We start from the raw sequence: 53,598 nt of genomic DNA, 5'->3' as shown, positions 1-53,598 counted from the left end.
CCCCCACCCGTCCCACCCGCCCGGGGAGTCAAGGAATGACGCTGCACCGCCATCTCAGCAAGGGCCGCGAGATCGCCCGAACCGCCGGGGACCACGCCTCCGACATGTTCGCCCCGCTCACCGTGATCGGCCGCGGGCTGCGCCACCACGCCGACTGGGCCAAGGGCCGCTGGCAGGCCACCCCGAAGGACCGCCGCGGCCCGACGCTGTTCCTCACCGCCGCGATGCTGGTCGGCATCTACCTGCTGCCGCACGGCCTGCTGTTCGCGCTGATCGCCCTGATGGCCACCGCCGCCTGGTCCGGCCGGGCCCCCAAGGCGCCGTCTGCCCCGCCCGGGCCCGACATCGCGGAGGTCAAGTTGGGCGCCCTCTACTCGGCGCTCACCCCGTACCTGTGCGGCCCCGAGGACGCCAACCCGCTCTACCACTTCGAGGGCGACTACAAGAACGCCTTCGGCTCCTGGGAGTTCGACGGCGAGGGTCGGCTCAGCCGCCTGGAGCTGAGCTACCCGGCCTACTTCACCGACACCGAGCCCGCCGCCCGGGCCCGGATCGAGCAGGTCGTGCAGGGCAAGGCCGGCCGGGCCCGGGAGTACCGCTTCGACTGGGACGAGGAGTCCAACCGGCTGCGGATCGCCGCACTGACCCCGCTGCCCACCGACATCGCCGCCCAGCGCTTCGTCGCCGCCCCCGGCGAGATCGTGCTCGGCTTCACCGACGAGGACGGCAGCGCCCGGACCATCCCGGTCGGCCGGGCCGGCGCGACCGTCCAGCAGCCGCCGGTCGTCTGGCGCACCGGCCCGCGCTCCTCCGAGCCGCACCTGCTGGCCCTCGGCGCGACCGGCTACGGCACCTCCAGCCTGCTCCGCTCGATCGCCCTGCAGGCCCTGCCGTACGCCGACCTGGTGGTGGTCGACGGCGCCGGCACCGGTGAACACGCCTGCCTGGTGAACCGCCCGGGCGTGCACACCGTGGAGACCAGCCTGCACGGCGCGCTGGCCGCGCTGCAGTGGGCCGCCCAGGAGACCGAGCGGCGGCTCACCGCGCTGAACGCCGCCCGGCACGCCGGCGCCGCTCCGCCGGAGGACGCCACCCGGCCGCTGTGGCTGCTGCTGGACCACCCGACCGAGCTGAGCGAACTGGCCCAGGCCGAGGGCCGGCCGGACCCGCAGGACCTGCTGGAGCTGCCGCTGCGGCACGGCCGGGCCGCCCGGGTCACGGTGGTGGTCGCCGACGCCGTCGAGGCGCTGGAGCGGCTCACCCCGACCGTCCGGGCGACCACCCGGGCCCGGGTGCTGCTCGGCCCCACCGGCCCCGAAGACGCCTACGCCGCGCTCGGCGCGCCGCTGGACATCGTGCCGGCCGCGCACGCGCCGCTCGGCCGCGGCTACGCCCGGATCGGCAACGCCGCGCCCGTCCGGCTGCAGGTTCCGGCCACCGTCGACCCGCTCGACGAGGAGGCGCCGGCCCAGCTGCGGGACGCGGTGATCGCCCTGCTGCCGCACCGGGACACCCGCACCGAGGCCGCCGCCGCGGTGCCGCCCCGCCCGGACCGCCCGCCGGTCGTCCCGGCCACCGATCCGGGCGCCGCGGCCCGGCCCGTCGACCTCGGCAAGAGCGAGCCGATGATCCGTTCCCGACCGATCTCCTGATCCCCGCATTTCGAAGGCGATCCGGGGCAGGTTCCTTGATGATTCGGGGGCGGCGAGGCGCGTCGGATCCCGTCCCGGTACGCTCGTCACAGAAAGTACGCACGATCGCCAGATGTGAAATAGGTGACACCTGGGGTGATATCACCGGCCAGATGTGACAAATCGGGCGCCGGTGGGTACAAACAGGGGCGGCACGACAGACGACGCATGTCCCGGGACGGGAATCTTCGTCGGAAGCCGAGCGTTGACCGAACGACGAAGAACAGCGACCACTAGTCCTGTGGGCCATGAGCCCGGGAGGCACGATTCATGAGCGAGCGAGCTCTCCGCGGCACGCGACTCGGGGCCACTAGCTACGAGACCGACCGTGGCATTGACCTGGCGCCCCGCCAGACCGTCGAGTACGCATGTCAGAACGGACACCGCTTCGAGGTTCCCTTCTCGGTCGAGGCGGAGATCCCGTCGACCTGGGAATGCCGCTTCTGCGGCCAGGAGGCGGCTCTCCTCGACGGCGACGAGCCCGAGGAGAAGAAGGCCAAGCCGACGCGCACCCATTGGGACATGCTGATGGAGCGCCGGACGCGCGAGGAGCTGGAGGAGGTGCTGGCCGAGCGGCTGGCCGTGCTCCGCTCCGGCGGGATGAACCTCGCGGTGCACCCGCGCGACACCCGCAAGAGCGCCTGACACCGCTCCCGCCCCGCGCGGGAGCAATCGAAAAGGGACCCTGGTCACCAGGGTCCCTTTCGCGTTGCCCGGAGACGGTTTCCGGAGTTCCGCGCGAGGAGTTCTCGGGCCGCGGCGGACGGCGGGCCGCCGCGGCCCCGTTCGTTCAGCCGGCGAGCGGCGGGCGGTAGCCGGTGTCCGGGTCCTGCGGGTCGCGCGGGCCGGCGGCCGGGTCGACCACCTCGCCCTGGATCACCTTGCCGTCCGGGCGGTGGATGCGCAGCTGCTCCTGCAGCCGCATCGCGTCCGCGAACGGGGCGGCGCCGACCGGGCCGGCGGCGCGCAGCGCCCGGTCCGCGGCCCGGCGCCCGGCCGCCCGCCAGAGCGCCCGGGTGGGCGGGAACAGCAGGGTCAGCGCGACCAGGTCGGACAGGAAACCGGGGAGGATGAGCAGCAGGCCGGCCAGCACGGTCAGGCTGGTGCCGGTCTGCGGCTGCTGCGACTGCGGGTTGCGGCTCTGTTCGAGCGCCGCCGACAGCGCCTTCAGCCCGGCCCGCTTGATCAGCGAGCCGCCGATCAGCACGCCGGCGACGAGCAGCAGCAGGACGGTGAAGCCGCCCAGCCAGGAGCCCACCTGGACCAGCAGCCAGATCTCCAGCACCAGCCAGGCGGTCACCAGCAGCGGCAGTGCCCGGCGGAGCCTGCCGCGCGGAGCCGGACGGGTGGGGGTAGCTTGCTGCGTCACGGTACGGATCCACTCCAAAGCGGTGCTAGGGCGCGCCGCACGGGAGGTCCGGGCCGGCTACGGCACCACCTGGTCCAACGATTCCCCCTCGGCCGGTGTTCCAGCCGCCTTCCTCCGGGCCCGGCCGATCAGGACCGCCGCGCCGCAGGCCAGCAGGCCCGCGACGGCCAGCGTCCACTCCGGCGCGGCGCCCACCCGGTCGGCGACCGTGGTGCCGTCGCGCAGCGGGACGACCGCCGACAGCTCGGCGGCGGTCAGCTCCTCGGTGCGCTGCTGGACGGTGCCGTCCGGGCCGATCACCGCGCTGATGCCGCTGGTGGCGGCGATCAGCACCGACCGGCCGTGCTCGACGGCGCGCAGCCGGCTCATCGCGAGCTGCTGCTCGGGCTGCCCGGTCTTGGCGTAGGTCGCGTTGTTGGTCTGGACCACCAGGACGCGGGCGCCGCTGTCCACGGTGTCGCGGACGATCTCGTCGTAGGCGACCTCGAAGCAGATCACGTCGCCGATCCGCGCCGGGCCGAGCTGCATCACGCCGTTGTGGTCGCCGGGGTAGAAGTCCCGGGCGACCCGCTGGAGGCGGGTGATCACCTTCATCAGCTGGGCGCGGAACGGCACGTACTCGCCGAACGGGACGGGGTGCTGCTTGGTGTAGGAGGCGCCCGGGCCGGTGACCGGGTCCCAGACGATGCCCTCGTTCTGGACGTGCTGCGCGTCCGGGCCGTCCACCAGGGTGCCGACCAGGGTGGGCACGCCGATCGCCTTGACGGCCTCGTCGATGCGCTCGTGGGCCAGCGGGTCGCTGAACGGGTCCAGGTCGGAGGAGTTCTCCGGCCAGATCACCACGTCCGGGCGCTGGACCTTGCCGTTCGCGATGTCGAGGGCGAGGCGCTCGGTGGCCGCGGCGTGGTTGTTGAGGACCATCATCGGGCGGCCGAGGAAGTCCATGCCCGGGTTCGGCACGTTGCCCTGGACGATGGCGACCTTCACGGTGTCGTCCGCCGCGGTCGGCACCGGCACGGCGTAGCCGGCCAGCAGCGCGGCCACCGCGCCGAGCGCCGCCAGCGCGGCTGCCAGCGGCGCCCGCCGCGGCCCGCGCACCCGCAGCGCCGCCCAGGCCAGCATGGCGCCGGAGAGCGCGACCGCGAAGGTCACCAGCGGCGCGCCGCCGAGCGCGGCCAGCGGGGTGTACGGGGTGGCGGTGTTGGCGAAGGCCAGCCGGCCCCAGGGGAAGCCGCCGAGCGGCAGCCGGTCGCGCGCCCACTCCTGGGTGATCCACAGGCAGGCCGCCCAGAGCGGCCAGCCGGGCAGCCGGGAGGTGAGCGCGAGGGCGCCGCCGAGCGCGGCCAGGAACAGCGCCTCGACGATCGACAGGCCGACGGTGGCGTCCCAGCCGACCACCCGCAGCCAGCTCAGCAGCATCAGGAAGAACGGCAGGCCGAACGCGAAGCCCGTCCAGGCGCCCTGCCGGACGGTACGGCCCCGGGTGAGCAGCGAGAGCGCGGCCACCCCGAGCAGCGACAGCGGCCACAGGTCGTACGGCGGGAAGGCGAGGGCGAGCAGCAGGCCGGCCAGGGCGGCGAGGCCGGTCCGGGGCAGCCCGGCCCGGACCTTGGCGAGCGCGCGGGCCACCCGGCCCGGCCGGTGCGCCGGCTCCTGCGGCTCGGCGGCCGGACCGGACCGCTCCTGGGTGACGGGCATGGTCACCGGCGCACCATCTTCCTGGGGGCTTGCTTGTTCGGACGCTGTCCGAAGAAGGTACCCCGGAACGTCAGGCCGCCGTGCGCTGAGGGTGGTAGGTGGCGAGCAGTTGGCGCGGGACGGTGAAGTCGGCGGGGACCAGCGCAGTCATGCCAGTTCAACCTACGGTCCGGTGCCCGCCGCCTTCATCCGGTTCAGCGCTGGTGCACCGTGCGGCCGCGGACCACGGTGCGCAGGCAGACCGGCAGGTCGCGGCCCGGGGTGAGGTCCGGCAGGCCGGGGGTGCCGGAGCGCGGGTCGGTGGACCAGCCGGCGACCCGGGAGTCGGGGGCCTGGACGACCAGGTCGTCGGCGGCCCAGATCGCGTAGCTGGCGACCGCGCCCGGCACCAGGACGCCGTCCTGGTCGCGGCCGATCGCGCGCCAGCCGCCGCGGGTGTGCGCGGTGAAGGCGGCGCGGACCGAGATCCGGTGGTCCAGGGTCCGGTGGAAGGCGGCGGCGCGGACGGTGCCCCACGGGTCGAGCGGGGTGACCGGGGCGTCCGAGCCGAAGGCCAGCGGGACGCCGGCCCGCAGCAGCGCCGCGTACGGGTTGAGGGCGGCGGCCCGCTCGGCGCCCAGGCGCCGCACGTACATGCCGTCCGGGCCGCCCCAGGCGGCGTCGAAGGCGGGCTGGACGGAGGCGGTCAGGCCCAGCTCGGCGAAGGCGGCGATGGACGCGCCGTCCAGTGCCTCGGCGTGCTCGACGCGGTGGCGCAGCGCCCGGACCCGGGCGGCGCCGACCCGCTCGCCGGCCGCCCGGACGCCCTCGATGACGGCCGCGACGGCCGCGTCGCCGATGGCGTGGAAGCCGGCCTGCAGCCCGGCCTCGGTGCAGGCGGCGACGTGGTCGGCGACCTGCGCGGCGGTCAGGTAGGCGGTGCCGGTGTGCGCGGCGTCGGCGTACGGGGTGTGCAGGCAGGCGGTGCGCGAGCCGAGCGCGCCGTCGACGAAGAGGTCCCCGCCGGCGCCCGTCGCGCCGAGCCGGCGGGCGGTCTCGACGCCGCCCAACTCGCCCCAGTAGCCGAAGACTTCAGGGCCGTCACCCTCGGCGGCGAGGGCCAGCAGGGCGGTCAGGTCCGCCTCCGAGGAGATCTCCGGGCCAGCGCACTCGTGGACGGCGCCGATGCCGAGTTCGGCGGCGCGGGCCAGCGCGGCGCGCTGGGCGCGGCGGCGCTGCTCGGGGGTGAGGCGGGCGAGCGCGGTCTGCCGGACGGCGTGGTGGGCGTCCTTGGTGAGCGGGCCCTCGGGGTCGAAGCCGGCGCGCTCGGGCAGGCCCTCGGTGAGGGTGCGCAGCGCGCTGGTGGCGACCGCGGAGTGCACATCGGTGCGGGAGAGGTAGAGGGCCGCGCCGCGGGCGGCGGCGTCGAGTTCGGCGAGCGTGGGCGGGCGGCCCTCGGGCCAGCCGGACTCGTCCCAGCCGTGGCCGATCAGCACGCCGCCGGGCTCGTCCTGGCCGTCGACGAAGGCGGTGACGGCGGCCAGCGCGGCGGCCAGCGAGGGGCTGCCGGTGAGGTCGAGGCCGGTGAGCGCCAGCCCGGTGGCGGTGGCGTGCACGTGGGCGTCGACGAAGGCGGGGGTGACCAGCGCGCCGTCCAGCTCGACGATCTCGTCCGCGGTCGCGGCGTACGCCTCGGCGGCGCCGTCGCTGCCGACCCAGGCGACGTGCTCGCCCTCGACGAGCATCGCGGTGGCGAAGGGGTCGGCGGGGCTGTAGACGGCGCCGCCGCGCAGCAGGACGGTCCGGGAGGTGCGTTCGGTCATGCGGCTAAGTCTGCACCCCTCGGATGCCAGGTCAGAGCCCTGGGGCCTGGATGCCAGGCCAGAGCCCTGGGCCCGGATGCCGGGTCAAAGCTTCGGGGGTCGCGCCTCGTACGGGGTGGAGAGGACGACGGTGGTGCGGGTGGAGACCCCGGCGGCGCTGCGGATGCGGGCGAGCAGGTCCTCCAGGTCGCCGGGGGCGCCGACGCGGACCTTGAGGATGTAGTTCTCGTCGCCGGCGACGCTGTGGCAGGCCTCGATCTCGGGCAGGCCGGCCAGCCGTTCCGGGGTGTCGTCCGGGGCGCTGGGGTCGAAGGGCTTGACCGAGATGAATGCGGTCAGCGCCAGGTCGACGGCGTCCGGGTCGATGATCGCGGTGTAACCGCGGATCACCCCGCGCTGTTCGAGGCGGCGCACCCGCTGGTGCACCGCCGAGGTGGACAGGCCGGTGGCCTTGCCCAGGTCCGTGTAGCTCATCCGGCCGTCCTCGAGGAGCAGCTGGACGATGCGTTGGTCGAGATCCTCCACAGCGGCCAACCTACCGGCTCCGGCGCACGGGGGGCGCACGCGGTGGCACCCGGTGCCGCCGCAGGTGCCGGGGCACATGCCGGGCGACCATGGCAGCCGGCCGGGCGGCCGGTGTGGCGAAGGACACACCTGGTGCATCACGGTGCGCCGGGCCGCAGGGTTATGAGTCCGAGTCGCAGGGAAGTGCTGGTTGTGGCCCTGGACGACAACGCCGGGCCCGATCCTAGGGGGATCCTCATGCCTGCTACTGACCAGCGCGCGCTGGGCGCCGACGAGACCGACGATATGACCGGCCGCGATGGCCTCGCGGCCGAGCACACGCCGGGCACCGACCCCGGCGAGGCCGAGACCTGGGACATCTTCCGGGTCAACTGCCCCGAGTGCCGGCGCCCGATCGCCCTGGTGGCGGACGAGGAGCGGCTGCCGCAGCACGCGCTGCTCCCGACCGCGTGGAACCCGTTCGCCCCGGCGATCTGCCCGGGCTCGGGCACGCCCACGGACGACCTGGCCGAGGTCGAGGCCCCGGCGGACGCCGAACAGAGCGGGCTGGCCGGGCTGTTCAAGCTCCCGAGCCAACTCGACTGGCGCACCCAGCCGTTCTCCCACGCGGTGCTGCACCGGCCGGTGCGCGCCGCCGCCCAGCCCGCTCCCGCGCGACCGCAGCTGGCGGCCATCCCGGAGCAGCGCCGCCGTCTCGTCCGGCGCTGACTCCCGCCCCGCGCGGGCGACTTGACGCACCGCCAGAGAAGCCTCCGGCCGCCACTCCGCACCCTGGAGTGGCGGCCGGAGGCCGTACGGGGAGCGGTCAGCCCTTGGCGCCCTTGGCGAGGTGGCGACCGATGACCAGGCGCTGGATCTGGTTGGTGCCCTCGACGATCTGCAGCACCTTCGCCTCGCGCATGTAGCGCTCGGCCGGGAAGTCCTGCGTGTAGCCGTAGCCGCCGAGCACCTGGACGGCGTCGGTGGTCACCCGCATCACCGTGTCGGTGCAGAACAGCTTGGCCATCGCCGCCTCCTTGGAGAACGGCCGGCCGGCGTCCCGCAGGCGGGCGGCGGACAGGTACAGCGCGCGCCCGGCCTCGATCTGCGTCGCCATGTCGGCGAGCATGAACGACAGGCCCTGGAAGTCGCCGATCGCCCGGCCGAACTGGCGCCGGGTGGCGGCGTAGTCGACGGCGAGGTCGAGCGCGGCCTGGGCGACGCCGATCGCGCACGCGGCGATGCCGAGGCGGCCCGAGTCCAGCGCGCCGAGCGCGATCTGGAAGCCCTGGCCCTCCTCGCCGATCAGCCGCTCGCGGGAGATCCGGGCGCCGTCGAAGTTCAGCTGCGCGGTCGGCGAGGAGCGCATGCCCATCTTGTGCTCCGGCTGCGCGGCCGACAGCCCCTCGGTGACCCCGGGCACGAGCAGGCAGCTGATGCCCTTCGGCCCGTCGACGCCGGTGCGCACCAGGGCGCTGTAGAAGTCGGCCTGCCCGCCGTGGGTGATCCACGCCTTGGTGCCGTTCACCACGTACGCGTCGCCGTCGAGCTCGGCGCGGGTGCGCAGCGCGGCCGCGTCCGAACCGGACTGCGGCTCGGAGAGGCAGTAGGCGCCGAGCTGCTCGCCGGAGAGCATCCCGGGCAGCCACTTCTCGCGCTGCTCCTCGGTGCCGAAGGTGGCCAGCGCGTGGCAGGAGAGGGTGTGCACGCTGACGCCGAGGCCGATCGCGAGCCAGCCGGCCGCGAGCTCCTCCAGGACCTGCAGGTACACCTCGTAGGGCTGCTCGCCGCCGCCGTACTTCTCGTCGTACGGCAGGGACAGCAGGCCGGCCTCACCGAGGGTGCGGAAGACCTCCCGGGGGAAGCGGCTGGCGGCCTCGTCCTCCGCCGCGCGGGGCTGCAGCTCGCGCTGGACCAGCTCCCGGGTGAGGCTCAGCAGCTCGCGGGCCTCCTCGGTCGGCAGCTGGCGCTCCACGGCTTTCACAGGGGAGGGGGTCATGGCGGCGGTCGCCTCCTCGATCGGGCGCCGCGCCTCGGTGTCGGCGTGGTCCGGCGCGGGTGTGGCAGGTCGGCCCGACCGTCACCGGGTTGCGGTGAACGGCCGTTCACAGGCGTGGCGAAGGCGAGTATGCCGGAAACCCGGGCTGCCGTCACGACCAGCACGGATCAACTGTCCGCAGTGGCGGGATACGGCACCGTAGGGTTGCCGATGTGGCTGCTTCCGGACCCTTTCCCACCCCTTCGGCGCCCCCGACCGCGCCCGCCGACGAGCTGGGCGCGCTCGCGGCCGAGCTGCGCGCGCTGCCGCCCTCCTGCGGGCCGGTGCGGCTGGTGGCGGTGGACGGGCACGCCGGATCCGGCAAGACCACCTTCGCCGCCCGGCTGGCGGCGGCGCTCGGCGGCGCCCCGGTGGTCCACCTCGACGACCTGGCGACCCACAGCGAGCCCTTCGAGTGGACCGACCGGCTGCGCACCCAGGTGCTGGAGCCGCTGGCGGCCGGGCGGGACACGGCGTACCGGGTGTACGACTGGACGCTGCGCCGCTTCGCCGGCTCGGCCGCGGTGCCGGCCGCCCCGGTGGTGCTCGTGGAGGGGGTCGGCGCGGGGCGGCGGGCGGTGCGGCCGCGGCTGGCCCGGGTGATCTGGATGGAGCTGGACGCGGCGGCCGCCCGGCGGCGCGGGGAGCTGCGGGACGGGCCGGAACTGGCCGAGTTCTGGGCGGGCTGGGCGCGGGCCGAATCGGCGCATTTCGCCGCGGACCCGAGCCGCCCGTACGCGGCGACCAGGGTCGACGGGGTGACCGGGCGGATCTTGCCGAGCACCCTGGGTGAAACTTCAACAAGCTCTTGACCTGCGGCGTTGCCAGGATCTAGGTTCTCCTCAGCCGCCGGAACGCGAGATTCCGGCCGCTGCGGACCCGGCGCCCCCGGCTTGTTCCCCCGTGAGTCGGGGGCGCCGTCCCCCGCCCTTCCGAAACTCGCCCCCCGCACCGCCCGGCCCGCCGCCCGCCCGCTCAACGGCCGCTGGCGCGATCGCATTTGACCCTGTTCGACACCCTTCCGGATCAGCCCCGCGCCGGTACGATTCCTGACAGGCGCGGATGCGCCCCGGGGGCACCACGACCACCGGCCCGGCGGCGCGCAGCCGACCCCCAGGGCCGGGGCCCCGGGCCACACGGCGGGGGGCGTGAGTGACGACGGTGGACAGTTCCGACAGCACGGCGGGCGGCCCGGACCGGCTCGCCGACCGCGCCTGGCAGCGTGCCATGGACGCCTACACGGCCGGCGCCTACACCCGCGCCGAGGAGGAGTTCCGCTCCGCCGTCAGACTCGACCCCGGGATGGCCGACGCCTGGCTCGGCCTGCACGCCCTGCGCAGCGACACCTCCGCCGCGCTGCTGGCCATGTACCGCAACCAGAAGCGGTTCGGCGAGCAGCGGCAGCTGCACCGACGCCCGCTCAGCTCCTGGTACTGGCTGGGCTGGTGGGTGCAGCCCGTGCTGGAGACCACCCGCGACCTCGCGCTCGCGCACGCCTCGCACTGGCTGGACGGCCGCCACCTGGCCGAGCTGGACCGCGCGTTGGAGCAGTGCCCGCCGCCCGGCGAGGACCCGTCCGTGCAGTTCCTGCACGCCTGCCGCTCCTACCTGCTCAAGGACTGGGAGCAGCTGATCCGGGACACCGACCGGCTGCTGGACGACCCGATGCTCGGCATCGAGGCCGGGCTGTTCGCCGGCATGGCCCGGGTCCGCCTCGACATGTGCGCCCAGGCGCAGGCCCCGCTGGCCGCCTCGCTGGCCCGCTGCCGCTCCGAGCAGCCGCAGCGCAAGGAGCTGCGGTACTGGCTGGCGCGCGCCTACGAGGGCGCCGGGCGCAGCGCGGCGGCGCTGCCGCTGTACCGGGCGGTGCACCGGGCCGATCCGGCGTTCATGGACACCGAGGCGCGGCTGGCGGCGATCGCCGCCGAGGACGGGCTGGCGGACGGGCTGACGGACCGGCTGCCGGCCGGCGGGCGCCCGGGCGGCGCCGAGGACTGCGGGCCGGAGCCGGCCGGCTACCAGGACCCGGCCTGCCCGGACGGGGCGTACCCGGACCTGGGCTTCCCGGACGAGGCCCTGCTGGGCTACGGGTTCCCGGAGCCGGCCCCGCAGCCCAACGGCCCCCAGCCGAGCGCGGCCCAATCGAACGCGGCCCAGCCGAACAACGTGCTGCCGAACGGCGCGCCGGAGCCCGCCGGGGCGGACGGGACGGCCGTCGTCGACGCCGCCGGCGCCGCCGCGCCGCAGGCCGCCGGGCAGCGCTCCGGATCGGGCCCCGCCGCGGGCCCGGCCGGGCCCGCCGGGCCGCTGCCCGTCCGCGGCGCCGCGCAGCTCCGCTCCGCCCCCGGGCCGTCCGCCCAACCGGCGGGTGACGACCGGGAGTTGGACGCCGCCCTGGCCGAACTCTCGCTGATGGTGGGCCTGGAGCCGGTCAAGCGCCAAGTGCGGGCGCTGTCCGCCCAGTTGCGGATGTCCCGGCTGCGCGCCGAGCAGGGCCTGCCGGTCCAGCCGCCGAAGCGGCACTTCGTCTTCTCCGGGCCGTCCGGCACCGGCAAGACCACCGTGGCCCGCATCCTCGGCCGGGTCTTCCACGCCCTCGGCCTGCTCTCCGGCGACCATCTGGTGGAGGCCCAACGGGCCGACCTGGTCGGCGAGTTCCTCGGTCAGACGGCGGTGAAGGCGAACGAGCTGATCGACTCGGCGCTGGACGGCGTGCTGTTCATCGACGAGGCGTACAGCCTCTCCAACTCCGGCTACACCAAGGGCGACGCGTACGGCGACGAGGCGCTGCAGGTGCTGCTCAAGCGCGCCGAGGACAACCGGGACCGGCTGGTGGTGATCCTGGCCGGCTACCCCGAGGGCATGAACCGGCTGCTGGCCACCAACCCCGGCCTCAACTCCCGCTTCACCACCCGGGTGGACTTCCCGAGCTACCGTCCGAACGAGCTGACCGCCATCGGCGCGGCGCTGGCCGGCCGGGACGGCGACGGCTGGGACGAGGACGCGGCCGAGGAGCTGGCCAGCATCTGCACCCACGTGGTCCGCGAGGGCTGGATCGACGAGCTGGGCAACGGCCGGTTCATCCGCACCCTGTACGAGAAGTCCTGCGCCTACCGCGACCTGCGGCTCTCGCTGCTGCGCGAGCCGCCGGGCCGGGAGGACCTGGCGACGCTGCGGCTGCCGGACCTGGTGCAGGCGTACGGGGAGCTGATCGACGGCCGCACCTGACCAACTCCCCAGCGAACACGGCTACTTCAGCAGCTCCACCTCCCGCTCCGGGTCGAGCCCGACGGGCGGCCGGTCGGCCCGCTGCGGGGCCTCGCCGCCGATCGAGCGCAGCCAGGCCCAGGTGTCCTCGACCGTCTCGGCGACCGGCCGGCAGCGCAGCCCGGCGGCGAGCGCGCGCTCGACCGAGCCGGTGTGCAGGAAGTCGTACAGCTCGCCGGGCGCCAGCCAGATCGGCAGCTCCGTCCACGGCGCGACGCCCGCCGCCAGGATCTTCTCCGGGTCGGTCCAGCGCAGCTCGGCGGCCGGGCCGGCGGCCCGTACGCAGGCGTCCAGCAGCTCGCCCATGGTGGCGTGGCCGGACGGGCTGACCACGTTGTACGGGCCGGCCAGGCGCGCGGCGACCGCGTCCAGCAGCCAGCCCGCGAGGTCGCGGACGTCGATGTACTGCAGCGGCAGGTCGCGCGGGCCGGGGGCGAGCACCGGGCCGCCGCGGGCGATCCGGTTCAGCCACCAGGGCAGCCGGCCGATGTCCTCGTACGGGCCGAGGATCAGCCCGGCGCGGGCCAGCAGCGCGCTGCCGCCGAACTCCGCCTCCAGCGCCAGTTCGGCACCGCGCTTGGCCTCGGCGTACGGCACCTCGCCGGTCAGGTCGGGCGAGGAGTCGACGACAGCGGCCGCCTCGCCCGCCCCGGAGGTCAGCGGGTAGTCGTACACCGAGCGGCTGGAGACGTACGCGTAGTGGCCGATCCGGCCGTTGAGCAGCCGGGCGCTGTCGCGCACCGCCGCCGGGGCCCAGGACCAGGTGTCCACCACCGCGTCCCACTCCCCCGTGGCCAGCGCCGCGAGGCCGCCCTCGGCGGTGCGGTCCCCGTGCAGCACGCGCACGCCCTCGGGGGCGGGCCGCGTGCCGCGGTTGAGGGCCGTCACCTCCCAGCCCCTGGCCAGCGCCGCCTCGGCGACGGCCCGGCCGACGAACTCGGTCCCACCCAGCAGCAGAAGTCTCATGCCGACCACCCTGCTCCGAGGGTGGCCGGCACGGGAACCGTTGCCTGCTGTCGGCAGAATCGCCGTCGGCGAAACCGGGGGGCTACCCGGAGGTCGACCGGTGGTCCGGGTCGTGCATCTCGCCGACCAGCTCCTCCAGCACGTCCTCCAGCATCACCACGCCGAGCGTGCGGCCGTCCTGGTCGAGCACGGCGGCCAGGTGGCAGGCGGCGCGGCGCATCGCGCCGAGCGCGTCGTCCAGCGGGAGGCTGCCGCGCAGCACGGTGATCGGCCGCCACAGCCGGGCCGGGACGGGCGCGGAAGGGTCGTCCACGTCGAGGATGTCCTTGAGGTGCAGGTAGCCCAGGTAGCCCTGGCCGGCCGGGTCGCCGTCGGTGACCGGGAAGCGCGAGAAGCCGGTGCGCAGCGCCAGTTCCTCGACCTGGGCGGCGGTCACCTTGGTGTCCACGGTGACCAGCTGCTCGGGCCTGAGCAGCACCTCGGTGACCGGGCGGTGGCCCAGCTCCAGGGCGTCCTCCAGGCGTTCCTGGCGGTCCTCGTCGAGCAGGCCGGCGTCCCGGGAGTCGGCCAGCAGGTACAGCAGCTGCTCGGTGGTGAACACCGACTCGACCTCGTCCCTGGCCTCCACCCGGAACAGCTTCAGCACGCCGTTGGCGCAGGCGTTCAGCAGCCGGATCACCGGGGCGAGCCAGCGCGCCAGCCGGTCCAGCGGCGGGCCGAGCCACAGCGCGGCCCGCTCCGGGCCGGCCATGGCCATGTTCTTCGGCACCATCTCGCCCATCACCATGTGCAGGAACACCACGAGGGCGAGCGAGATCCCGTACGAGAGCGGGTGCATCAGGCCGGCCGGGACGCCGATCGCGTGGAACGGCCCCTCCAGCAGCGCGGCGATGGTCGGCTCGGCGAGCGCGCCGAGGCCCAGCGAGCAGACGGTGATGCCGAGTTGGGCGGCGGCCAGCATCGCGGAGACGTTCGACAGCGCGTGCAGCACGGTGCGGGCGCGCTTGTTGCCCGCCTCGGCGAGCGGTTCGATCTGGCTGCGGCGGACCGAGACGACGGCGAACTCGGCGCCGACGAAGAAGGCGTTGCCGAGCAGGAGCAGCAGCGCGACGGCCAGTTGGAGCGCGGTCATCGGGCGTCCCTCCCGGCATCGCCGAACGGGGAGGGCACGGCGGTGCGCTCCACCCGGACCTGGCTGGTGCGGTGCCGGTCGACACCGGTCACGGTGAACCGCCACCCGGGCAGCCCGGCCTGCTCGCCCACCTCGGGGAGCTTGCCGAGCAGGTCGGCGACCAGGCCGGCCAGCGTCTCGTACGGGCCGTCCGGGGCGCTCAGGCCGATCCGCTCCAGCTGGTCGAGCCGGGTGCGGCCGTCCGCCTCCCAGGCGGGCAGGCCGTTCACCGGGGGCAGCGGGAGCAGGTCGGGGTGGTCGTCCGGGTCGTGCTCGTCCTGTACCTCGCCGACGATCTCCTCGACGATGTCCTCGACGGTGACGACGCCGGCGGTGCCGCCGTACTCGTCGACCACGATGGCCATCGGCTGGAGCTTGCGCAGCCGCTCCAGCAGCCGCTCGGCGGGCAGTGTCTCGGGCACCAGCAGCGGCGGCGCGGCCAGTTCGGCCACCCGGACCAGGCCGCGCCGGGCGGCCGGGACGGCGAGCGCGTCCTTGAGCGTGACGATGCCGGTGACCTCGTCCAGGCTGTCGGCGTAGACCGGGAAGCGGGACAGGCCGGTGGCCCGGGTCAGGTTGATCACGTCCGAGGCGGTGGCGTGGCGCTGCAGCGCGGCGACGTCGATCCGCGGGGTCATCACGGACTCGGCGGTCAGCTCGCCCAGGCCCAGGGTGCGGACGAACAGCGTCGCCGACTCCTCGTCTATCGCCCCGGCCTTCGCCGAGTGGCGGGCCAGCGAGACCAGTTCGGCCGGGGTGCGGGCGTGCCCCAGCTCCTCCTGCGGCTCGATGCCGAAGGCCCGGACCGTACGGTCGGCGGCGCCGTTCAGGGCGCTGATCAGCGGGCGGCAGACGAAGGAGAAGGCCATGTGCGGGGCGGCGACCGCGCGGGCCACCTGGAGCGGGCGGGAGATCGCCCAGTTCTTCGGCACCAGCTCGCCGATCACCATCTGGACGACGGTGGCCACCACCATGCCGACGACCACGGCGACGCCGCGGGCGGCCGAGTCGGGCACGCCGAGGCCCGACATGACGGGCGACAGCAGCGTGGACAGCGCAGGCTCGGCGAGCATGCCGACCACCAGCGAGGTGACGGTGATGCCCAGTTGGGCGCCGGAGAGTTCGAAGGAGAGGTGCCGCACGGCCCGGGAGACCCGGCCGGCCTTGACGTCGCCCGCCTCGGCGGCGCGGTCCACGGCCCCGCGCTCGACGGTCACGAAGGCGAACTCGGCGGCGACGAACAGGCCGTTGGCGAGGATCAGCAGGAGGGCCGCCAGCAACAGCAGCCAGGCGGTGATCACAGTGCCGCCCGCCTTCCGGTGGTCGGAAGTGAGGCGGCGCAGGTACTACCGGACGGATCGTCCATCGAGGGGGTGTGTCACTCCTCAGGTCGAAGGTGGGCAGGGCGACGGAAGGCTTTGCCCTGTTTTTACCAGCGTAGACGATAACGGGGCCGGGACGGGAAACGTGTTCGGGGCCCCGACCGGCGGCCCACCGGGCCGGGAGGGTCAGCCGGCGGCGTGGTGTTCGACCAGGTCACGCAGCGCGCGGGCGTTCGCGATCGCCTGGTCCTTGCCGACGCCGGACTGGATGCCGACCGCGGCGAGCGAGGTGCCGTCCGCGAGGTCGAGGGTGGCCCACGGGTCGCCCTGGCGGAAGTTGACCCGGACGATCTCCGCCCAGGCCAGCCGGCGGCTGCGCACGAAGTTGACCACCGTCACGCCGTCCGCGTCGGCGCGCACCCGGGGGCGGGCCAGCATCAGGCCGACGCCGGCGAACAGCAGGCCGCTGGCCGTCATCATGATCCGGTCGTTGAGCTGCCAGTTCGCCGGGAGCAGCACGGCGAGCACCGCGAACAGCACCACCAGCAGCGCGCAGACCGGCAGCAGCACGGCGCGGGTACGGCGCGGCGCCCAGGTGACGGGGTACTCGACGGGCGGCGGGGTGGACACGTTCGGTCTCCGGTGGTTCTGGTCTCGGCAGCGCTGGGGCGGGGACGCCGGCCGGCGTCCCCGCCCCATTGAACCGTTCTTTACTCTCCGACCCGCGAGCAGGTCAGAGGCGGCAGGCGTGGATGTTGGTGACCAGGATGGCCCGGGCGCCGATGCTCCACAGGTCGTCCATGATCCGCTGGGCCTCCTTGCGGAGCACCATCGCGCGGACGGCCACCCAGCCCTCGGTGTGCAGCGGGGAGACGGTCGGCGACTCCAGGCCGGGGGTGAGCGCCACGGCGGCGCCGACCTTCTCGGCGCGGATGTCGTAGTCCATCAGCACGTAGCGGCGGGCCACCAGGACGCCCTGCAGGCGGCGCAGGAACTGGTCGACGCCCGCGTCCTCGCCGGCGCCCTTGGGGCGGATCACGACGGCGTCCGAGATCAGGATCGGGTCGCCGAACACCTCCAGGCCGGCGTTGCGCAGGCTGGTGCCGGTCTCCACCACGTCGGCGATCACGTCGGCGACGCCCAGCTGCACCGCGGTCTCGACCGCGCCGTCCAGCTTGGTGACGGTCGCCTTCACGCCGTGGTCGGCGAGGTGCTGCTCGACCAGGCCGGTGTAGGAGGTGGCGATCCGCAGGCCCTCCAGGCCCTTGACGTCCTGCACGTCCACGCCCTCGGGGCGGGCGAAGCGGAAGGTCGACCCGGCGAAGCCGAGGGCGAGCACCTCCTCCGCGTTGGAGTGCGAGTCGAGCAGCAGGTCGCGGCCGGTGATGCCGACGTCCAGGCGGCCGGAGCCGACGTAGACGGCGATGTCGCGCGGGCGCAGGAAGAAGAACTCGACCTCGTTGTTCGGGTCGACCAGGACGAGTTCCTTCGGGTCCTTCCGCTGGCGGTAGCCGGCCTCATGGAGCATCTCCGCCGCGGGACCCGAGAGAGAACCCTTGTTGGGGACGGCGATGCGCAGCATGGGAGGTTGCTTCCTTACCTGTTGGACCTGTTGGGGAGGGGTGTGCTCGGACGTGGAGCGGGGGGTGGGCTCAGAGGTACTTGTAGACGTCGTCGAGCGTCAGCCCGCGGGCGATCATCATCACCTGAACGTGGTAGAGGAGCTGCGAGATCTCCTCCGCCGTCTGCTCGTCCGACTGGAACTCGGCGGCCATCCAGACCTCGGCGGCCTCCTCGACGACCTTCTTGCCGATCGCATGGACGCCCTGCTCGACGAGCTGGGCGGTACGGGAGGTCGCGGGGTCGCCGGAGGCGGCCTTCTGCTGGAGCTCGGCGAAGAGCTCCTCGAATGTCTTCGAAGCCATGATGGGACTCACCTTACGGCGTGCCGGCGGACGGGCGGTAAACGGTTCCGGACCGTGGACGGTCCGGTGGACGTCCACGGCCCGGAGGCGTGCGCGGGGTGGCCGCTGGTGGTCGCGGGTGGTCAGCGGACGTCGCGCAGGGTGACCGCGGTGGCGACGGCGGCGGTGACGGCCTCGTGGCCCTTGTCCTCGGCGGAGCCCGGCAGGCCCGCACGGTCCAGCGCCTGCTCCTCGTTGTCGCAGGTCAGCACGCCGAAGCCGACCGGGACGCCGGTGTCGACGCTGACCTGGGTGAGGCCGGCGGTGGCCGCCTGGCAGACGTAGTCGAAGTGCGGGGTGCCGCCGCGGATCACCACGCCGAGGGCGATCACGGCGTCGTAGCCGCGCTCGGCGAGGCGCTTGGCGGCGACCGGCAGCTCGAAGGTGCCGGGGACGCGCAGCACGGTCGGCTCGGCGACGCCGAGCTCCTTGAGCGCGCGGTGGGCGCCGTCCAGCAGGCCGTTCATCACGGTGTCGTGCCACTGGGCGGCGACGACGGCGACCTTGAGGTCGGCGGCGTGGTCGATGGTCAGCTCGGGGGCTCCGTGGCCGCTCATGGTTCCTGCTTCCTGTGTCTGTCGGTCGAGGTGCTGGGGTGCTTCGGGCGCTTCGGGCGCTTCGGCTGCTTCAGGAGCCGAGGCCGGGCAGGTCGTGGCCCATCCGGTCGCGCTTGGTGCGCAGGTAGCGCAGGTTGTGCTCGCCGGGCGTGGTGGCCACGGCCTCGCGCCCCTCGACCTTGAGGCCGTGGTCGGTCAGCGCGGTGAGCTTCTGCGGGTTGTTGGTCAGCAGGGTGAGCGAGCGGACGCCGAGGTCCGCCAGCATCTGCGCGGCGATGCTGTAGTCGCGGGCGTCGGCGGGCAGGCCGAGGTCCAGGTTGGCGTCGACGGTGTCGCGCCCCTGCTCCTGCAGCTCGTAGGCGCGCAGCTTGTGGGTCAGGCCGATCCCCCGGCCCTCGTGGCCGCGCAGGTAGAGCACCACGCCGCGGCCGGCCTCGGCGACCCGCTTCAGCGAAGCCTCCAGCTGCGGGCCGCAGTCGCAGCGCAGCGAGCCGAAGACGTCGCCGGTCAGGCACTCGGAGTGGACCCGCACCAGGACGTCCTCGCCGTCCGGCAGCCGCCCGTCCGGGCCGAGGCCGCCGGCCACCAGGGCGAGGTGCTCGACGCCGTCGATGGTGCCCTTGTAGCCGACCGCGGTGAAGTCGCCGTGCGCGGTGGGCAGCGAGGTGGTCGCGGCCCGGTCCACGTGCAGCTCGGTGCGCCGGCGGTAGGCGATCAGGTCCTCGATGGAGATGACCGCCAGGCCGTGCTCGCGGGCGAAGGCGACCAGCTCGGGCAGCCGGGCCATGGTGCCGTCGTCGTTCACCACCTCGGCGATCGCGCCGGCCGGCGGGAGCCCGGCGAGCCGGGCCAGGTCGACGGCGGCCTCGGTGTGCCCGGGGCGGACCAGCACGCCGCCCTCGACGGCGCGCAGCGGGAAGACGTGCCCGGGGCGGGTGAGGTCGCCGGGCTCGGTGCCGGCCGAGGCCAGCAGCCGGACGGTGCGGGCGCGGTCGGCGGCCGAGATGCCGGTGTCCACGCCGTCGCGGGCGTCCACCGAGACGGTGTAGGCGGTGCCCTTGCGGTCCTCGTTGACCTGGGTCATCGGCGGGAGCTTGAGCCGGTCCAGCTCCTCCCCGGTCATCGGGGCGCAGATCACGCCGGAGCTGTAGCGGATGGTGAAGGCCATCAGCTCGGGGGTGGCCGCGGCGGCGGCGAAGACGATGTCGCCCTCGTTCTCGCGGTCCTCGTCGTCGACCACGATCACGGCGCGGCCGAGGGCGATGTCGGCGATCGCCCGCTCGACCGGGTCGAGGACGAGGTCCTCCCCCTCCGTGCCGGGGGTGCTGTCGTACGTCTGGTTCTCGGTCATGCCGGGACTCCCTGCGGGACGTTGGCGGAGGTGACTCGCGGCTCACGGGTGCTCAGCCACCAGGAGCGCAGGCCGAGCAGCACCAGGACGAAGTAGACGGAGTAGGTCAGGCCGGAGAAGGTGTAGCCGCTGTCGAAGGCGAGCGGGACGCCGACCACGTCGACGGCGATCCAGGCGAACCAGAACTCCAGCCAGCCGCGCGCCTGGGCGACCATCGCGGCCAGGGTGCCGACGAAGATGTAGGCGTCCGACCAGGGGCTCCAGGACAGGCTGGGGTAGGCCTCGAACAGCAGCCCCAGGGCGACGGTGCCGGCCGCGGTGCCGCCGACCAGGGCCGCCCGCTCGGACCAGCCGGCGAACCGGACGGCGATCGTGCCGGTGTCCCGGCGGCCGCGCCGCCACTGCGACCAGCCCCAGGCGGCGGTGGCGATGACGATCAGCTGCTTGCCGATCAGGCCCGGGACGTGCCCGCCGAGGTAGGCGGCGATCAGCACCGCGCCGGACAGGAGCTGGACCGGCCAGCTCCACACCGAGCGGCGCCAGCCGAGGGCGAGGCCGGCGAAGCCGAGCAGGTTGCCGATCATGTCGGCCCACTTCACCGGCTGGCCGAAGGCGGTGAAGGCTTCCGCGCTGAGCCAGTTCACTTGGTCTCCCCCGGGGTGTTCGCGTCGGGCAGGGGCGGCAGGCCGGGCAGGGCGGGGAGGGTGCGCGACTCGAGCAGGCGCTCGACGTACTTCGCGAGCACGTCCACCTCCAGGTTGACGCTCTCGCCGACCGTCTTGGCGCCGAGCGTGGTCAGCGCGAGGGTGGCCGGGATCAGGCTCACGGTGAAGCTGTCCCGGGCGGCCTCCACCACGGTCAGGCTGACGCCGTCGACCGTGATCGAGCCCTTCTCCACCAGGTAGCGGGAGATGCTCTCCGGGAGGCTGAACCGCAGGACCTCCCAACGGAGTTCGCCGGCCGCGTCGCGCTCGCCGGGCTCGCGGGCGAGCAGCCGCCCGGTGGCGTCGACATGGCCCTGCACGAGGTGGCCGCCGAGCCGGGCGCCGAGCGCCATGGCGCGCTCCAGGTTCACCCGGGACCCTGGCTTCAGCTCGCCCAGGCTGGAGCGGTGCAGCGTCTCGGCCATCACGTCGGCGCTGAACTCGCCGGTGCCGGCGGCCAGTTCGCCGGGAGTGTCGACCACGGTCAGGCACACGCCGTTCACCGCGATGGAGTCGCCGTGCCGCGCGTCCGTACAGACCACCGGGCCGCGCAGGCGGATCCGCGAGGAGTCGCCGATCTCCTCGATCGACACGACCTCGCCGAGCTCTTCGATGATGCCGGTGAACACCCGGGTCTCCTCGCGCTTGGGGCGCGGACTCCGGGGCGGCAGAAGGGAGATGACACGGACGGGCACCGGTGCGCGAAGCCGCCGGTACGACCCGTCGCCGGGGGTGCCGAGGCCGCCGGGGGATCGCTCTCCCGGCCCGGGAGACCCGCTCCCGCCGCTCACCTGACCGCGGCCGCCGCTCGTCGATACCCTCGTGCGCCGGTCTTCGAAGCTTCTCGCTTCGAGGCTCGCCGCCCGTTGTTCTCGGAGCTGGACCACGGGTACTGCTCATCGTCCGCCCGCGCACGCCTCCCATCCGGACTTTAACCGTCGGTCCAGGAATTTCACCTGGTCAACCGGCCGCTGGCTGCGGACGGGTCGCGGACTGTAACCGCCGGTTCGGATTTTCACCGACCCCGGAGTGCGCTGAACGTCACTGCTGTTGGCAACATTGTGCCACGCGCGGCGCGGGCGCAGGGAGGGGCCGCGGCTGTGGCCTGTTTCACGGCCGGGGCGGGAATGGCGGAGCCGGTCGCCGGGGGTGACGCTGGTAGCAGGGGCGTCGGCGGCGGCCCGCTCACGGGCTCCGACAGCGCCCCGGCAGGCACGCTTCGGCAGGCACGGAGGCGAGGACCATGAAGTTCATGGACGTCCACCACGGGATGGCCGGGATCACGGCGGAGCAGTTGCGGCAGGCCCACCAGGCCGACCTGGAGATCCAGGGCGACGAGGGCGTGCGGTTCGAACAGGCCTGGGCCGACCCGGACTCGGGCACGGTGTACTGCCTGTCCGAGGCGCCGTCCAAGGAGGCGGTGCAGCGGATCCACGACCGGACCGGGCACCCGGCGGACGAGATCCATCCGGTGCCGCTGTCGGTGTGAGGCGCGTGGTGGCGGGGCGCGGGGCGCGTGACCGTGGGTCGCGCGCCGGGCGCCGGACAGCCCGCGGCTCAGAGGGTGACGGGGGTGGCGACGGACGTGAAGTGGGTGACCTCCGGGGGGTGCGCGAGATAGCTCAGCTCGCCCTCCGACCAGACCGGCCGGATCCGCCACATCGGCCCGGCGTACCCGCGCAGGGCCTCCTCGTCGCGCCAGCGGCTCAGCACGAGCACCCGGTGCCCGTCCTCGGTCACCGACCGCAGCAGCTCACCGCCGAGGCAGCCGTCCGTCCGCCCGAGCTGCGGAAGCACCTGGGCCGCCAGGTGCGCGCAGAACTCCTCCAGGCGGCCGGCGACAACCTGCCCGGCCCAGATCCTGATGATCACGACCACCACCTCCGTGCGGTCCCAGGTGAGTCCCTGGCCCCATTATCAGCGGAAAACCGCTGGTGGCGAGGGGTTCGGCCAGGGTTTCACGGAGGGCGACGGACGGGCCCGGCCGGCCGGGCGGGCGCCCGGGACGGCGGGGTGCGCGGCCGGGATGGCGGGGCGGGCCCTGGGTCGCGCGGGGCGGCATCCCGTACATTCCCGCCATGACCATCGAACCGGAATCCTCCGTTCCGTCAGCCGCCGCCCAGAGCCGCCCGGCCGACCTGTTCGCCGCCCTCAGCGCGGGCGCCCTCACCGACCCCGCGCAGCTGCGCGAGATCTACGAGCAGCCCGGCGACCACGCGCGGCGCAAGCAGGTGGACCGGCTCCACGACGTGGCGAAGCGGCTGATCGCCTGCTCCTCGCTGGTGTTCGTGGCCAGCGCCGACGCGGACGGCAACTGCGACGTCTCGCCGCGCGGCGGCCCGGCCGGCCTGGTGTCCGTGCTCGACGACCACACCCTGGCGATACCGGACGCCACCGGCAACAAGCGCCTGGACACCCTGCGGAACATCCTGGAGAACGGCCGGGTCGGGCTGCTCTTCACCGTCCCCGGCCGGGACACCACGCTGCGGGTCAACGGCCGGGCCTGCGTGTCCGCCGACCCGGAGCTGCTGCGGCAGCTCACCGCCGTGGGCAAGCCGCCGCGCAGCGCGATCGTGGTGGCCGTCGAGGAGGTGTACGCGCACTGCCCGAAGGCCTTCCTGCGCGGCTCGGCGTGGCAGCCGGACCGCTGGCTCGCCGAGGACGCCCAGCCGAGCTCCGCCGAGGTCACCCTCTCGCACCTGCGGGACGACTCGCTGACCATCGAGATGATCGAGCAGACCGAGCGGGAGGCGCTGCTGTACCGGTACGAGTGACGCACCGGTACAGCGGTTCTCACGCGGCCTTGGGCAGGTCCACCACCGAGGCGTCGACGGCCGCCCGCTGGACCGCGTCGACGCCCTTGTGCGCGGCCTCCTTGCTGGAGTAGCCCTGGCCGGTGGCGACGATCTCGCCGTTGCCCGCCTTCAGCCGGAACCGGAACTTGCCGCCGGCGTCCTCGTAGACCTCGAACTTGCCCGCCATCCGGGCCACCTCCTCGGTGGGGCCGCGCCGCCGCTCGACGGCGCGCTCGGGTACCTCCCCCGCCAGCACCGTGCACCCGGCCCCGGGCGGACGCACCCGGCCGAGGGCCGTCCGGGTGACGTCGGGGCGCGGGAGGTTTGCGGAGGTGCCGGAGCGGGCGGCGGTGGCTTCAATGGACGGATGGACTGCGTGTTCTGTGCGGTGGTGGCCGGCCGGGAACCCGCCCACCGGGTGCTGGACGACGGGGCGGCGGTCGCCTTCCTGGACCGCCGACCGCTGTTCCCGGGCCACGTCCTCGTCGTGCCGCGGGCCCACCACCGCACCCTGGCCGACCTGCCGGCCGCCGAGGTGGGCCCGTTCTTCCTGGCGGTGCAGCGCGTCGCGGCGGCGGTGGAGTCGGCGGACGGGCTGGGCGCGGCGGGCAGCTTCGTCGCGGCGAACAACCGGATCAGCCAGTCGGTGCCCCACCTGCACGTCCACGTGGTGCCGCGCAATCCCAAGGACGGGCTGCGCGGCTTCTTCTGGCCACGACGTCCGTACCCGGACGAGGCCGAGGCGGCGGCGGTCGCGGCCAGGCTGCGGGCCGCGCTCGGGGCCTGAGCCGTCCCGATGGGCCGAAATCGTGCACCCGGACGACGAGTTCGCTGGTGGGGTGCATAGGCTCGCCGGTATGAACGATCTCCTCCGCCTGGTGCAGAAGACCGCCGACCGGCTCGCGGACCGGCACGTCGGAGCGGTCGTCGCCGGGCTCGCCGGCGGGGAGGTCGAGATCCGCGGCGCCGGGCGCACCGGGCCGGACGGCGCGGCGCCCGGCCCGGACACGCTGTTCGAAATCGGCTCCGTCACCAAGGTGTTCACCTCCCTGGTCCTCGCGCGGCTCGCGCTGGACGGCACGGTCGGGCTGGACGACGCGCTCGCCGACGTGCTCGCCGGGGCGCTCGCCGACCTGCCGGCCGGCTCCGGGCGCGGGGCAACCCCGGTGCCGACCAGGAACGGACGGCCCGTCACCCTCCGGCAGCTCGCCACCCACACCTCCGGCCTCCCCCGGCTGCCCCGGGGCCTCGCGGCCGGCGCCCTCATCGGCCCCAACCGGCCCGACCCGTACGCCCGTTGCACCACCGAGTACGTGCTGGCCGGGCTCGCCAGGACCCGACTGCGCGCCAAGCCCGGGCACGCCTTCCGCTACTCCAACCTCGGCGCCGGACTGCTCGGCCTCGCCCTCGCCCACCGGGCCGGCACCGGGTACGGAGACCTGGTCGCCCGCGAGGTCTGCGCACCGCTGGGGCTGGCCGACACCTGCGTGCGGGAGAACGAGGAGCAGGCCGGACGGCTCGCCCGCGGCCACACGCCGGGCGGGCGCCCGGTGCCCTACTGGGACCTCGCCGCCCTGCCCGGCATGGGCGGACTGCGCTCCACCGCCGCCGACCTCGTCGTGCTGCTCCGCGCCCAACTGGCCGCCGGCCACGCACCGGACGGCCCCCTGGCGGCGGCCGTCGCGCTCACCCGCGAGACCCGGCACCGCGTCAACCCCTTCGCGTGGGCCCACCTCGGCTGGCTCGGCCACCGCCTGCACAGCCAGCAGGGCGGACACCTGCAGATCTGGCACAACGGCGGGACGGGCGGGTTCGCCTCGTTCGTCGCCTTCGACCCGGACAAGCAGGTCGGGGTCGTGGTCCTCGCCAACACCCGCCGCCCGGTCGACGCGGCCGGAACCACCCTGCTGCGCCGCCTGCAGAACGGGCTCGGGGCGTAGGGGCAGGCGGCGGCCGGGGGTCGCCGCACCCACTGCGCCGAGGCCGGCGGCCTACGCGACACCGACCCTTCGTATACGGATTGCAGGGCGGCGCCCTCTCCGAGCCCGACCACCCCCAAGAAGGTTGGATTATCGAACTCGCGAGTCCTATAGTGAGTTTGCTTTTCCAACCACCCTCTCAGGAAAGGCGGCCCGCCATGCGCGACGCCGTGATCGTCGAAGCCGTCCGCACACCGGTCGGCAAGGGCAAGCCGGGAGGCGCGCTCTCGTCCGTCCACCCGGTGGAACTGCTCGGCCGCGCACTGCGGGCCCTGGTCGACCGCAGCCGCATCGACCCCGTCCTGGTCGACGACGTGATCGGCGGCTGCGTCGACCAGGTCGCCGAGCAGGCGATGAACACCACCCGGTACGCGTGGCTGGCGGCCGGGCTGCCGGAGTCCGTCCCGGCGACCACCGTCGACCGGCAGTGCGGCTCCTCCCAGCAGGCCGTGCACTTCGCCGCCCAGGGGGTGATGGCCGGGGCGTACGACCTGGTGGTGGCCTGCGGGGTCGAGTCGATGAGCCGGGTGCCGATGTGGTCCAACGTGCCGCCGGGCGCCGACCCGTTCGGCGCACAGATCGCGGCCCGGTACCCGGGCGGGCTCGTCCCGCAGGGCGTCAGCGCCGAGCTGATCGCCGCCAAGTGGTCGATCTCGCGGGAGGCGATGGACGAGTTCGCGACCGGTTCGCACGCCAAGGCCGCGCGGGCCCACGCGCAGGGCCGGTTCGCGGACGAGCTGGTCCCCGTGGGCACCCCCGGCGGGCTGGTGACCATGGACGAGTCGGTGCGCCCCGGCACCACGCCCGAGGTGCTGGCCGGCCTGCGGCCGTCCTTCACCGACCCGGCCTACGCGGAGCGCTTCCCGCAGATCGACTGGTCGGTGACGGCCGGCAACAGCAGCCCGATCAACGACGGCGCCTCGGCCGTGCTGATCACGAGCAGCGAGACCGCCGCCCGGCTCGGGCTGCGCCCGCTGGCACGGCTGCACTCCTTCGCGGTCACCGGCTCGGACCCGCTGATGATGCTCACCGGCGTGCTGCCCGCGACCGAGAAGGTGCTGCGGCGGGCGGGCCTGTCGCTCTCGGACATCGACCTGTTCGAGGTGAACGAGGCCTTCGCCAGCGTCGTCCTGGCCTGGCTCCAGGAGACCGGCGCGGATCCGGCCCGGCTCAACGTCAACGGCGGCGCGATCGCGCTCGGCCACCCGCTGGGCGCCAGCGGCACCCGGCTGATGACCACCCTGGTCCACGAACTGCGCCGCCGCGGCGGGCGGTACGCGCTGCAGACCATGTGCGAGGCGGGCGGCCTGGCCAACGCCACGATCCTGGAGGCGCTGGCCTGAGCGCCGCCCGCGCCGACCCGCGCCGACCCGCGCCGACCCGCACCGACCCCCGCCGTCCCCGGCCACCGGTGCCCCTAGGGGGCCGGTGGCCACCCCCCGGAGGGGATCACTACATCCCCGAGGTGACGTCAACTCCCGTGCGGCGCACCTACGGTGCTGACATGAGCCGACTTCGTCGCACCGCCGCCGCGGCAGCCCTGCTGCTCGCGCTGCCGCTGTCCGTCGCCACCGCCGTACCGGCCCTGGCCGCACCCTCGCCGGGCCGCCCCGCCCCCGTCACCGTCACCGTCGCCGACGCGGCGCCGGCGACCACCCCCGTCGAACTCCCCCGCCCGACCGGGCCGTTCGCCGTCGGGTTGGACGTCCTGCACCTCGTCGACGAGGACCGGCCGGACCCGTGGGTCCCCTCCGCCGGGCCGCGCCAGCTGATGGTCTCGATGTACTACCCCGCGCACCCCGGCACGGGCAGCCCCGCGCCGTACATGACGCCCGAGGCGGCGCGGCTGCTGCTGGACGCCAAGGTCCCCGGCAACCACCTCCCCACCGAGGCGCTGACCGGCACCCGGACCTGGGCGCGGGCCGACGCCCGACCGCAGGGCGGCCACTACCCGCTGATCGTCCTCTCCCCCGGCTTCACCGCACCGCGCACCGAACTGACCGGCCTCGCCGAGGACCTGACCAGCCGCGGGTACGTCGTCGCCCTGGTCGACCACACCTACGAGAACTCCGGCACCACCTTCCCGGACGGGACGACGCTGCCGTGCACCGTCTGCGGCACGCTGCACGACGACAAGGCGTGGGCGGGTCTGGACGCGAGCCGGGCGAAGGATGTCTCCTTCGTCCTCGACCGGCTCACCGACCGCCCCCACCCGGCCTGGCGCTACGCCCGCCTGATCGACCGCGACCGCATCGGCATGGCCGGGCACTCGGCCGGCGGCGCCGCGACCGTCCCGGCGCTGCTCACCGACGACCGCATCAAGGCCGGGGCCGACCTCGACGGCTCCCTGGACTACGCGGTGCCGGACTCCGGGATCGGCGGCAAGCCGTACCTGATGCTCGGGCGCGCGCTGGACGGTCCCGAGGACAAGTCCTGGACCGACGCCTGGGCCCGGCTCGACGGCTGGAGGCGGTGGATCACCTTCCACGGCGCCAACCACCTCAGCTTCACCGACCTGATGCTGTTCTCCGAGAAGTTCGGCCTGCCGACGCCGCCCGGCAGCACGATGTCCGCGCAGCGCGGCGTGGAGCTCACCCGCGCGTACGTCGCGGCCTTCTTCGACCTCCAGCTCAAGGGGATCGACCAGCCGCTGCTGGACGGGCCGACGCCGGCCAACCCGGAGGTGACGTTCCACTCCTGACCGGCCCGCCCGAGCGGAGCGGGCGCGGGAGCGGGAGGTCGACGATGCCGACTTCCCGCTCCCGCGTGCGAGGATCACCCTCATGACGCACACGAAGCAGGCCTGGCTCGACGGCACGGACAGCGGTTGGTACGTGCTGTGCCCCGAAGCGACCGCCGCCGGGTGGACCGGCGAGGAGGCCGACGTGTTCGAGGGCGGCTACGCGGCCGTCCACCGGGTGGCCGGGCACGGCGACCTGCTCGTCCTGGGCGCGGAGCCGCTGCCCGTCCGCTGGCTGGCGCAGGAGCGGATCTTCGTCCGCCCCGTCGACCTCGACCTCGACGACGACCTCCGGCCGCCGGTGGCGGAGGCACTGCGCGCCGGCGTCTGGGAGGACGGCCCGGTGGCCGAGTTGACGGCCGGGCGGTACCTGCTCATCGACACCGTGGGCGGCGGCGCGGAGGCGATCGAGCTCGGCGAGTACCTGACCGTCGACCTCCCGCCCGGCCGCTACCGGGTGCAGTCGCTGCTCATCACGCCGGACCGGCCCGCGCCCTGCTACCTGGAGCGCCTCGTCCCGCTCGCTTGAGCTGCCGATCGGGCCGAACCGCAGATCAGGCCGGGCCGGCCGCCCAGGCCCGCGGGTCGGTCCAGGCGGCGAGGCTGCGGCGGGACTCGAAGCGGCGCTCCCGGCCCGTCAGCGGGTCGGTGAACTCGACGGCGGAGGCGAGGAGTTGCAGCGGCCGGCGGAAGTCGTCCGGGGCGGGTTCGGGCAGCACCTCGGGATACACCGGGTCGCCGAGGATCGGCAGGCCTAGGCCGCTCATGTGCAGCCGCAGCTGGTGGGTGCGGCCGCTGTGCGGCAGCAGGCGGTAGTGGGCGAGGCGGTCGCGCCGCTCCAGCAGTTCGATCCGGCTCTCGCTGTTCGGCGGCGCGTCGATCTCCCGGGCGGCGATGACCCCGCGCTCCTTGACGATGTGGCTGCGCACGGTGCGCGGCAGTTCCAGCGCCGGGTCGTACCCGGCGACGGCCCGGTACTCCTTGCGCACCCGCCGGTCGCGGAACAGCGTCTGGTACGCGCCGCGGTCCTCGGGGCGGACCACGAACATGGCGAGCCCGGCGGTGAGCCGGTCCAGGCGGTGCGCGGGGCTGAGCGCGGGCAGGTCGAGGCCGTGCCGCAGCCGGGAGAGCGCCGTCTCGGCGACGTGCCGCCCGCGCGGGGTGGTGGCCAGGAAGTGCGGTTTGTCGACGACGACCAGGTGCTCGTCGCGGTGCAGCACGACCAGCTCGAACGGGACGTGCACCTCCTCGGGGAGGTCCCGGTAGAACCACAGGTGCGCGCCGGGCAGGAACGGTTCCTCGGGGGCGATCGGGCCGTGCTCGCCGACGATCTCCCGCCCGGCCAGCGCCTCGTCGATCCGCTCGGCGCCGACCGCGGGCAGCCGCGCCACCAGGTACGCCCGGACGGTGGGCCAGTCGCCCTCGATCGGCAGGCGCAGGTGCGCCGGGTCCACGCCGTGGCGCTGCGGGAGGGGGGAGGTCGGGCGGCGGCTCTTGCGTCTCATCTCCCGGCCCAGCCTAGTGCGCCGGGCTGGGCATCAATGTCAGTGCCGTGTGCAAGGCTTCCCCCACGGTCGGCGAGGGGCCCGGCCGTGCGCGGGAGACGGCCGTGCGCGGGTGACGGCGCGGGTGACGAGGGGACAGTGCCATGGAGTTCAAGACTGCGGGGTCGTTCGAGCTGACCACGTTCGAGCCGGTGGAGACGGAGGAGCGGGAGGGCGCCTCGTTCGGGCGGATCAGGATCGCCAAGACGTTCACGGGCGGGCTGAGCGGCACGAGCGAGGTGCGGATGCTGTCGGTGGGCGGGCCGGACGGCGCCCCCGCCTCCTACGTCGCCGTGGAGCACGTGACGGGTGAACTGGACGGGCGCAAGGGCGGGTTCGTGCTCCAGCACACGGCCTGGGACACCGCGGGGACGACGATCCGCGTGGTCCCGGGCACGGGCTCGGGCGAGCTGGCCGGGATCACCGGGGAGTTCCACCTGACCGTCGACGAGACCGGTGCCCACACCTACGTCCTGGAGTACGAGCTGGGCTGACGACGACCGGACACCACGCGGGGCCCGCGGGCCCGGACGTCACCTCGACGGCCGTGGCGCCGCGCCCGCCGAGCGCCCGAGCGCGCTGTCACGATGATGCGATCAGTGCACGATCGGCATCGGAGGGTGGCACATGCCCGGGACGACGGTGGAGCACGAACCGGTCACGGTCGACGAGGTGGTCGACCGGCTGCGCGGGATCGGGGCGGCGCTGCCGCCGACGGACGGGGTGGCGGTGTTCAACCGGCTCTACCTCACCGTGACGGAGGCCGTCCGCGACCGGCTCGGCGGCGGGTACTTCGCCGACCCGCCGGCGGTGGCGGAGCTGGACGTGGTCTTCGCCGGGCGGTACCTGCTGGCCGTGGCCGCCGACGCGGCCGGGCAGGAGCCGCCCGCCTGCTGGCGGCCGCTGTTCGCACTGCGCGCCCACCCGGGCGTGCACCCGCTGCAGTTCGGCCTGGCCGGGATGGGCGCCCACATCCAGCACGACCTGCCGCTCGCCGTCGTCGACACCTGCCGCCGCCGGGGCTGCGCGCCGGCCGACGTCCAGGAGGACTACCACCGGATCAACGGGGTGCTGGCCGAGGTGGAGGCCGCCGTCCGGGAGCAGCTGATGCCCGGGCCCGACCTGCTGGAGCGCGCCGAACCGCTCACCCACCTGCTGGGCACCTGGTCGGTGGAAGCGGCCCGGGAGGGCGCCTGGGCGGCCGTGGAGGCGCTGTGGGAGCTGCGCGACCTGCCGGGCGCGGCGCGGGTGTTCGCCGCCGCGCTGGACGGCTCGGTCGGGCTGCTCGGCCGCGCTCTGCTGCTCCCGCTCGGCCCGGCCGGAACGGCCGCCGGCCGGCTCCCCGAGGCGAGGAACCGGCCGGACGGCGGTGCGGTGGCGGAGCCGGGCGATCAGGCCCGGCTCGATCAGGCCCAGCTGGAGTGCAGCGGCTTGCCCTCGGCGTAGCCGGCCGCGCTCTGCACGCCGACGATCGCCTTCTCGTGGAACTCCTCCAGGGTGCCCGCGCCCGCGTAGGTGCAGGAGCTGCGCACCCCGGCCACGATGGAGTCGATCAGGTCCTCGACGCCCGGGCGGGCCGGGTCCAGGAACATCCGGGAGTGCGAGATGCCCTCCTCGAACAGCGCCTTGCGGGCCCGGTCGTACGAGGAGTCCTGGGCGGTGCGGTTGCTGACCGCGCGCGCCGAGGCCATGCCGAAGCTCTCCTTGTACTGGCGGCCGTCCGCGGCGGTCTGCAGGTCGCCCGGGGACTCGTAGGTGCCGGCGAACCAGGAGCCGATCATCACGTTGGAGGCGCCGGCGGCCAGCGCCATCGCGACGTCGCGCGGGTGGCGCACGCCGCCGTCCGCCCAGACGTGCTTGCCGAGCCGGCGCGCCTCGGCGGCGCACTCCAGCACGGCGGAGAACTGCGGCCGGCCGACGCCGGTCATCATCCGGGTGGTGCACATGGCGCCCGGGCCGACGCCGACCTTGAGGATGTCGGCACCGGCCTCGACCAGGTCGCGGACGCCGGCGGCGGAGACCACGTTGCCCGCCACGATCGGGACCTTCGGGTCCAGGCCGCGCACGGCGCGCAGCGCGCTGATCATGTTCTCCTGGTGGCCGTGCGCGGTGTCGACGACCAGCACGTCGGCGCCGGCGTCGAGCAGGGCCTTGGCCTTGCCCGCGACGTCGCCGTTGATGCCCACGGTGGCGGCGATCCGCAGCTTTCCGGCGGCGTCCACGGCCGGGGTGTACAGGGTGGCGCGCAGCGCGCCCTTGCGGGTGAGGAGGCCGACCAGCCGGCCCTCGCCGTCGACGACCGGGGCGAGCTTGCGGTGCGCCTCGGTGAGCTTGTCGAAGGCGGCGCGCGGGTCGATGTCCTGGTCCAGCACCAGCAGGTCGCGGGACATGATGTCGGCGAGGCTGGTGAAGCGGTCCACGCCCTGGCAGTCGGAGTCGGTGACGACGCCGACCGGCTTGCCGTCCTCGACCACGACGAGGGCGCCGTGCGCGCGCTTGGGCAGCAGGGAGAGCGCCTCGGCGACGGTGGCGCCCGGGGCGAGGGTGATCGGGGTGTCGAACACCAGGTGGCGCTGCTTGACCCAGGAGATGACCTCGGCGATCACCTCGGTCGGGATGTCCTGCGGGATGGCGACCAGGCCACCGCGACGGGCGACGGTCTCGGCCATCCGGCGACCGGCGATGGCGGTCATGTTGGCGACGACCAGCGGGATGGTGGTGCCGGTGCCGTCCTGGGAGGACAGGTCGACGGCCTGCCGGGAGCCCACGGCGGAACGGCTGGGGACCATGAAGACGTCGTCGTACGTCAAGTCGTACGAGGGCTTGAGGTCGTTCAGGAAGCGCATGAAGGGGGCTCTCTGGCTGGGGGGAGGTACACCTCGGGTGCGGTGGCGGCGAGGCCGTCAGGGCGCACTCGGGCGCCCGGCACCCAGCATTCGATTCTCCGTGAGGGGCGGGGCAAATGCCAGTTCGAGAGCGATTGCTGGGGCTGTGCACAAACCGCGTTCGGTGCTCCGCGCGTAGACTTGGATGATCCTCCAAAAGGCCTGCTCCGGGCTATCGGGACCGCCCCGGAACTCGGTCTTTCGCCCCGCCCCGGGCCGCTCCCGTAGCATTCACGCGGTAACGGTGAGGCGAGTGGGAAAGCAGCGGGCGTGGACATCCAGCACCAGGACATCGAGCAGGGCCCGACCGAGGAGGAGATCGACTACGGCCCCGGCCTCGACCCGGAGCGCCTGAAGCTCTGCCTCGAAGTGATCGCCGAGCTCGACGAGCTGCACGTCGACCACCCGGACGCGATCACCGTCCGGCAGGCGGTCGGCGGCATATTCCGCACCCTCAAGCAGCGCCGCCGCCAGGAGACCCGGGCCCGGAAGACCGCCAACGACCGCGCGGTCACCGCCCGTACCGCCACCGGCGCCCCCACCCGGATCGACGACGAGACGGCCGGCGCCTTCGGCCTCACCACCGTCACCACCACCGAGATCGCCGGCATCCTGGAGCGGCCCCGCTCCTGCTACACCTGCAAGCAGCGGTACGTCGAGGTCGACGCGTTCTACCACAACCTCTGCCAGCGCTGCGCCGCGATCAACCGGGCCCGCCGCGACGCCCGGGCCGACCTGACCGGCAAGCGCGCGCTGCTCACCGGCGGCCGGGCCAAGATCGGGATGTACATCGCGCTGATGCTGCTGCGCGACGGCGCCCACACCACCATCACCACCCGCTTCCCGAACGACGCGATCCGCCGCTTCAAGGCGATGCCGGACAGCGCCGAGTGGATCCACCGCCTCAAGATCGTCGGCATCGACCTGCGCGACCCCGCCCAGGTGCTGGCGCTCGCCGACGAGGTCGCCGCGGACGGCCCGCTGGACATCCTGATCAACAACGCCGCGCAGACCGTGCGCCGCCCGCCGGAGTCCTACCGCGAGCTGGTCAACGCCGAGTCCGCCCCGCTGCCGGCCGGCGAGCTGCCGCAGTCCACCACCATCGGCCGCTTCGGCAGCGGCAGCGTCGACCTGCCCGCCCTCCCCCACCAGGCGGGCGGCGACGGGCAGCGCCTCGCCGCCGAGGACGTCACCTCGCTCGCCCTGGTCACCGGCTCCGCCACACCCGCCCGGATCGCGGCCGGCACCGCGATCGACGCCGGCGGCCTGGTGCCCGACCTCGCCGACACCAACAGCTGGGTGCAGACCGTCCAGGAGGTCGGCCCGGTCGAGCTGCTGGAGGTCCAGCTCTGCAACTCCACCGCGCCGTTCATCCTGATCAGCCGGCTGCGCCCGGCGATGGCGGCCTCCGCCTCGCGCCGCAAGTACGTGGTGAACGTGTCCGCGATGGAGGGCGTGTTCTCGCGCGGCTACAAGGGCGCCGGCCACCCGCACACCAACATGGCCAAGGCCGCGCTCAACATGCTCACCCGCACCAGCGCGCAGGAGATGTTCCAGACCGACGGCATCCTGATGACCGCCGTCGACACCGGCTGGATCACCGACGAGCGCCCGCACCCGGACAAGATGCGCCTCGCCGACGAGGGCTTCCACGCCCCGCTCGACCTGGTCGACGGCGCCGCCCGGGTGTACGACCCGATCGTGCGCGGCGAGGCCGGCGAGGACCTGTACGGCTGCTTCCTCAAGGACTACGAGCGCGCCAACTGGTAACCAGCTGAAGGAGGACCCGAGTTGACCACCGCTCCGATGCTCGGCGCCGGGATCATCGTGCCCACCGGCGACGGCCGGGTGCTGATCGGCCGCCGCACCACCGCCAGCGAGCCGCCCACCTGGAGCCTGCCCGGCGGCAAGGTCGACCCGGGCGAGTCCTTCGAGCAGACGGCGGCGCGCGAACTCGCCGAGGAGACCGGCATCGTGCTGCCCGCCGAGCGGATGCGGGTGCTCGCCGTCCACCTCGACCACGAGCTCGGCCGGCCCCGGCTGACCGCCGCCGTGCTCGCGCCGCCGAGCCTGGCGGAGGCGGTGGTCACCGAGCCGCACGCCTGCGCCGGCTGGGAGCGCGTGCCGGTGGACGCGCTGCCGCGGCCGATGTTCTACCCGTCCGCGCTGGTGCTCGGCAGCTGGCTGTCCGAGCCGGTCGTCGAACGCCGGGCCGCCACGCACGGCTACCCCGTCGCCCGCTGATCGGCGGGCGACGGGGCAACAGGGCAACAGGGCAACGGGGCAACTCCCCCGCGGGGCACCTCCCTTACGGTGCTCAGCCGTTGCGGGCCGCCTCCGGCCCGGTGATCCGGCGCAGCAGCGGCAGCGTCGAGGCGATGATCCCCAGCGAGGCGACGATCCCGAAGGACGTCAGCCCGTAGTACAGCGCGCCGGGCGACGCCAGGTCGTACCCCATCTGCGACCTGAGGAACAGAGCCGCCGACGCGAAGCCCGTCCCGATCGCGAGCGCCGCCACCACCAGCAGCGGCAGTGCGCTCTCCAGCCCGACCACCCGTTGCAGCAGCCGCAGCGGCGCCCCGGTCAGCCGCAGCATCGCGAACGGGCGGCGGCGGTCGGACAGTCCGGCGACCACGCTCACCGCGAGGCCGCAGCCGGCGATCGGCAGGGTGGTCAGCAGCACGACGTTCGCCAGCTGGCGCCAGCCCTGGAGCTTCTTCTGCGCCTCGGAGGCCCAGTCGTCGGCCACCCGGGCCACGTGCGTCGGGTAGTTGCGGCTGAAGATCGTCCGCAGCCGCTCCATGGCCGGCGTGGAGCCGTCCGTGGTCGCGTAGATCAGCCGGACCGGCAGCTTGTCGACCTCCTCGGGGGAGATCGGCACCGCCGGCCACTCGTGGCCCGAGTCCGACTGGAGGTCCACGAACTGGAAGCGGTCGACGGCCGCGACGGCGGCGCCGGGCGCGCAGTGGCCGACCATCGGGATCTGCGCCAGCTCCGAGCAGCGCACCAGGACCGGGACGAGCGGGCGGTCGCCGCGGCGCACCGCGCCCAGGCGCGCCGGGTTCTCGTGCGCCAGCGCCATCCCCTCGAAGCCGGGCACGGCCCGGGCCTGCGCCGCGACATCGGCGGAGACCGCGGGGATCGTGCCCGCGACGTCCCCGTTGATCACGCTGTCCCCGGCCAGCAGCGGGTCGTCCACGATCGCCTTGCGTACCAGCGCGTCACCGCCCAGGGCGGTTCCCCGCTCGGCGTTGATCGTGCCGATGATCCCGACCGTCGCCGTGGTCACGAACAGCGCCAGCACCAGGCCGGCGACCGCGCGGAACCCCGTCTTCGGGTCGTCCGCCAGCCGCCGCATCGCGATCAGCGAGGCCGGCCGGCTGGTCCGCCGGGCGACGGCCCGGGCGGCGGCCATCGTCAGCCACGGCCCGCCGATCACCAGGCCCAGCATCACCAGCACGAAGCCGCTCAGGTAGCCCGCCGACTGGCCGCTGGTCGTCGACGGGTGCCGGACGACCAGGTAGCCCAGCTCGGCCAGGCCCGCCACCAGCGGGATCAGCCGCCAGGCGCGCGGCGGCTTCGGCGTCACCCGGCGCGACACCCCGAGCGGGGAGACCACCACCCGGCGCAGCGCCAGCCGGGCGGCGGCCGCCGCCGCGAGCGGCACGCCCAGCGCCACCCCGGCCGCCTGGGCGGGGCTCAGGCCGAGGTCCGTCACGAAGAACCGGTCGCCGGTGAACGGCACGTCCGCGACCAGCGGCCGCAGCGCGGAGTACACGCCGAAGCCGGCCAGGGTGCCGGCCACGGCCGCGACCGCGGACTCCACCGCCGAGACCACCGAGATCTGCCCCGGCGTCGCCCCGACCAGCCGCATCGCGGCGAAGCGCTGCTCGCGGGAGGCGGCGGAGAGCCGGGTGGCGGTGCCGATGAAGACCAGCACCGGGAAGATCAGCGCTCCGGCCACCACGGTGAGGATCAGCAGCATCGAGTCGCCGTGCACGCCCGCGCCGAAGCAGGCGTGGTCGCACTCGGCCGGGACCGTGGTCGCGATGGAGGTCACGGCCGTGGCCCCGGGCAGCGCCCGCACCTCGTCCACCGTGCCGCCCACGACGACCGTCAGGCTGTCCGGGGAGGGCAGCGCCGCGTCGCCGACGGTGCCGGCCAGGCGGCCCGGGAAGCGGTCCGCCAGCTCGGCGGCCGGGGTGTCGCGCAGCAGCTTCTGCAGCGCGGGCGAGGCGACGTACTCGCCCGGGGCCGGCAGTCCGGTCAGGCCCGGCGGCACCGGCGCGGTGGGCCCCTCGGCGGCGACCTCGACCCGGAAGACGGACCTGCCGTCGTGGTAGTCCTCCCGGGCTTCCCACCACAGGCGGTCCACCGGGGCCGTGGCCGTCGCGCCGGCGGCGCCCGTGTTCATCCAGCGCTGGCGGTCGTTGACCCGGTCCAGCGCGTTGACGGCGGCGAACGTGGAGAGCAGCAGCCCCACGCCGATCGCCACCGCCGCCGTGATCGTGACCAGCCGGGCCAGGGCCTCCCGGCCGCCGCTGACGGTCAGGCGCAGCGAGAAGGGGATCACGGGGCCACCGATTCGGCCCGCAGCGTACGGGCCCGGCCGTCGCGCACGATCGCCTCGCGGTCCGCGTAGGCGGCGACCCGGGCCTCGTGGGTGACCAGGACGACCGTGGTGCCCTGCTCGCGGGCCGCGCCGACCATCAGCTCCATCACCTGCTCGCCGGTCAGCGAGTCCAGCGCGCCGGTCGGCTCGTCGGCGAACAACACCTGCGGGCGGGCCACCAGGCCGCGGGCGAGCGCCACGCGTTGGGCCTGACCGCCGGACAGTTCACCGGAGCGGCGGCCCTGCATGCCGTCCAGGCCGAGCCGGGCGAACCAGGGCCGGGCCTCGGCGAGGGCGGCGGAGCGGCGCACTCCGTTCAGCAGCAGCGGCAGGGCGACGTTCTCCTCGGCCGTCAACTCCGGCACCAGCTGGCCGAACTGGAACACGAAGCCGAACTTGTCGCGGCGCAGGGCGCTGCGCCGGGCCTCCGGCAGGGTGTCGATGCGCTGCCCGTTGAACAGCACCTCGCCCGCGTCGGGCACCAGGATGCCGGCCAGGCAGTGCAGCAGCGTCGACTTGCCGGAGCCGCTGGGGCCCATCACGGCCAGCACCTCGCCGGCCTCGACGGACAGGCTCGCCCCGCGCAGGGCGGGCGTCTCGCCGAAGGCGAGGGCGAGGTCGCGGGCCTCGATGACGGTGGTCATGAGCGCACCTCCGCGGCGAGCACGTCGAGTCGGGCGACGGTCAGGTCGATCCAGCGCAGGTCCGCCTCCAGGTGGAACAGGCCGTGGTCGGCGAGCAGGGCGTCCACCAGCGGTCCGGAGCGGCGCAGTTCGGTGAGTTCGCGCATCCGGCGCAGGTGGGCGGCACGCTGGGTGTCCAGGTACAGCTCGGCGTCGCGGCCGAGCATCAGGGCCAGCACGACCTTGGTGAACAGGACGGACTGCAGGGTGGGTTCGGGCGCGACCGGCTCCTGGAGCCAGGTCTCGAACTCGGTGGCCCCGGTCTCGGTGATCACGTAGCGCTTGCGGTCGGGCCCGTCGCCGGGCTCGGCCTCGCCGGCGACGATCTTGCCGTCCCGGGCCAGCCGGCCGAGCGTGGAGTACACCTGGCCGTACGGGAGGGGCTTTCCCCGGCTGAAGAAGGTGTCGTAGTCGCGCTTGAGGTCGTAGCCGTGACTCGGCTCCCGCTCCAGCAGCCCCAACAGGGTCAGAGGAACACTCATGAGGAGGACCATACACCCGGAGTAGATACTGAGTGTATATACGGGAAGAAGAAGGCTCTGACCTGGGAGGACAGTTGACGGATCGACACAAGCGGACGGCGGCCCCCGCCGAGGGCCGAAGGGCCCGGGCGGGGAGGGTCGGTCGTACCCGGGGGTAACGGCGCGGCCACCGTGCTCTTGTGCGGGGACGGTCATCGGGTGGAAATTGGTGGAGCTTCCGCGCCGGACGGCGGCGGAACTCCCGCACGCACCCCGCATCCTGAGGAGCCCTCGACGTGTCCACCACCCCCGGCCCGGGCCGGCCCGCCTCGCCCCCGCGGCGAATCGGCCGCGCGCTGCGGCGGGCCTGCGGTGCCCGGCACGAACCGCTCGCCCGCGGCCTCGACCGCTCCCGGTCCCGGGCCTGGCTGCTCACCCTCCTCGGGGCGGTGCTCGCCGCCGCCCTCGCCACCGGCGGCGCGCTGCTCGCCTACCAAGCCTCCACCGCGCAGGCCGACGCGGACCGGGCCCGCCTGCACCGGGTCGACGCCCTCGTGCTCGGCGCGGCCGACCACCCGGCGGCCGGCGGCGGCCGGTTCACCGAGGGCTTCAGCGGCCGGGCGGGCGTCCGGGCCGCCTGGACGGACCCGCGGGGCACCCGGCACACCGGCGTCGTCGACGCCCCGCGCCCGGTCGCGGACGGCAGCACCCTCCCGGTCTGGGTCGACGGCTCCGGCAACGCCGTCGAGCCGCCGCTCGAACACACCGCCCTCGCCGTCTCGGCCGGCTGCACCGGCGTCGGCGGCCTGCTCGTCCTGCTCGCCCTGCTGGTGGTCGGGTTGCGGCTGCGCCTGCGCGCCCTCGACCGGCGCGCCGACCAGCTCTGGGCCGCCGGCTGGGCGCGCCTCGAACCGCTCTGGAGCGGGCGCGCCAGCCGTCACCGGGAGGACTGACCCGGGGGCGGAGGGCCTCAGACCGGGTCGGTCCAGGCCGGTGCCGGGAAGGGCCTGGACGCCCGGCGGGTGAGGGCGGCGACGCCGGTCAGCAGGGCCAGGGCGAGCGCCAGGGCGACCGGCACCGAGGTGTGCAGGACCAGGAGGGCGCCGAGCAGCGCGCCCGCGAACATCCAGACGGCGGAGGCGAGTCGGCGGACGCCGGTGCGGTCGGCGGCCAGGGCGGTGATGGTCATGGTGAGCACGGTGGTGGTCAGGTCGGGCACCTTCAGTGCGCGGACCACCGCGTTCTGCCCGCCCATCGCGAAGCCGAGCAGCCCGATCAGGGTGTAGCGCACCCCTTCGGCGCTGTGCCCGGCGACGGCCGCGAGCACCGTGCTCGCCGCGACGAGCACGGCCTGGGCGGTGACGGCGGCGGTCAGCAGGCGCCCCCGGTGGCCCGGCAGCCGGCGGGCCAGGTGCCCGCCAGCGAGGGCGCCGAGCAGGAAGGCCGCGAGCGCGGCGAGCGAGGCGGTCGCGGACAGACCGGCCGCCCCGGCCAGGGCGAACCCGAGGAACACCACGTTGCCGGTCATGTTGGCGACGAAGACGTGCCCGAGTTCGAGGTAGCTGACCGCGTCCACCACCCCGGTCACCACGGTGAGCGCCAGCAGCATCGGCACGAGCGGCCCGTGCTTGGGGTCGGGCGTGAGCATCGGGCCTCCCGGGGGCCTGGTGACGGTTCGGCAGCCTCTCCGTTCTACCGCCTCAGGCCAGGGCCGGGCTGCCGGGATCGTCGGACGCGTCGTCCAGGTGCCAGTGCAGGTCGCGGACGCCGGGTTCCAGCGAGAGCCGGGTGACGACCAGTTCGAGGGCGGGGGCGACCTGCCCGGTGATGGCGACGGTGGCCCGCAGGTTGGTGGCGTCGCCGCTGTCGGTGCGGCGGGCCCGCAGGCCGGTGGGGGCCAGTCCGGAGGCGGTGAGGGCCTGCAGCAGCAGGGCCCGGATGTGGGTCTCGGACTTGCGGTCGCACTCGAGGTGGACGGTGGCGCGGCTGGTGGAGTCCGGGTCGCTGCCGGACTGCGGGGCCCGGTCGAGCAGCCGGCCGGCCGGGCGCAGCACCAGGTGGACGGCGAGCACGGCGAGCGTGCCGAGGACGGCGAGCTCCAGCTTGCCGGAGGCGGCCAGCACCCCGACCGCAGCCGAACACCACAGCGTGGCAGCGGTGTTGAGGCCACGGACGCCGGCGCCGTCGCGCAGGATCACGCCACCGCCGAGGAAGCCGATGCCGGAGACGACGTAGGAGGCGACCCGGGTGGGGCTGCCGGTGTCGCCGACGGCCTCGCTGTACAGCACGAACAGGGTGGCCCCGGCGGCGACCAGGGCGTTGGTGCGCAGACCGGCCATCCGGGCGCGCCACTGGCGCTCGATGCCGATCAGCGCGCCGCAGGCGACGCCGGTGGCGAGCCGGACCAGGAATTCGACGGTGGTCAGGGTGTGCACGACGGCACCTCCTTCACGGGAACGTCCGTCCGCGCGGGCGGAGGGACTGCGGGAAGCCGTACGGACGGGCGGTGAGACTCGGCCCACCGCCCGTCCGTACGGGCTGCGGTCGGTGGCTCAGTGGTGGAGGGCGGTCTGCACGATCTTGATGATGACCATGACCATCGCGATCAGCAGGTAGGCGCGCAGGGCGCCCATGCCGACCTTGCGGGCGGTCGACATGGCCGGCTTGGCCAGCGTCTCCAGCGGGGGCATCCGCCAGTCCTCGCGGCCGGTGCGGTCGATGGGGTCCTCCTTGGTGCCCTGGCGGCCGAAGAGGAAGAAGTAGCCGGCGACCAGGACGCCCGCGACACCGCAGCCGGTCATGATCCACAGGATGGCGTCCGAGGTGATGTCCGGCCACACGACGGCGGCGGTCAGGATCAGCGACAGCGTCACCAGGACGCCGACGACCGCCGAGGTGAAGGCGTTGGTCCGCGGGCCGTTGACCCACGGGCCGAGCACGGCCCTGTCGTTGCAGAGCAGCAGCAGGAAGACCGTGGCGGAGGGCAGCAGCACCCCGGCGAGCACCTGCACGAACTGCGTCATCAGGCCCTGGGTGTAGCCGTTGGACAGCAGGGTGATCGCGGCGGCGACCACGACCAGGCCGGCGTACACGGCGTAGAAGCCCTTGGCGCCCTTGACCCCGCGGTGCAGCGAGTGCTTGATGCCGAAGACGTCGCCGATCGCGTAGGCGGTGGACAGGGAGACGGCGAAGGCGCCGATGATCGAGGCGTCCAGCAGGGCGATCGCGAACAGCACGCCCACCAGGCGGCCGGCCTTGTCCTCCAGGCCCTGGGCGATCGCGGCGGCGTCGGAGAACTGGCCGAAGCCGTCGGTGCCCGCGAAGGCCGCGGCGGTGAGGCCCATCATCGCGGCGGCGCCGACGACGACCACCGCGATGCCGATCCACAGGTCGACCTTCTCGTACTTCATGAAGCGCGGGGTGATCCGCTTGTCGATGACGTACGACTGCTGGAAGAACAGCTGCCACGGGGCGACGGTGGTGCCGACGATCGAGATGATGACCATCATGACGGCGGCCAGCTGGCCGGCGCCGCCGGGCATGCCGGGCACCACGAAGTCGTGCGCCATCTGCGAGGTCTTCGGGTGGACCAGGAAGTAGATCGGCACCAGCAGCAGCGAGCCGACGCACAGCGCGATGGCGACGCGCTCGAAGCGCTGGAAGGAGCCGGTGAAGGCCGAGGCGATGATGATCGCGGCCGCCAGCACCACCGCGGCGGCCTTGGGCAGGCCGAGGTAGCCGGCGGCGAGCGTGACGCCGATGAACTCGGTGACCAGGGTGAGCGCGTTGAGCAGGAACAGGTCGATGACGCTGAACGCGCCCCAGAACCTGCCGAACCGCTCCAGGATCAGGCGGGCGTGGCCGACGCCGGTCACGGCGCCCAGGCGCAGCACCATCTCCTGGTTCACGTACAGCACGGGGATCAGCATCAGCAGCGTCCACAGCAGCTGGGTGCCGTAGTTCTGGCCGGCCTGGCCGTAGGTGGAGAACGCGCCGGCGTCGTTGTCGCCGACCATCACGATCAGGCCGGGGCCGATGATCGCGAGCAGCGTCCTGAGTCGGGCGGAGAGGCCGTGGCGGGGGGTGGTGTCGTCGAGGCGGATGGTGCCGAGCGCGCCCTTGATGTCGCCCACGTGGGCGTCGTCGAGGACGGCGCTGCGGGCGGCGGGAACGGTGGTGGCGTCGGCGGGGACCTTCGGGTCCAGCATCACGTTGGTCATGGCGGGGCCTCCCTTGCCCCGGGCGGGGCGACAGGGGGCACGCAGCAGCGCTCCCCCCTGCGGGCAGCACGGCATCGGCTCCGCACGACGACGCTGAGCGGCGGCGGCCGTACGGGCATGACGATGCGTCAGGCGGCTTGCGTCCGGGCATGGTCGAGCGCGGGACGAAGCGCCTGGGCGAACGTGCAGGGAAGGTTGTTACCGCGTGCCGGAGGTGATCGAGAGCATGCGGGGGTAGGGGCTACTGTGGCCCGGACTATTGCAGTCCATGTCTCTCGCCTCCTCCCGGTCGGGGGCGCACACGCTGTGCGCCGCATCGCGACACGGCAAGGAGCACACCGGTCCGACGGGACCGGTCCACCCCAACTCGTCAGAGCTTTGGCACTCCACGGCGTGTCCAGCCTTGCCGGCCGGAAGCCACTTGGGGTCAACCCTTAACTCGGGAAGACCTGTCCTGAACCTGGGCGTCTCTCGACGTCGTCGGGTCAGTGGCCTGTGTCCGTGAAGACGCCTCACCGAACGAGGTGCCTTTTCAAACCTCGAACAGGATAGCCCCTCCGCGGCCGGGCCGAGCGGCGTTTCCGGCTGATCCTCTACAGCTTTGTAGAACCTTGACCGAACCCGAGCCCCCTGGATGCCTTCCCGCTCTGCATATATAGTTCACCGACATATACAGCTGAACAGCTCACGAGGGGGAAGTGTGTCCTTCACCGATCCGACCGGGCCCCGCCCCGTCCTGCACCTTTCCGGCGTCACCCGGGTGCACGGGCGCGGCGAGACCGAGGTCCACGCCCTGCGCGGCATCGAACTGGCCGTCCGTCCCGGCGAGTTCGTCGCCGTCATGGGGCCCTCCGGCTCCGGCAAGTCCACCCTGCTGACCCTGGCCGGCGGCCTGGACACCCCCACCGGGGGCGAGGTGCTGGTCGAGGGCGTCACGCTCGGCACGCTCAGCCGGCGCCGGCTCGCCGACCTGCGGCGGCGCTCCATCGGGTACGTCTTCCAGGACTACAACCTGATCCCGGCGCTCACCGCCGCCGAGAACATCGCCCTGCCGCGCGAACTCGACGGCGTCCCGGGCCGCCGGGCCCGCCGCGAGGCGCTGGCCGCGCTGGAGGAGCTCGGCATCGGCGAACTCGCCGACCGCTTCCCCGACGACATGTCCGGCGGCCAGCAGCAGCGCGTCGCCATCGCCCGCGCCCTGATCGGCGAGCGCCGGCTGGTGCTCGCCGACGAGCCGACCGGCGCGCTCGACTCGGCCACCGGCGAGGCCGTGCTCGCCGTGCTGCGCGCCCGCTGCGACGCCGGCGCGGCCGCCGTGATGGTCACCCACGAGGCCGCGCACGCCTCCTGGGCGGACCGGGTGGTCCACCTGCGGGACGGCGCGGTCGCCTCGGAGAGCCGCGGGCAGCGCGCCGCCGCCTGCCCGGCCGCCGTCCACCGGCCCGGACCGGCTGCCGCCGAGAGCGGCTTCCCGGCCGAGAGCGGCTTCCCGGCCGGGACCGGCTTCCCGGTCGGGTCCGAGAGCGGCGAGGTGGCCTGGTGAAGCTCGGAGCCTGGCGGGTCGCCCTGCGCATCGCCCGCCGCGACGCCCTGCGCGCCAAGGGCCGCAGCGCCCTGATCGTCGCCATGATCGCCCTGCCCGTCCTCGGCGTCACGGGCGCCGACATCGTCCACCGCGGCGGCGAACTCACCCCCGCCGAACGCGTCGAGCGGGTGGTGGGCGGAGCGGACGCGCTGGTCACCGGGCTCGCCCCCGGCCGGACCGTCGAACAGGCACCGCTCGCCGAGGACGGGGCCTTCGTCACCCCGTCGAAGCCCGACGAGCAGCCCACCCCCGAGCAGGTCAAGGCCGGCTCCACCGACCCGGCCGCCCTGATCAGCTCCCTGCTGCCGCCTGGCAGCGTGCTCACCCCGGCCCGGCCCGGGCCGGAGACCGGCGCGACCTCCCCCGAAGGGCTGGTCCGCACCCTCACCACCGAGGCCGACCTCGGCGACCCGATCTGGCGCGGGCGGCTGAACCTGGTCGAGGGCCGCGCGCCGCGCGCCGCGCACGAAGTGGCCGCCACCCGGGCCTTCCTGGACCACGCCGGCCTCGCGGTCGGCGGCACCACCACCGTCCAGGGGCTGGAGGGCACCACCTTCACCGTCACCGGCGTCGTCGAACACCCCGGCGAGCTCGGCCGGGCCGAACTCGTCGCCCGGCCCGGCGAGTTGCTCGACCCGCTGGCCGCCGCCGACAGGACCGGCGGCAAGCCCGGCAGCACGTCCGGCGGCGCGTCCGGCGGCAGCCGGCCGGGCGGCGGCACCGCCGAGGCCACCGGCATCGAGCACGGCGCCTGGCTGGTCAAGCTCCCGGCCGGGGCCGCGCTCGACTGGGCGAAGGTCCAGGAGGTCAACCGCTACGGCTACACGCTCACCGCGCGCTCCGTCGTGCTCGCCCCGCCGCCGGAGCGGGCCGTCCCCTACTACCGGGACTCCTTCACCTACTCCGACCCCGCCACCGGCAACAGCACCAAGGTGGTCGTCGCCACCGTCACCGGCATGGCCCTGCTGGAGGTCGCCCTGCTGGCCGGGCCCGCCTTCGCGGTCGGCGCCCGCCGCTCCCGCCGCCAGCTCGCCCTGCTCGGCGCGGCCGGCGGCCGGCGCGGCCACGTCGGCGCGGTGGTGCTCGGCGGCGGCGTCGTCCTCGGCATCGCCGGGGCGGTGCTCGGCGTGGCGCTCGGCACCGGGCTGGTCGCCGCCCTGCGGCCGTGGATCGAACAGGCCGGCGGCGAACGCTTCGGACACTTCGCGCTGCCCCCGCTGGACCTGCTCGCGATCGCCGGGATCGGCCTGCTCACCGCCCTGCTCGCGGCCGCCCTGCCCGCCCTCCAGGCCGCCCGGCGCAGCGTGACCGCCGGGCTCGCCGACCGCGACACCGTCCGCGCGCCCAGCCGCAAGGTCACCCTGCTCGGCCTGCTGCTGGTGCTGGCCGGCGGCGCCCTCGCGGTGTACGGGGCCGGCGCGCTGTCGCACGGTCAGCCGGTGGTCAGCAGCTACGACGCCCGCACGCTCGCCGTGCTCGGCGGCTCCGTGGTCGCCGAACTCGGCATGCTCGCCTGCACCCCGGTGCTGGTCGCCCTGCTCGGCCGCACGGCCCGGCTCCTGCCGCTCGGCCCCCGGCTCGCCCTGCGGGACTCCGCCCGGCACCGCTCGCGCACCGCGCCCGCCGTCGCCGCGGTGCTGGCCGCCGTCGCCGGCGCCGTCGCCATCGGGGTGTACAGCACCAGCACCGACGCCGAGAACCGGCGCGACTACCGGCCGCAGGCCCCGTACGGCGCCGTCCAGCTGTACAGCCGCCTGAACGGCGGCCAACTCGACCAGCTGCGCGGCGAATTGGAGAAGCAACTGACCGGGCTCGGGCCGCGCGCGGACCTCGCCGAGGTGACCTACAAGTTCTGCCCGAACTGCTCCAGCGTCGTCCAGCTCAAGGGGCAGGTGAACTGGCGCACGCTGTCCGCGATGCCGCACCTCGCCGCCGGTGACGCCACGCTGCTGCACAACCTGTTCGACCTGCGCGACCCGGCGGCCGAACAGGCGCTGGCAGCCGGCAAGTTGCTGGTCTTCGACCGGGCGCTGATCGGCGCAGACGGCAAGGCCGTGCTCCAGCTGCGCGGAGGCGGCGGCGCGCCGCTCAAGCCCGGCGAGGTCCCCAAGCCGGACCTGCAGGAAGTGCCGGTCGACGCGGTGCTGGTCGACAACCCGGCCGCCGCGCGGTTCGCCCAGGGCCTGATGGCGCCCACCGCGCTGCCCGCACTCGGCCTGACCGCCGAGCCCACCGGCGCCGTCTGGCGGCCCGCCACCCCGCCCGACCGCAAGGCGCAGCAGCGCGCCGAGGCCGCCGCCGTCCGGCTCGACCACCACGGGCGGCTGGAGGTCGAGCGCGGCTACCAGTCCAAGGGCGACGCGCTCACCCTGGCGCTCAGCGGCTTCGCCGCCCTGGTCGTGCTCGGCGCGGCCGGCATCGCCACCGGCCTCGCCGCCGCCGACTCCCGGCAGGACCAGGCCACCCTGGCCGCGGTCGGCGCCCCGCCCGGCATCCGGCGCACCATGGCCGGCCTGCAGTGCGCGCTGATCGCCCTGCTCGGGGCGCTGCTCGGGGCGGTCAACGGCTTCGTGCCGGCGGTCGGGCTGCTGAAGTCCCGGGCCAGCGGGTTCGGCGCCAGGCCGGCGCTGATCACCGCGCCCTGGGGCGAGCTACTGCTGATCGTGCTGGTGCTGCCGGTGCTCGCCGGACTGCTCGCCGCGCTGTTCACCCGCTCCCGGGTGGCGCTGGCCCGGCGCCTGTCCTGAAACCCCCGCCTGTCCGGTAAACCCCCGCTGCCACGGCCCGCGCCGGGTGCCCACCCCCTCGGAGACGGGGGCGGGCACCCGGCGCGGGCCGTACCATGGGCGGGTTCCGCGGGCGGCCGGGTGCCCGCGGCCGGCGAGGGAGACAGGGTGGTACTGCGCGGGTTCGGCGAGCTGGAGGCCGAGATCATGGACCGGCTCTGGGGCTGGGGCCGCCCGGCCACCGTCCGCGAGGTCGTCGACGACCTCCAGCGGCACCGGCCCGTCGCGTACACCACCGTCACCACCGTCGCCGACATCCTGCACACCAAGGGCTGGCTGCGCCGCGACAAGGTCGGCCGCGCCTGGGTGTACGAGCCGACCTGCTCCCGCGAGGCGTACACCGCCCAGCTGATGCACCAGGCGCTGGAGACCACCCCCGACCGGGCCGGCGCGCTGCTGCACTTCGTCGACGGGATGAGCGGCGACGAGGCCTCCGCGCTGCGCGCCGCCCTCGACAGCGCACTCGCCCAGGTGAAGGCCCGGGACGAGGAGTGACGCTCGCGCTGCTGGGCCTCTACCTGGCGCTCACCGGCGTCCTGCTGCCCCGGCGCCTCGCACGCTCCCCCCGGATCCAGGCCCGGCTGCAGGCCCGGCCGGTGCTCGGCGCGGCGCTGTGGCTGTCGCTGATGGCCTCCTTCACCGTCGCCGTGCTGCTCACCGTCCACCACGCCGTCGAGCCCTTCGCGCACGAGCCGGCCGGGCTGGTCGGCCTGGCCGGGCTCCTGCTCCCCCGCGCCGCGCCCACCGGGCCGGTCCTGCCGCACACCCACGACTGGTGGCAGCTGGCCGCCGCCGGCACGGCGCTCGCCGCCGCGATCGGCGCGGTCGGCCTCCGGACCGGCCGGGCCCGGCGGCGGCACCGGGCGCTGCTCGACCTGGTCGCCGTACGGGACCGGCGCTGGGGCGCGCTCGTGCTCGACCACGCCCGCCCGACCGTCTACTGCCTCCCCGGCCGCCGCTCCCGCGTCGTGCTGTCGCGCGGCGCGCTGCGGCTGCTGGACGAGCGGCAGCTCGCCGCCGCCGTCGCCCACGAACACGGGCACATCCGCGGCCGCCACCACCTGTTCCGGCTGCCCGCCGACACCTTCGCGCTGCTGCTCGGGCCGCTGCCGCTCGCCCGGGTCGGGCGCGCGGAGGTGGCGCTGCTGCTGGAGATGGCGGCGGACGACGCCGCGCTGGCGGAGGTCTCGCGGGGCGAACTCGCCTCCGCGCTCTGCGCGTTGGCCTCCGGCGCGGGCCCGGAAGGGTCGCTCGCGGCGGCCGCCACCGGGGTGCTGGCCCGGGTCCGCCGGCTGGCCCGGCCGGGCGGCGGGCGGCGGCGCCGACTCGCCTCCTGGGTCGCCGTGTCGGCACTGCCCGTGCTGCCGTACCTGCTGGCCTGCGCGCCGCAGCCGTACTGAGGCCTGTCTCCGGGGCTTCCTCGGGGGCCCGGCTCGCCAGGACCGTGCTGTGGATCGTGTGGGCCGTGATCGCCGTACCGGGCTCGGACGGCAGCTGAGAGGAGCAGGAAGTCGGCCGGTCCGACCTCCTGCTCCGCGCGGGCGCGACGGCGGGCCTGGCCGAGCCGGTCGGGCCCGGCCCGGTCTCAGCTCGGGCCGAAGGTCTTCCGGTAGGCCTGGGGGCTCACGCCGGTGGCATCGTGCAGGTGTTTGCGCAGCGAGGCGCCGGTGCCGAGCCCGGAGCGCTGGGCGACCAGCGGGACGGGCCAGTCCGTCGTCTCCAGGTAGTGCCGGGCGAGGTCGAGGCGCTGGCCGGTGAGCCACTGGGCGGGGGTGGTGCCGGTCTCCTCGCGGAAGCGGCGGGCGAAGCTGCGCACGCTGGTGTGGGCGTGGGCGGCGAGGTCGGCGACCGACAGCGGTTCGGCGAGCCGGTCCAGGGCCCAGGCCTGGGTGACGGCGGTGCCGGTGGCGGAGGGCTCGGGGACGGGGCGGCGGATGTACTGGGCCTGGCCGCCCTCCCGCCAGGGCGGGACGATGCAGGAGCGGGCCACCTCGTTGGCGACCCGGCTGCCGTGGTCCCGCCGGACCAGGTGGAGGCACAGGTCGATCCCGGCGGCGACCCCGGCCGAGGTGAGGACGTCGCCGTCGTCGACGAACAGGACGTCCGGGTCGATCCGGGCGGTGGTGGACATCCGCTGCAGCCGGTCGGCCTCCCGCCAGTGGGTGGTGGCGCGGCGCCCGTCGAGCAGGCCGGCGGCGGCCAGCACGTAGCTCGCCGTGCAGATGCCCACGATGCGGGTGCCGGGCCGGATCCCGGCCAGCGCGGCGCGCAGGGCCTCGGGCAGGGTGCCGTGCTCGCGGATGTCGCCGAGGGAGTCCGAGGGCGGGATGACGACGGTGTCGACGGCGGCGAGCAGCCCGGCGTCCCGGGAGACCGCGAGGTCGAAGTCGGCGGCGCTGCGGACCGGTCCGCCGTCCAGGCCGCAGGTGGTGACGGTGTAGAGCGGGGCGCCGGCCTCGTCCCGGGCGGCGCCGAAGATCCGGGCCGGGATGCCGAGCTCGAACGGGAAGACGCCGTCCAGGGCGAGTACGCCGACGTGGTGCATGGCCGGATCCTTTCACCACCTGGCCGTCCCGCCACCACCAGGGGCCCGCGCGCACCGGCACTCTGACGACGTGCCCGATCGACCGACCGGGCCGCCCCCCCCCGGAGGAGGACGACATGCCCGACACCATGCGCGCGATCTCGCAGGACACCGCCGGAGGCCCCGAGGTCCTCCGGCTCGTGGACGCGGCCCGCCCCGAGCCGGGCCGGGGCGAGGTCCTGGTCCGGGTGCACGCCGCCGGGGTCAACCCGGCGGACTGGAAGACCCGTTCGCGCGGCGTCTTCGCCAACGGCGCCACGCCCCCGTTCACCCTCGGCTGGGACGTCTCCGGCGTGGTCGAGGCGGTCGGCCCCGGCGTGGCGATCCACCGCCCCGGCGACGAGGTGTACGGGATGCCCCGCTTCCCGCACCCGGCGGGCGGCTACGCCGAGTACGTCACGGCCCCCGCCCGGCACTTCGCGCCCCGCCCGGAGGGCCTGAGCCACGTCGAGGCGGCCGGGCTGCCGCTCGCCGCGCTCACCGCCTGGCAGGCGCTGGTGGACACCGCCGACGTGCGCCCCGGGCAGCGCGTCCTCGTCCACGCCGCCGCGGGCGGGGTCGGCCACCTGGCCGTCCAGATCGCCAAGGCCCGCGGCGCGTACGTGATCGGCACGGCGAGCGGCGCCAAGCACGGGCTGCTGCGCGAGCTCGGCGCGGACGAGACCGTCGACTACCGGACGGTCGACGTCGCCGAGGCCGTGCAGGGCGTGGACGTCGTGCTGGACCCGATCGGCGGCCCCAGCTGGGCCCGTTCGCTGCGCTCCCTGCGCCCCGGCGGCACGCTCGTCTCCATCGAGCCGCCGACCGAGGCCTTTCCGCTCGCGGAGGCGGAGGCCGCGGGGGTCCGTGCCGTCTTCGTGCTGGTCGAACCGGACCAGCAGGGCCTGCGCGAGATCTCCCGCCTGGTCGGGTCGGGCCGGCTGCGGGTGCTGGTCGACACCGTCCTGCCGCTGGAGCGGGCCGCCGACGCCCACCGCCTGGGCGAGCTGGGCCGCACCACCGGGAAGATCGTCCTGTCCGTCACGGACTGACTCTCGGAGCCCAACTCGCCCGGGCCTTCCGGGAGTAGGGTGACCGCATGAATCTCAGCGGCTTTCCCTTCACCGCCACCGACTGGAGCCAGGTCGACGAGGAGCGCAAGCCCGGCGAGGCCGGCGAGGTGACCAGCCGGGTGCGGCAGTTCGGCGAGGTCCGGGTCCGCCGGGTGGACTACAGCCCGGGGTACGTCGCGGACCACTGGTGCCGCAAGGGTCACGTGCTGTACGTCCTGGCGGGCGAGCTCGTCACCACGCTCGACGACGGCCGCGTGGTGGTCACCGGCGCGGGCGGCAGCTACCAGGTGGCCGACGACGCCGAGGCCCACCGCTCCAGCGCGCCGGACGGCGCCAGCCTGCTGATCGTCGACTGACGCCCGGGCGGGCCGCGCTGGTTCAGGCCGGGCGGACGGCGCCGACGTAGGGCATGGAGTCGATGGGGAGGACCTCGACGTTCTTGCCGGTGCGGGGCGCGTGGATCATCTTGCCGTCGCCGATGTAGATGCCGACGTGGTGGATGTCGCCGTAGAAGAAGACCAGGTCACCGGCCTGGAGGTCGGAGCGGGCGACGCGGGGGCCGTCGTTCCACTGGTCCTGGGACATCCGGGAGAGCTTGACGCCCGCGGCGCGGTAGGCGGCACCGGTGAGGCCGGAGCAGTCGAAGCTGTTGGGGCCGGTGGCGCTCCACTCGTAGGGCTTGCCGAGCTGCGCGTAGGCGAACTGGACGATGGTGGCGGCGCGGCCGCTCGCGGCGGGCGGCGGCGGGGCGTTGAGGTCGGTGCGCTGGGTGGAGCGGGAGGCGCGGTCGGCGTCGCCGGCCTGCTTGGCGGCGGCCCGGGCCTTGTCGGCGGACTCCTGGGCGTTGATCTTGGCGCGCTCCTCGGCGCTGAGCTTGTTGAGCAGCGCCTGGGCCTGCGCGAGCTTGCCCTGGACCTGCTGCTTCTCCCCCGCCAACTGCCCGCCGACCGTTTCGAGTTCGGCGAGCGTGCGGGTGGCCTCGGCGCGGTCCTGGTCGAGCTTGCGCTGTTCGCCCTGGGCCTCCTTGAGCAGGGCGGCCTGACTGCCGGCCGCCTGGTTCTGCGCCGAGGCGCGCTCCAGGTAGGAGGCCGGGTCGGAGTCGAGCATCAGCTGGACGGACGGGTCGATGCCGTTGCTGCGGTACTGGTCGGCGGCCACCGCGCCGAGCCGGGTGCGCAGTTCGTTCATCGCGGCCTGGCCGCGGACGACCTTCTCCTGGATCTGGTTGGCCTCGCCCTGGAGCTTGCGCTGCTTCTCCTGGAAGCCGTTGAAGCGCTCGATCGCCTGCTCGGCCTCCTCGTTGAGCTTGTCCACCTGCTCCTTGACGGTGGCGAGGCTGGGCGCGGGCTCGGCGTGGGCGGTGCCGGCGGCGAGCACGGCGCCGCCGGCCACGGCCGTGGTGAGGACCGCCAGGCGGGCCCGGCTCGGGGTGCTGGGCTTGCGGCGCTTTCCCATGGCGGCGGGCTCCTTCGCGGAACGGGGCATGACGGGGCACGACGAAGGCGGGCGGAGACGCACGGGGGGAGGACGTCCCCGACCCACCTTCTTCGAAGTAACTTAATAGATGGGTGGCGGGGTTCCGCAATCCCCCTCGATCCGGGCCCGGTCCGGGATCGATCCGGGCTCGGTCCAGACCTGGTCCAGACCTGCCCCGCCCCGCGTCCGATCCTGCGTCGACGACCGATCCCGCGCGGTGGCACTGCCGTTGACCTCGGGTGTCACCCGTTCGCCCACGCCCGACCGCTGCCCGCGACGGGCGGCAGTTCCGCCGGATACACCTCGGGCCGGGAAAGTGGCGAGGGCAAGGTCACACGGGGTTCCCCTCCAAACCCGCCACACGCGTTCGCTACCCTGCGCACATGAAGGTCCCGCCCGAAGGGCTCCCCCTCGCCGCCGAATTCCCGGCCGCGCATCGTGAGCAGTGGCAGCAGCTCGTCCAGGGTGTGCTGCGCAAGTCCGGCGCCCAACCCGAGGACGGCGCCGCCGCCGAGCAGGCACTCAGCACGACCCTGCCGGACGGCCTGCGCGCCCGCCCGCTGTACACCGCCGAGGACACCGCGGCCGAACCGGGACTGCCCGGCTTCCCGCCGTTCGTCCGTGGCGGCCGCCCCCAGGGGTCCGCCGCCACCGGGTGGGACGTCCGCCAGCGCCACAACGACCCGGACCGCGCCCGCACCAACGAAGCCGTCCTGGCCGACCTGGAGCACGGCGTCTCCTCGCTCTGGCTGGAGCTCGGCGGGGACGGCCTGCCCGTCGCCGCGCTGCCCGAGGCGCTCACCGGGGTGTACCTGGACCTCGCCGCCGTCACCCTCGACGCCGGACCCGAATTCGCCGACGCCGCCCAGCGGTTGTTCAAGCTCTACGAGGAGCGCGCGGTCTCCCCCGCCTCCGCCGCAGGCAACCTCGGCGCCGACCCACTGGGCCTGCAGGCCCGCACCGGCGACACCGACCGCACCGACACGCTGCTCGCCGCAGCCGTCGAACTCGCCGCCCGCTGCACCGCCGAGTACCCGCAGCTGCGCGCCCTCACCGTCGACGCGCTGCCGTACCACGAGGCCGGCGCCTCCCCCGCCCAGGAGTTGGGCTGCTCGCTGGCCACCGGCGTCGCCTACCTGCGCGCGCTGACCGCCGCCGGGCTGTCGGTGGACGCCGCCCTCGGCCAGCTGGAGTTCCGCTACGCGGCGGACGCCGACCAGTTCCTGACGATCGCCAAGTTCCGTGCCGCGCGCCGCCTCTGGGCCCGCGTCGCCGAGGTGTCGGGCGCCTCCCCGGAGGCCTCGGCGCAGCGTCAGCACGCCGTCACCTCCCAGGTGATGATGACCGCCCGCGACCCGTGGGTGAACATGCTGCGCACCACGGTGGCCTGCCTCGCCGCCGGGGTCGGCGGCGCCGACGCCGTCACCGTGCTGCCGTTCGACTCCGCGCTCGGCCTCCCCGACGCCTTCGCCCGCCGGATCGCCCGCAACACCCAGTCGGTGCTGCTGGAGGAGTCGCACCTGGCCCGGGTGATCGACCCGGCCGGCGGCTCCTGGTACGTCGAGCAGTTGAGCGAGGAGCTGGCGCGGGCCGGCTGGGCCTGGTTCCAGGAGATCGAGCGGGCCGGCGGCCAACAGGCCGCGCTGGCCTCCGGGTTGGTCGGCGAGCGGATCGCCGCGACCTGGGCCGAGCGGTCCGTGAAGCTCGCCAAGCGGCGCGAACCCGTCACCGGCGTCAGCGAGTTCCCGCACCTGGACGAGCAGCCGCTGCTCCGCGAGCCGGCCCCGGCCGG

The 53,598-nt window shown here is 74.6% G+C and carries 51 protein-coding genes and 2 riboswitches (1 of these 53 running past the window's edge); of the genes, 24 read left to right on the top strand and 27 right to left on the bottom strand.

Annotated elements, in window-relative coordinates; translation table 11 throughout:
• Positions 1-35: 35 nt before the first annotated feature.
• Positions 36-1,652 (top strand): hypothetical protein, encoded by a 1,617-nt coding sequence (locus VM95_RS10905; protein ID WP_167352908.1) that lies wholly within the window; start codon positions 36-38, stop codon positions 1,650-1,652.
• A gap of 309 nt (positions 1,653-1,961) precedes the next feature.
• Positions 1,962-2,336 carry an RNA polymerase-binding protein RbpA gene (locus VM95_RS10900; RefSeq protein WP_045694663.1) on the top strand — a complete coding sequence of 125 codons (375 nt, stop codon included), beginning with the start codon at positions 1,962-1,964 and terminating at the stop codon, positions 2,334-2,336.
• Positions 2,337-2,481: 145 nt separating this feature from the next.
• Here VM95_RS10900 and fxsA read toward each other — a convergent pair whose 3' ends face one another.
• The 4 genes from fxsA to VM95_RS10880 form a co-directional block, all read right to left on the bottom strand.
• Positions 2,482-3,060: an FxsA family membrane protein gene (gene fxsA / locus VM95_RS10895; RefSeq protein WP_045694660.1), complete on the bottom strand. Its 579-nt coding sequence runs from the start codon at positions 3,058-3,060 to the stop codon at positions 2,482-2,484.
• Positions 3,061-3,117: 57 nt separating this feature from the next.
• Positions 3,118-4,758 carry an apolipoprotein N-acyltransferase gene (gene lnt, locus VM95_RS10890; RefSeq protein WP_045694734.1) on the bottom strand — a complete coding sequence of 547 codons (1,641 nt, stop codon included), beginning with the start codon at positions 4,756-4,758 and terminating at the stop codon, positions 3,118-3,120.
• A gap of 194 nt (positions 4,759-4,952) precedes the next feature.
• Positions 4,953-6,560: an amidohydrolase gene (locus VM95_RS10885; protein WP_045694658.1), complete on the bottom strand. Its 1,608-nt coding sequence runs from the start codon at positions 6,558-6,560 to the stop codon at positions 4,953-4,955.
• Positions 6,561-6,644: 84 nt separating this feature from the next.
• The gene (locus tag VM95_RS10880; RefSeq protein ID WP_045694655.1) at positions 6,645-7,085 is read right to left on the bottom strand and encodes an Lrp/AsnC family transcriptional regulator; all 441 of its coding nucleotides are present in this window, start codon (positions 7,083-7,085) and stop codon (positions 6,645-6,647) included.
• A 237-nt stretch (positions 7,086-7,322) separates the two neighbouring features.
• Here VM95_RS10880 and VM95_RS43660 point away from each other — a divergent pair, with 237 nt between their 5' ends.
• Positions 7,323-7,793, top strand: a complete 471-nt coding sequence (locus tag VM95_RS43660; RefSeq protein WP_157882042.1) for a hypothetical protein — start codon at positions 7,323-7,325, stop codon at positions 7,791-7,793.
• A gap of 97 nt (positions 7,794-7,890) precedes the next feature.
• Here VM95_RS43660 and VM95_RS10870 read toward each other — a convergent pair whose 3' ends face one another.
• Entirely contained in the window at positions 7,891-9,063 is a 1,173-nt protein-coding gene (locus tag VM95_RS10870) for an acyl-CoA dehydrogenase family protein (protein WP_045694653.1), read from the bottom strand.
• Between the two features lie 212 nt (positions 9,064-9,275).
• Between VM95_RS10870 and VM95_RS10865 the strand changes: the two genes are divergently transcribed.
• Positions 9,276-9,914, top strand: coding sequence for a uridine kinase family protein (locus tag VM95_RS10865; protein WP_052707282.1), 639 nt, complete (start codon positions 9,276-9,278; stop codon positions 9,912-9,914).
• 415 nt (positions 9,915-10,329) lie between these two features.
• Positions 10,330-12,330 (top strand): AAA family ATPase, encoded by a 2,001-nt coding sequence (locus tag VM95_RS10860; RefSeq protein ID WP_052707285.1) that lies wholly within the window; start codon positions 10,330-10,332, stop codon positions 12,328-12,330.
• Between the two features lie 21 nt (positions 12,331-12,351).
• On the opposite strand, the gene VM95_RS10855 is transcribed toward VM95_RS10860, so the two are convergent.
• The 10 genes from VM95_RS10855 to VM95_RS10810 form a co-directional block, all read right to left on the bottom strand.
• Positions 12,352-13,335, bottom strand: a complete 984-nt coding sequence (locus tag VM95_RS10855; protein WP_045694651.1) for an NAD-dependent epimerase/dehydratase family protein — start codon at positions 13,333-13,335, stop codon at positions 12,352-12,354.
• A gap of 82 nt (positions 13,336-13,417) precedes the next feature.
• On the bottom strand, positions 13,418-14,467 hold the full coding sequence (locus VM95_RS10850; protein ID WP_045694648.1) for a hemolysin family protein: 1,050 nt from the start codon (positions 14,465-14,467) through the stop codon (positions 13,418-13,420).
• Positions 14,464-15,807: a hemolysin family protein gene (locus VM95_RS10845; RefSeq protein WP_107072922.1), complete on the bottom strand. Its 1,344-nt coding sequence runs from the start codon at positions 15,805-15,807 to the stop codon at positions 14,464-14,466. The genes VM95_RS10850 and VM95_RS10845 overlap by 4 nt, the downstream gene beginning before the upstream one ends.
• Positions 15,808-16,014: 207 nt before the next feature.
• On the bottom strand, positions 16,015-16,458 hold the full coding sequence (locus VM95_RS10840) for a PH domain-containing protein (protein ID WP_045694646.1): 444 nt from the start codon (positions 16,456-16,458) through the stop codon (positions 16,015-16,017).
• A 103-nt stretch (positions 16,459-16,561) separates the two neighbouring features.
• Positions 16,562-17,410 carry an ATP phosphoribosyltransferase gene (hisG, locus tag VM95_RS10835; RefSeq protein WP_045694644.1) on the bottom strand — a complete coding sequence of 283 codons (849 nt, stop codon included), beginning with the start codon at positions 17,408-17,410 and terminating at the stop codon, positions 16,562-16,564.
• A 70-nt stretch (positions 17,411-17,480) separates the two neighbouring features.
• A complete protein-coding gene (locus VM95_RS10830; RefSeq protein ID WP_045694641.1) occupies positions 17,481-17,753 on the bottom strand; it encodes a phosphoribosyl-ATP diphosphatase in 273 nt (90 codons plus the stop codon).
• Between the two features lie 122 nt (positions 17,754-17,875).
• Complete coding sequence (ribH, locus tag VM95_RS10825) at positions 17,876-18,349, bottom strand: 6,7-dimethyl-8-ribityllumazine synthase (RefSeq protein ID WP_045694637.1); 474 nt, start codon at positions 18,347-18,349, stop codon at positions 17,876-17,878.
• A gap of 70 nt (positions 18,350-18,419) precedes the next feature.
• On the bottom strand, positions 18,420-19,700 hold the full coding sequence (locus tag VM95_RS10820; RefSeq protein ID WP_045694635.1) for a bifunctional 3,4-dihydroxy-2-butanone-4-phosphate synthase/GTP cyclohydrolase II: 1,281 nt from the start codon (positions 19,698-19,700) through the stop codon (positions 18,420-18,422).
• On the bottom strand, positions 19,697-20,284 hold the full coding sequence (locus VM95_RS10815) for a nicotinamide mononucleotide transporter family protein (RefSeq protein ID WP_078859781.1): 588 nt from the start codon (positions 20,282-20,284) through the stop codon (positions 19,697-19,699). Before VM95_RS10815 ends, VM95_RS10820 begins: the two co-directional genes overlap by 4 nt.
• 56 nt (positions 20,285-20,340) lie before the next feature.
• Positions 20,341-21,033, bottom strand: a complete 693-nt coding sequence (locus VM95_RS10810) for a riboflavin synthase (protein ID WP_045694633.1) — start codon at positions 21,031-21,033, stop codon at positions 20,341-20,343.
• Between the two features lie 279 nt (positions 21,034-21,312).
• Positions 21,313-21,440, bottom strand: a riboswitch (FMN riboswitch).
• Positions 21,441-21,647: 207 nt separating this feature from the next.
• Between VM95_RS10810 and VM95_RS10805 the strand changes: the two genes are divergently transcribed.
• Complete coding sequence (locus tag VM95_RS10805; protein WP_045694632.1) at positions 21,648-21,893, top strand: SCO4226 family nickel-binding protein; 246 nt, start codon at positions 21,648-21,650, stop codon at positions 21,891-21,893.
• 68 nt (positions 21,894-21,961) lie between these two features.
• On the opposite strand, the gene VM95_RS10800 is transcribed toward VM95_RS10805, so the two are convergent.
• Entirely contained in the window at positions 21,962-22,276 is a 315-nt protein-coding gene (locus VM95_RS10800) for an antibiotic biosynthesis monooxygenase family protein (RefSeq protein ID WP_157882041.1), read from the bottom strand.
• 206 nt (positions 22,277-22,482) lie between these two features.
• On the opposite strand from VM95_RS10800, the gene VM95_RS10795 reads away from it, so the two are divergent.
• The gene (locus VM95_RS10795; RefSeq protein WP_078859779.1) at positions 22,483-23,178 is read left to right on the top strand and encodes an MSMEG_1061 family FMN-dependent PPOX-type flavoprotein; all 696 of its coding nucleotides are present in this window, start codon (positions 22,483-22,485) and stop codon (positions 23,176-23,178) included.
• 19 nt (positions 23,179-23,197) lie between these two features.
• Here the strand turns inward: VM95_RS10795 and VM95_RS10790 are convergent, their stop codons facing one another.
• Positions 23,198-23,455 carry a YegP family protein gene (locus VM95_RS10790; protein WP_244178717.1) on the bottom strand — a complete coding sequence of 86 codons (258 nt, stop codon included), beginning with the start codon at positions 23,453-23,455 and terminating at the stop codon, positions 23,198-23,200.
• Positions 23,456-23,566: 111 nt separating this feature from the next.
• Between VM95_RS10790 and VM95_RS10785 the strand changes: the two genes are divergently transcribed.
• The 5 genes from VM95_RS10785 to VM95_RS10765 all read left to right on the top strand — a co-directional run bounded on the left by VM95_RS10785 (position 23,567) and on the right by VM95_RS10765 (position 28,447).
• Positions 23,567-23,986 (top strand): HIT family protein, encoded by a 420-nt coding sequence (locus VM95_RS10785; protein WP_045694630.1) that lies wholly within the window; start codon positions 23,567-23,569, stop codon positions 23,984-23,986.
• Positions 23,987-24,056: 70 nt separating this feature from the next.
• A complete protein-coding gene (locus VM95_RS10780; protein ID WP_052707280.1) occupies positions 24,057-25,139 on the top strand; it encodes a serine hydrolase domain-containing protein in 1,083 nt (360 codons plus the stop codon).
• 197 nt (positions 25,140-25,336) lie between these two features.
• Positions 25,337-26,521, top strand: a complete 1,185-nt coding sequence (locus tag VM95_RS10775; RefSeq protein ID WP_045694628.1) for a thiolase family protein — start codon at positions 25,337-25,339, stop codon at positions 26,519-26,521.
• Between the two features lie 161 nt (positions 26,522-26,682).
• A complete protein-coding gene (locus VM95_RS10770) occupies positions 26,683-27,879 on the top strand; it encodes an alpha/beta hydrolase family protein (RefSeq protein ID WP_045694627.1) in 1,197 nt (398 codons plus the stop codon).
• An 82-nt stretch (positions 27,880-27,961) separates the two neighbouring features.
• The gene (locus VM95_RS10765; protein WP_045694624.1) at positions 27,962-28,447 is read left to right on the top strand and encodes an Imm21 family immunity protein; all 486 of its coding nucleotides are present in this window, start codon (positions 27,962-27,964) and stop codon (positions 28,445-28,447) included.
• A 25-nt stretch (positions 28,448-28,472) separates the two neighbouring features.
• Here VM95_RS10765 and VM95_RS10760 read toward each other — a convergent pair whose 3' ends face one another.
• Positions 28,473-29,423: a pseudouridine synthase gene (locus tag VM95_RS10760; RefSeq protein ID WP_045694621.1), complete on the bottom strand. Its 951-nt coding sequence runs from the start codon at positions 29,421-29,423 to the stop codon at positions 28,473-28,475.
• A gap of 143 nt (positions 29,424-29,566) precedes the next feature.
• Here VM95_RS10760 and VM95_RS10755 point away from each other — a divergent pair, with 143 nt between their 5' ends.
• Positions 29,567-29,956, top strand: a complete 390-nt coding sequence (locus VM95_RS10755; protein ID WP_045694620.1) for a DUF3224 domain-containing protein — start codon at positions 29,567-29,569, stop codon at positions 29,954-29,956.
• Positions 29,957-30,089: 133 nt separating this feature from the next.
• Positions 30,090-30,908, top strand: a complete 819-nt coding sequence (locus tag VM95_RS10750) for a DUF5995 family protein (RefSeq protein ID WP_063773481.1) — start codon at positions 30,090-30,092, stop codon at positions 30,906-30,908.
• Here the strand turns inward: VM95_RS10750 and VM95_RS10745 are convergent.
• Positions 30,869-32,308, bottom strand: coding sequence for a GuaB1 family IMP dehydrogenase-related protein (locus VM95_RS10745; protein ID WP_045694618.1), 1,440 nt, complete (start codon positions 32,306-32,308; stop codon positions 30,869-30,871). The two genes, VM95_RS10750 and VM95_RS10745, sit on opposite strands and share 40 nt — an antisense overlap.
• 315 nt (positions 32,309-32,623) lie before the next feature.
• On the opposite strand from VM95_RS10745, the gene VM95_RS10740 reads away from it, so the two are divergent.
• The gene (locus VM95_RS10740; protein WP_045694708.1) at positions 32,624-34,117 is read left to right on the top strand and encodes an SDR family NAD(P)-dependent oxidoreductase; all 1,494 of its coding nucleotides are present in this window, start codon (positions 32,624-32,626) and stop codon (positions 34,115-34,117) included.
• A gap of 21 nt (positions 34,118-34,138) precedes the next feature.
• Complete coding sequence (locus tag VM95_RS10735; RefSeq protein WP_052707279.1) at positions 34,139-34,591, top strand: nucleotide triphosphate diphosphatase NUDT15; 453 nt, start codon at positions 34,139-34,141, stop codon at positions 34,589-34,591.
• Positions 34,592-34,664: 73 nt separating this feature from the next.
• Here the strand turns inward: VM95_RS10735 and VM95_RS10730 are convergent, their stop codons facing one another.
• Genes VM95_RS10730 through VM95_RS10720 form a run of 3 tightly spaced genes read right to left on the bottom strand, consistent with a single transcriptional unit; the run spans position 34,665 to position 38,124 of the window.
• Positions 34,665-36,920: an FtsX-like permease family protein gene (locus VM95_RS10730; RefSeq protein WP_045694617.1), complete on the bottom strand. Its 2,256-nt coding sequence runs from the start codon at positions 36,918-36,920 to the stop codon at positions 34,665-34,667.
• Positions 36,917-37,603 (bottom strand): ABC transporter ATP-binding protein, encoded by a 687-nt coding sequence (locus VM95_RS10725; RefSeq protein WP_045694616.1) that lies wholly within the window; start codon positions 37,601-37,603, stop codon positions 36,917-36,919. Before VM95_RS10725 ends, VM95_RS10730 begins: the two co-directional genes overlap by 4 nt.
• On the bottom strand, positions 37,600-38,124 hold the full coding sequence (locus tag VM95_RS10720) for a PadR family transcriptional regulator (RefSeq protein WP_045694613.1): 525 nt from the start codon (positions 38,122-38,124) through the stop codon (positions 37,600-37,602). The genes VM95_RS10725 and VM95_RS10720 overlap by 4 nt, the downstream gene beginning before the upstream one ends.
• Before the next feature lie 275 nt (positions 38,125-38,399).
• On the opposite strand from VM95_RS10720, the gene VM95_RS10715 reads away from it, so the two are divergent.
• A complete protein-coding gene (locus tag VM95_RS10715) occupies positions 38,400-39,056 on the top strand; it encodes an Rv1733c family protein (RefSeq protein WP_045694611.1) in 657 nt (218 codons plus the stop codon).
• 17 nt (positions 39,057-39,073) lie between these two features.
• Here VM95_RS10715 and VM95_RS10710 read toward each other — a convergent pair whose 3' ends face one another.
• The 3 genes from VM95_RS10710 to VM95_RS10700 form a co-directional block, all read right to left on the bottom strand.
• Complete coding sequence (locus VM95_RS10710) at positions 39,074-39,751, bottom strand: YoaK family protein (RefSeq protein ID WP_045694608.1); 678 nt, start codon at positions 39,749-39,751, stop codon at positions 39,074-39,076.
• Between the two features lie 52 nt (positions 39,752-39,803).
• The gene (locus VM95_RS10705) at positions 39,804-40,538 is read right to left on the bottom strand and encodes an MgtC/SapB family protein (RefSeq protein ID WP_045694605.1); all 735 of its coding nucleotides are present in this window, start codon (positions 40,536-40,538) and stop codon (positions 39,804-39,806) included.
• A gap of 117 nt (positions 40,539-40,655) precedes the next feature.
• Positions 40,656-42,323: an NRAMP family divalent metal transporter gene (locus VM95_RS10700; protein ID WP_045694603.1), complete on the bottom strand. Its 1,668-nt coding sequence runs from the start codon at positions 42,321-42,323 to the stop codon at positions 40,656-40,658.
• Between the two features lie 354 nt (positions 42,324-42,677).
• Positions 42,678-42,854: riboswitch (M-box (ykoK) riboswitch) on the bottom strand.
• A 169-nt stretch (positions 42,855-43,023) separates the two neighbouring features.
• Between VM95_RS10700 and VM95_RS10695 the strand changes: the two genes are divergently transcribed.
• The 4 genes from VM95_RS10695 (at position 43,024) to VM95_RS10680 (ending at position 48,094) form a co-directional block, all read left to right on the top strand.
• Positions 43,024-43,866, top strand: coding sequence for an ABC transporter ATP-binding protein (locus VM95_RS10695; RefSeq protein WP_244178715.1), 843 nt, complete (start codon positions 43,024-43,026; stop codon positions 43,864-43,866).
• On the top strand, positions 43,863-46,655 hold the full coding sequence (locus VM95_RS10690) for an FtsX-like permease family protein (protein WP_052707278.1): 2,793 nt from the start codon (positions 43,863-43,865) through the stop codon (positions 46,653-46,655). Before VM95_RS10695 ends, VM95_RS10690 begins: the two co-directional genes overlap by 4 nt.
• 153 nt (positions 46,656-46,808) lie before the next feature.
• Positions 46,809-47,189: a BlaI/MecI/CopY family transcriptional regulator gene (locus VM95_RS10685; RefSeq protein ID WP_045694698.1), complete on the top strand. Its 381-nt coding sequence runs from the start codon at positions 46,809-46,811 to the stop codon at positions 47,187-47,189.
• Positions 47,186-48,094 carry a M56 family metallopeptidase gene (locus VM95_RS10680; protein ID WP_045694599.1) on the top strand — a complete coding sequence of 303 codons (909 nt, stop codon included), beginning with the start codon at positions 47,186-47,188 and terminating at the stop codon, positions 48,092-48,094. The genes VM95_RS10685 and VM95_RS10680 overlap by 4 nt, the downstream gene beginning before the upstream one ends.
• 185 nt (positions 48,095-48,279) lie before the next feature.
• Here VM95_RS10680 and VM95_RS10675 read toward each other — a convergent pair whose 3' ends face one another.
• Positions 48,280-49,239 (bottom strand): GlxA family transcriptional regulator, encoded by a 960-nt coding sequence (locus VM95_RS10675; RefSeq protein ID WP_045694597.1) that lies wholly within the window; start codon positions 49,237-49,239, stop codon positions 48,280-48,282.
• A 116-nt stretch (positions 49,240-49,355) separates the two neighbouring features.
• Here VM95_RS10675 and VM95_RS10670 point away from each other — a divergent pair, with 116 nt between their 5' ends.
• Both VM95_RS10670 and VM95_RS10665 read left to right on the top strand, forming a co-directional pair.
• Positions 49,356-50,309 (top strand): NADP-dependent oxidoreductase, encoded by a 954-nt coding sequence (locus VM95_RS10670; protein ID WP_045694595.1) that lies wholly within the window; start codon positions 49,356-49,358, stop codon positions 50,307-50,309.
• A 47-nt stretch (positions 50,310-50,356) separates the two neighbouring features.
• Entirely contained in the window at positions 50,357-50,686 is a 330-nt protein-coding gene (locus tag VM95_RS10665) for a DHCW motif cupin fold protein (protein WP_045694593.1), read from the top strand.
• 22 nt (positions 50,687-50,708) lie between these two features.
• Here the strand turns inward: VM95_RS10665 and VM95_RS10660 are convergent, their stop codons facing one another.
• Positions 50,709-51,785: a C40 family peptidase gene (locus VM95_RS10660; RefSeq protein WP_045694591.1), complete on the bottom strand. Its 1,077-nt coding sequence runs from the start codon at positions 51,783-51,785 to the stop codon at positions 50,709-50,711.
• 404 nt (positions 51,786-52,189) lie between these two features.
• On the opposite strand from VM95_RS10660, the gene VM95_RS10655 reads away from it, so the two are divergent.
• Positions 52,190-53,598, top strand: partial view of a methylmalonyl-CoA mutase family protein gene (locus tag VM95_RS10655; RefSeq protein ID WP_045694588.1) — the 5' portion only. Its footprint extends 499 nt past the window's final position; 1,409 of the gene's 1,908 nt are visible here — the first part of the coding sequence; its start codon is at positions 52,190-52,192; the stop codon falls past the right edge of the window.

The organism is Streptomyces rubellomurinus (assembly GCF_000961885.1).
Classification (GTDB): Bacteria; Actinomycetota; Actinomycetes; order Streptomycetales; family Streptomycetaceae; genus Kitasatospora; species Kitasatospora rubellomurina.
This window is presented reverse-complemented; position numbering and strand designations above follow the sequence as displayed.

Coding starts and splice junctions, on each gene's coding strand:
- VM95_RS10795 (WP_078859779.1), top strand. CDS start 22,483: ATGACCATCGAACCGGAATCCTCCGTTCCGTCAGCCGCCGCCCAGAGC.
- VM95_RS10750 (WP_063773481.1), top strand. CDS start 30,090: ATGCCCGGGACGACGGTGGAGCACGAACCGGTCACGGTCGACGAGGTG.
- ribH (WP_045694637.1), bottom strand. CDS start 18,349: ATGAGCGGCCACGGAGCCCCCGAGCTGACCATCGACCACGCCGCCGAC.
- VM95_RS10815 (WP_078859781.1), bottom strand. CDS start 20,284: ATGATCGGCAACCTGCTCGGCTTCGCCGGCCTCGCCCTCGGCTGGCGC.
- lnt (WP_045694734.1), bottom strand. CDS start 4,758: ATGCCCGTCACCCAGGAGCGGTCCGGTCCGGCCGCCGAGCCGCAGGAG.
- VM95_RS10720 (WP_045694613.1), bottom strand. CDS start 38,124: ATGAGTGTTCCTCTGACCCTGTTGGGGCTGCTGGAGCGGGAGCCGAGT.
- VM95_RS10675 (WP_045694597.1), bottom strand. CDS start 49,239: ATGCACCACGTCGGCGTACTCGCCCTGGACGGCGTCTTCCCGTTCGAG.
- VM95_RS10780 (WP_052707280.1), top strand. CDS start 24,057: ATGAACGATCTCCTCCGCCTGGTGCAGAAGACCGCCGACCGGCTCGCG.
- VM95_RS10660 (WP_045694591.1), bottom strand. CDS start 51,785: ATGGGAAAGCGCCGCAAGCCCAGCACCCCGAGCCGGGCCCGCCTGGCG.
- VM95_RS10820 (WP_045694635.1), bottom strand. CDS start 19,700: ATGACCGAGAACCAGACGTACGACAGCACCCCCGGCACGGAGGGGGAG.
- VM95_RS10770 (WP_045694627.1), top strand. CDS start 26,683: ATGAGCCGACTTCGTCGCACCGCCGCCGCGGCAGCCCTGCTGCTCGCG.
- VM95_RS10700 (WP_045694603.1), bottom strand. CDS start 42,323: ATGACCAACGTGATGCTGGACCCGAAGGTCCCCGCCGACGCCACCACC.
- VM95_RS10710 (WP_045694608.1), bottom strand. CDS start 39,751: ATGCTCACGCCCGACCCCAAGCACGGGCCGCTCGTGCCGATGCTGCTG.
- VM95_RS43660 (WP_157882042.1), top strand. CDS start 7,323: ATGCCTGCTACTGACCAGCGCGCGCTGGGCGCCGACGAGACCGACGAT.
- VM95_RS10745 (WP_045694618.1), bottom strand. CDS start 32,308: ATGCGCTTCCTGAACGACCTCAAGCCCTCGTACGACTTGACGTACGAC.
- VM95_RS10900 (WP_045694663.1), top strand. CDS start 1,962: ATGAGCGAGCGAGCTCTCCGCGGCACGCGACTCGGGGCCACTAGCTAC.
- VM95_RS10805 (WP_045694632.1), top strand. CDS start 21,648: ATGAAGTTCATGGACGTCCACCACGGGATGGCCGGGATCACGGCGGAG.
- VM95_RS10670 (WP_045694595.1), top strand. CDS start 49,356: ATGCCCGACACCATGCGCGCGATCTCGCAGGACACCGCCGGAGGCCCC.
- VM95_RS10905 (WP_167352908.1), top strand. CDS start 36: ATGACGCTGCACCGCCATCTCAGCAAGGGCCGCGAGATCGCCCGAACC.
- hisG (WP_045694644.1), bottom strand. CDS start 17,410: ATGCTGCGCATCGCCGTCCCCAACAAGGGTTCTCTCTCGGGTCCCGCG.
- VM95_RS10855 (WP_045694651.1), bottom strand. CDS start 13,335: ATGAGACTTCTGCTGCTGGGTGGGACCGAGTTCGTCGGCCGGGCCGTC.
- VM95_RS10760 (WP_045694621.1), bottom strand. CDS start 29,423: ATGAGACGCAAGAGCCGCCGCCCGACCTCCCCCCTCCCGCAGCGCCAC.
- VM95_RS10755 (WP_045694620.1), top strand. CDS start 29,567: ATGGAGTTCAAGACTGCGGGGTCGTTCGAGCTGACCACGTTCGAGCCG.
- VM95_RS10775 (WP_045694628.1), top strand. CDS start 25,337: ATGCGCGACGCCGTGATCGTCGAAGCCGTCCGCACACCGGTCGGCAAG.
- VM95_RS10850 (WP_045694648.1), bottom strand. CDS start 14,467: ATGACCGCGCTCCAACTGGCCGTCGCGCTGCTGCTCCTGCTCGGCAAC.
- VM95_RS10785 (WP_045694630.1), top strand. CDS start 23,567: ATGGACTGCGTGTTCTGTGCGGTGGTGGCCGGCCGGGAACCCGCCCAC.
- VM95_RS10830 (WP_045694641.1), bottom strand. CDS start 17,753: ATGGCTTCGAAGACATTCGAGGAGCTCTTCGCCGAGCTCCAGCAGAAG.
- VM95_RS10870 (WP_045694653.1), bottom strand. CDS start 9,063: ATGACCCCCTCCCCTGTGAAAGCCGTGGAGCGCCAGCTGCCGACCGAG.
- VM95_RS10665 (WP_045694593.1), top strand. CDS start 50,357: ATGAATCTCAGCGGCTTTCCCTTCACCGCCACCGACTGGAGCCAGGTC.
- VM95_RS10765 (WP_045694624.1), top strand. CDS start 27,962: ATGACGCACACGAAGCAGGCCTGGCTCGACGGCACGGACAGCGGTTGG.
- VM95_RS10885 (WP_045694658.1), bottom strand. CDS start 6,560: ATGACCGAACGCACCTCCCGGACCGTCCTGCTGCGCGGCGGCGCCGTC.
- VM95_RS10860 (WP_052707285.1), top strand. CDS start 10,330: ATGGACGCCTACACGGCCGGCGCCTACACCCGCGCCGAGGAGGAGTTC.
- VM95_RS10725 (WP_045694616.1), bottom strand. CDS start 37,603: ATGACCACCGTCATCGAGGCCCGCGACCTCGCCCTCGCCTTCGGCGAG.